49 protein-coding genes (2 of these 49 cut by a window edge) are annotated in these 57,027 nt (G+C 71.2%); 22 read left to right on the top strand and 27 right to left on the bottom strand.

All coding sequences use genetic code 11. The features are described from left to right. Together ABIA33_RS30060 and ABIA33_RS30055 are read right to left on the bottom strand one after the other, a co-directional pair. Positions 1-448, bottom strand: the 5' portion of a protein-coding gene (locus tag ABIA33_RS30060) for a branched-chain amino acid ABC transporter permease (protein ID WP_370085826.1). The gene continues 446 nt to the left of window position 1, outside the view; only the first 448 of its 894 coding nucleotides appear in the window; its start codon is at positions 446-448; its stop codon lies beyond the left edge, outside the window. A 4-nt stretch (positions 449-452) separates the two neighbouring features. Further along, the gene (locus ABIA33_RS30055; RefSeq protein ID WP_370085825.1) at positions 453-1,739 is read right to left on the bottom strand and encodes an amino acid ABC transporter substrate-binding protein; all 1,287 of its coding nucleotides are present in this window, start codon (positions 1,737-1,739) and stop codon (positions 453-455) included. Between the two features lie 181 nt (positions 1,740-1,920). On the opposite strand from ABIA33_RS30055, the gene ABIA33_RS30050 reads away from it, so the two are divergent. The 3 genes from ABIA33_RS30050 (at position 1,921) to ABIA33_RS30040 (ending at position 4,690) form a co-directional block, all read left to right on the top strand. Then, a complete protein-coding gene (locus ABIA33_RS30050) occupies positions 1,921-2,982 on the top strand; it encodes a LacI family DNA-binding transcriptional regulator (RefSeq protein WP_370085824.1) in 1,062 nt (353 codons plus the stop codon). A 24-nt stretch (positions 2,983-3,006) separates the two neighbouring features. Further along, positions 3,007-3,204 (top strand): hypothetical protein, encoded by a 198-nt coding sequence (locus ABIA33_RS30045; protein ID WP_370085823.1) that lies wholly within the window; start codon positions 3,007-3,009, stop codon positions 3,202-3,204. Between the two features lie 157 nt (positions 3,205-3,361). Continuing rightward, positions 3,362-4,690, top strand: a complete 1,329-nt coding sequence (locus ABIA33_RS30040; protein WP_370085822.1) for an LAETG motif-containing sortase-dependent surface protein — start codon at positions 3,362-3,364, stop codon at positions 4,688-4,690. Here ABIA33_RS30040 and ABIA33_RS30035 read toward each other — a convergent pair. Both ABIA33_RS30035 and ABIA33_RS30030 read right to left on the bottom strand, forming a co-directional pair. Beyond that, positions 4,687-4,932: a DUF2277 domain-containing protein gene (locus ABIA33_RS30035; protein ID WP_370085821.1), complete on the bottom strand. Its 246-nt coding sequence runs from the start codon at positions 4,930-4,932 to the stop codon at positions 4,687-4,689. The genes ABIA33_RS30040 and ABIA33_RS30035 overlap by 4 nt on opposite strands. Positions 4,933-4,948: 16 nt before the next feature. Further along, positions 4,949-5,830, bottom strand: a complete 882-nt coding sequence (locus ABIA33_RS30030; RefSeq protein ID WP_370085820.1) for a hypothetical protein — start codon at positions 5,828-5,830, stop codon at positions 4,949-4,951. A gap of 242 nt (positions 5,831-6,072) precedes the next feature. On the opposite strand from ABIA33_RS30030, the gene ABIA33_RS30025 reads away from it, so the two are divergent. Further along, positions 6,073-6,648 (top strand): hypothetical protein, encoded by a 576-nt coding sequence (locus ABIA33_RS30025; RefSeq protein WP_370085819.1) that lies wholly within the window; start codon positions 6,073-6,075, stop codon positions 6,646-6,648. 87 nt (positions 6,649-6,735) lie between these two features. Here the strand turns inward: ABIA33_RS30025 and ABIA33_RS30020 are convergent, their stop codons facing one another. Beyond that, positions 6,736-9,714 carry a BTAD domain-containing putative transcriptional regulator gene (locus tag ABIA33_RS30020; RefSeq protein WP_370085818.1) on the bottom strand — a complete coding sequence of 993 codons (2,979 nt, stop codon included), beginning with the start codon at positions 9,712-9,714 and terminating at the stop codon, positions 6,736-6,738. A gap of 388 nt (positions 9,715-10,102) precedes the next feature. Here ABIA33_RS30020 and ABIA33_RS30015 point away from each other — a divergent pair, with 388 nt between their 5' ends. Continuing rightward, positions 10,103-12,805, top strand: coding sequence for a lectin (locus ABIA33_RS30015; RefSeq protein WP_370085817.1), 2,703 nt, complete (start codon positions 10,103-10,105; stop codon positions 12,803-12,805). Positions 12,806-12,868: 63 nt separating this feature from the next. Here the strand turns inward: ABIA33_RS30015 and ABIA33_RS30010 are convergent, their stop codons facing one another. Further along, positions 12,869-13,660: an alpha/beta fold hydrolase gene (locus ABIA33_RS30010; RefSeq protein WP_370085816.1), complete on the bottom strand. Its 792-nt coding sequence runs from the start codon at positions 13,658-13,660 to the stop codon at positions 12,869-12,871. A 146-nt stretch (positions 13,661-13,806) separates the two neighbouring features. On the opposite strand from ABIA33_RS30010, the gene ABIA33_RS30005 reads away from it, so the two are divergent. Continuing rightward, on the top strand, positions 13,807-15,267 hold the full coding sequence (locus ABIA33_RS30005; protein WP_370085815.1) for an aldehyde dehydrogenase family protein: 1,461 nt from the start codon (positions 13,807-13,809) through the stop codon (positions 15,265-15,267). A gap of 5 nt (positions 15,268-15,272) precedes the next feature. Here ABIA33_RS30005 and ABIA33_RS30000 read toward each other — a convergent pair whose 3' ends face one another. From ABIA33_RS30000 to ABIA33_RS29965, 8 genes are all read right to left on the bottom strand, one after another. Then, the gene (locus ABIA33_RS30000) at positions 15,273-16,829 is read right to left on the bottom strand and encodes a glycosyltransferase family 39 protein (RefSeq protein WP_370085814.1); all 1,557 of its coding nucleotides are present in this window, start codon (positions 16,827-16,829) and stop codon (positions 15,273-15,275) included. 190 nt (positions 16,830-17,019) lie between these two features. Further along, a complete protein-coding gene (locus ABIA33_RS29995; protein ID WP_370085813.1) occupies positions 17,020-18,207 on the bottom strand; it encodes a 4-hydroxybenzoate 3-monooxygenase in 1,188 nt (395 codons plus the stop codon). After that, a complete protein-coding gene (pcaD, locus tag ABIA33_RS29990; protein ID WP_370085812.1) occupies positions 18,207-19,382 on the bottom strand; it encodes a 3-oxoadipate enol-lactonase in 1,176 nt (391 codons plus the stop codon). The genes ABIA33_RS29995 and pcaD overlap by 1 nt, the downstream gene beginning before the upstream one ends. After that, positions 19,379-20,794, bottom strand: coding sequence for a 3-carboxy-cis,cis-muconate cycloisomerase (gene pcaB, locus ABIA33_RS29985; RefSeq protein ID WP_370085811.1), 1,416 nt, complete (start codon positions 20,792-20,794; stop codon positions 19,379-19,381). Before pcaB ends, pcaD begins: the two co-directional genes overlap by 4 nt. Next, the gene (gene pcaG, locus ABIA33_RS29980) at positions 20,781-21,341 is read right to left on the bottom strand and encodes a protocatechuate 3,4-dioxygenase subunit alpha (RefSeq protein WP_370085810.1); all 561 of its coding nucleotides are present in this window, start codon (positions 21,339-21,341) and stop codon (positions 20,781-20,783) included. The genes pcaB and pcaG overlap by 14 nt, the downstream gene beginning before the upstream one ends. Then, the gene (gene pcaH, locus ABIA33_RS29975; RefSeq protein ID WP_370085809.1) at positions 21,338-22,102 is read right to left on the bottom strand and encodes a protocatechuate 3,4-dioxygenase subunit beta; all 765 of its coding nucleotides are present in this window, start codon (positions 22,100-22,102) and stop codon (positions 21,338-21,340) included. Before pcaH ends, pcaG begins: the two co-directional genes overlap by 4 nt. Beyond that, positions 22,099-22,797 carry a CoA transferase subunit B gene (locus ABIA33_RS29970; RefSeq protein ID WP_370085808.1) on the bottom strand — a complete coding sequence of 233 codons (699 nt, stop codon included), beginning with the start codon at positions 22,795-22,797 and terminating at the stop codon, positions 22,099-22,101. Before ABIA33_RS29970 ends, pcaH begins: the two co-directional genes overlap by 4 nt. Next, a complete protein-coding gene (locus ABIA33_RS29965) occupies positions 22,797-23,579 on the bottom strand; it encodes a CoA transferase subunit A (protein WP_370085807.1) in 783 nt (260 codons plus the stop codon). Before ABIA33_RS29965 ends, ABIA33_RS29970 begins: the two co-directional genes overlap by 1 nt. Positions 23,580-23,736: 157 nt before the next feature. Between ABIA33_RS29965 and ABIA33_RS29960 the strand changes: the two genes are divergently transcribed. Both ABIA33_RS29960 and ABIA33_RS29955 read left to right on the top strand, forming a co-directional pair. Then, positions 23,737-25,407, top strand: a complete 1,671-nt coding sequence (locus tag ABIA33_RS29960) for an IclR family transcriptional regulator C-terminal domain-containing protein (RefSeq protein WP_370085806.1) — start codon at positions 23,737-23,739, stop codon at positions 25,405-25,407. Positions 25,408-25,514: 107 nt separating this feature from the next. Next, the gene (locus ABIA33_RS29955) at positions 25,515-26,378 is read left to right on the top strand and encodes a RimK family alpha-L-glutamate ligase (protein ID WP_370085805.1); all 864 of its coding nucleotides are present in this window, start codon (positions 25,515-25,517) and stop codon (positions 26,376-26,378) included. A 72-nt stretch (positions 26,379-26,450) separates the two neighbouring features. Here ABIA33_RS29955 and ABIA33_RS29950 read toward each other — a convergent pair whose 3' ends face one another. Further along, the gene (locus ABIA33_RS29950) at positions 26,451-27,026 is read right to left on the bottom strand and encodes a YceI family protein (protein WP_370085804.1); all 576 of its coding nucleotides are present in this window, start codon (positions 27,024-27,026) and stop codon (positions 26,451-26,453) included. Between the two features lie 90 nt (positions 27,027-27,116). Between ABIA33_RS29950 and ABIA33_RS29945 the strand changes: the two genes are divergently transcribed. The 5 genes from ABIA33_RS29945 to ABIA33_RS29925 all read left to right on the top strand — a co-directional run bounded on the left by ABIA33_RS29945 (position 27,117) and on the right by ABIA33_RS29925 (position 31,745). Continuing rightward, on the top strand, positions 27,117-27,533 hold the full coding sequence (locus tag ABIA33_RS29945) for a winged helix-turn-helix transcriptional regulator (protein ID WP_370085803.1): 417 nt from the start codon (positions 27,117-27,119) through the stop codon (positions 27,531-27,533). Positions 27,534-27,875: 342 nt separating this feature from the next. Then, positions 27,876-28,877, top strand: coding sequence for an aldo/keto reductase (locus ABIA33_RS29940; RefSeq protein WP_370085802.1), 1,002 nt, complete (start codon positions 27,876-27,878; stop codon positions 28,875-28,877). Continuing rightward, on the top strand, positions 28,868-29,572 hold the full coding sequence (locus ABIA33_RS29935; protein WP_370085801.1) for a (Fe-S)-binding protein: 705 nt from the start codon (positions 28,868-28,870) through the stop codon (positions 29,570-29,572). Before ABIA33_RS29940 ends, ABIA33_RS29935 begins: the two co-directional genes overlap by 10 nt. After that, the gene (locus ABIA33_RS29930; RefSeq protein WP_370085800.1) at positions 29,569-31,062 is read left to right on the top strand and encodes a lactate utilization protein B; all 1,494 of its coding nucleotides are present in this window, start codon (positions 29,569-29,571) and stop codon (positions 31,060-31,062) included. Before ABIA33_RS29935 ends, ABIA33_RS29930 begins: the two co-directional genes overlap by 4 nt. Further along, the gene (locus ABIA33_RS29925; RefSeq protein ID WP_370085799.1) at positions 31,059-31,745 is read left to right on the top strand and encodes a lactate utilization protein C; all 687 of its coding nucleotides are present in this window, start codon (positions 31,059-31,061) and stop codon (positions 31,743-31,745) included. Before ABIA33_RS29930 ends, ABIA33_RS29925 begins: the two co-directional genes overlap by 4 nt. Positions 31,746-31,809: 64 nt before the next feature. On the opposite strand, the gene ABIA33_RS29920 is transcribed toward ABIA33_RS29925, so the two are convergent. Together ABIA33_RS29920 and ABIA33_RS29915 are read right to left on the bottom strand one after the other, a co-directional pair. Further along, positions 31,810-32,895, bottom strand: coding sequence for a hypothetical protein (locus ABIA33_RS29920; protein WP_370085798.1), 1,086 nt, complete (start codon positions 32,893-32,895; stop codon positions 31,810-31,812). A gap of 117 nt (positions 32,896-33,012) precedes the next feature. Then, positions 33,013-33,801, bottom strand: a complete 789-nt coding sequence (locus tag ABIA33_RS29915; protein ID WP_370085797.1) for a VOC family protein — start codon at positions 33,799-33,801, stop codon at positions 33,013-33,015. A 301-nt stretch (positions 33,802-34,102) separates the two neighbouring features. On the opposite strand from ABIA33_RS29915, the gene ABIA33_RS29910 reads away from it, so the two are divergent. From ABIA33_RS29910 to ABIA33_RS29900, 3 genes are all read left to right on the top strand, one after another. After that, complete coding sequence (locus ABIA33_RS29910) at positions 34,103-35,479, top strand: FAD-dependent oxidoreductase (protein WP_370085796.1); 1,377 nt, start codon at positions 34,103-34,105, stop codon at positions 35,477-35,479. 259 nt (positions 35,480-35,738) lie between these two features. After that, on the top strand, positions 35,739-36,317 hold the full coding sequence (locus ABIA33_RS29905) for a UbiX family flavin prenyltransferase (RefSeq protein ID WP_370085795.1): 579 nt from the start codon (positions 35,739-35,741) through the stop codon (positions 36,315-36,317). 33 nt (positions 36,318-36,350) lie between these two features. Beyond that, positions 36,351-37,838, top strand: coding sequence for a UbiD family decarboxylase (locus tag ABIA33_RS29900; protein ID WP_370085794.1), 1,488 nt, complete (start codon positions 36,351-36,353; stop codon positions 37,836-37,838). A 27-nt stretch (positions 37,839-37,865) separates the two neighbouring features. Here the strand turns inward: ABIA33_RS29900 and ABIA33_RS29895 are convergent, their stop codons facing one another. The 4 genes from ABIA33_RS29895 to ABIA33_RS29880 all read right to left on the bottom strand — a co-directional run bounded on the left by ABIA33_RS29895 (position 37,866) and on the right by ABIA33_RS29880 (position 41,068). Beyond that, positions 37,866-38,612, bottom strand: a complete 747-nt coding sequence (locus tag ABIA33_RS29895; protein WP_370085793.1) for an SDR family NAD(P)-dependent oxidoreductase — start codon at positions 38,610-38,612, stop codon at positions 37,866-37,868. Between the two features lie 19 nt (positions 38,613-38,631). Next, complete coding sequence (locus tag ABIA33_RS29890) at positions 38,632-39,576, bottom strand: decaprenyl-phosphate phosphoribosyltransferase (protein WP_370085792.1); 945 nt, start codon at positions 39,574-39,576, stop codon at positions 38,632-38,634. Then, complete coding sequence (locus ABIA33_RS29885) at positions 39,573-40,820, bottom strand: phosphodiester glycosidase family protein (RefSeq protein WP_370085791.1); 1,248 nt, start codon at positions 40,818-40,820, stop codon at positions 39,573-39,575. Before ABIA33_RS29885 ends, ABIA33_RS29890 begins: the two co-directional genes overlap by 4 nt. Positions 40,821-40,915: 95 nt before the next feature. Beyond that, positions 40,916-41,068 (bottom strand): hypothetical protein, encoded by a 153-nt coding sequence (locus ABIA33_RS29880; protein ID WP_370085790.1) that lies wholly within the window; start codon positions 41,066-41,068, stop codon positions 40,916-40,918. Between the two features lie 115 nt (positions 41,069-41,183). On the opposite strand from ABIA33_RS29880, the gene ABIA33_RS29875 reads away from it, so the two are divergent. Continuing rightward, positions 41,184-41,648, top strand: a complete 465-nt coding sequence (locus ABIA33_RS29875) for a MarR family winged helix-turn-helix transcriptional regulator (RefSeq protein ID WP_370085789.1) — start codon at positions 41,184-41,186, stop codon at positions 41,646-41,648. A 17-nt stretch (positions 41,649-41,665) separates the two neighbouring features. Further along, positions 41,666-42,523 carry a haloalkane dehalogenase gene (locus ABIA33_RS29870; protein ID WP_370085788.1) on the top strand — a complete coding sequence of 286 codons (858 nt, stop codon included), beginning with the start codon at positions 41,666-41,668 and terminating at the stop codon, positions 42,521-42,523. Between the two features lie 89 nt (positions 42,524-42,612). On the opposite strand, the gene ABIA33_RS29865 is transcribed toward ABIA33_RS29870, so the two are convergent. Beyond that, positions 42,613-43,557, bottom strand: coding sequence for an SDR family NAD(P)-dependent oxidoreductase (locus ABIA33_RS29865; RefSeq protein ID WP_370085787.1), 945 nt, complete (start codon positions 43,555-43,557; stop codon positions 42,613-42,615). 194 nt (positions 43,558-43,751) lie between these two features. Here ABIA33_RS29865 and ABIA33_RS29860 point away from each other — a divergent pair, with 194 nt between their 5' ends. Beyond that, complete coding sequence (locus tag ABIA33_RS29860; protein ID WP_370085786.1) at positions 43,752-44,336, top strand: TetR/AcrR family transcriptional regulator; 585 nt, start codon at positions 43,752-43,754, stop codon at positions 44,334-44,336. A gap of 24 nt (positions 44,337-44,360) precedes the next feature. Here ABIA33_RS29860 and ABIA33_RS29855 read toward each other — a convergent pair whose 3' ends face one another. The 4 genes from ABIA33_RS29855 to ABIA33_RS29840 all read right to left on the bottom strand — a co-directional run bounded on the left by ABIA33_RS29855 (position 44,361) and on the right by ABIA33_RS29840 (position 49,072). Further along, positions 44,361-45,515: a PP2C family protein-serine/threonine phosphatase gene (locus ABIA33_RS29855; protein ID WP_370085785.1), complete on the bottom strand. Its 1,155-nt coding sequence runs from the start codon at positions 45,513-45,515 to the stop codon at positions 44,361-44,363. A gap of 86 nt (positions 45,516-45,601) precedes the next feature. Beyond that, positions 45,602-46,045, bottom strand: a complete 444-nt coding sequence (locus ABIA33_RS29850) for an SRPBCC family protein (protein ID WP_370085784.1) — start codon at positions 46,043-46,045, stop codon at positions 45,602-45,604. Positions 46,046-46,129: 84 nt separating this feature from the next. Next, the gene (locus ABIA33_RS29845) at positions 46,130-47,050 is read right to left on the bottom strand and encodes a glutaminase (protein WP_370085783.1); all 921 of its coding nucleotides are present in this window, start codon (positions 47,048-47,050) and stop codon (positions 46,130-46,132) included. 51 nt (positions 47,051-47,101) lie between these two features. Beyond that, positions 47,102-49,072, bottom strand: a complete 1,971-nt coding sequence (locus ABIA33_RS29840; RefSeq protein ID WP_370085782.1) for a discoidin domain-containing protein — start codon at positions 49,070-49,072, stop codon at positions 47,102-47,104. Between the two features lie 277 nt (positions 49,073-49,349). On the opposite strand from ABIA33_RS29840, the gene ABIA33_RS29835 reads away from it, so the two are divergent. From ABIA33_RS29835 to ABIA33_RS29825, 3 genes are all read left to right on the top strand, one after another. Further along, the gene (locus ABIA33_RS29835) at positions 49,350-53,648 is read left to right on the top strand and encodes a discoidin domain-containing protein (RefSeq protein ID WP_370085781.1); all 4,299 of its coding nucleotides are present in this window, start codon (positions 49,350-49,352) and stop codon (positions 53,646-53,648) included. 94 nt (positions 53,649-53,742) lie between these two features. Beyond that, positions 53,743-54,366 carry a DedA family protein gene (locus tag ABIA33_RS29830; RefSeq protein ID WP_370085780.1) on the top strand — a complete coding sequence of 208 codons (624 nt, stop codon included), beginning with the start codon at positions 53,743-53,745 and terminating at the stop codon, positions 54,364-54,366. Positions 54,367-54,505: 139 nt separating this feature from the next. Next, entirely contained in the window at positions 54,506-55,483 is a 978-nt protein-coding gene (locus tag ABIA33_RS29825) for an esterase/lipase family protein (protein ID WP_370085779.1), read from the top strand. Between the two features lie 239 nt (positions 55,484-55,722). Here the strand turns inward: ABIA33_RS29825 and ABIA33_RS29820 are convergent, their stop codons facing one another. Further along, positions 55,723-57,027 carry the 3' portion of an aldehyde dehydrogenase family protein gene (locus ABIA33_RS29820; RefSeq protein WP_370085778.1) on the bottom strand. The gene runs 153 nt beyond the window's last position, so only the last 1,305 of its 1,458 coding nucleotides appear in the window; its start codon lies beyond the right edge, outside the window; it ends in the stop codon at positions 55,723-55,725.

Raw genomic sequence — 57,027 nt, 5'->3', positions numbered from 1 at the left:
CGGCGAACCGCACCTCGCCGATCTGGTAGCCGCCGAGCGTCCAGGACCGGTTCACGTAGCCGGGCTGGGTGGAGCGGTAGTCGCCGCCGTAGATGAGGGCGAGGACCCCCTCGATGCCGAGTGCCACCGCGAAGGTGACGAGGAGTGAGAGCTGGCCGGCGTCGGTGCGATGCAGCGGTCGCAGGAACAGCCACTGCACGGCCGCGCCCACCGCGAACATCGCGGGCGCGAGGATCAGCACGGTCAGGAAGGGGTCGATGCCGAGTCCGGTGAAGAGGCTGTAGCTGAGGTAGGCGGCGAGGACCACCAGCGCGCCCTGGGCGAGGTTGACCACCTTCAGCACGCCGAAGATCAGCGTCTGGCCGCTGGCCATCAACGCGTACACGCCCCCGGTGAGCAGACCGAGGATCGCCGCCTGGACCGCCGTGTGCAGGGTGTCCGAGGGCATCCGCTCACCCGGCCCAGGGGAGCTTGCCGAGAACCGGGGCGCTCTGCGCCCGGTCCGCGGGGTAGACCGGCAGCATCGCGCCGCCGATCCACTGGACCAGTACGTAGGAGGCATGGGCGGCGCCGTCGGAGTTCCAGCTGAGGGCGCCCTCGAGGGTCTGCCAGGTGCCTGAGTGCAGCGTGCTGATCAGCGTGGCGTTGTCGAGCTTGCCGGTCCTGGCCGCCACCTCCTGGACCAGTTGACCGCAGGAGAACGCCTCGGCCGAGGTGCTGTCGATGCTGCTGGCGGTCCCGCCGTAGGCGGCCGTGTAGGCGGCGATGAAGGCGGGGTTGCCGGAGGTGGTCGCGGTGGGGAACCAGTCCCCGGAGGAGAAGATGCCGTCGACGTTGCCCGCGCCCACGTTCTTCGGGAAGTTCAGCGGGTCGTTGGCCCCGTTGGACAGGTACAGCATCTTCGGCGCCCACTTGAGCTGGACCATCGCCTTGACCAGGGCGTAGGCGTCGGCGGACTGGGTTCCGGCGACGACCAGGTCCGGCTTCTTGGCCGCCATCGCGGTCACCACCGAGGAGAGGTCCGTGGCCTCGGCCGGGTAGATCTGCTGGTAGAGGGTGCGGATCCCGGCAGCCTCGAGCCTGCTGCGCACCTCGGCGGCGATCGGCGAGGCGAACGGGTCGTCCAGCGCGGGATAGGCGGCGGTGGTCGGACGCTGGGCCGCGGGCAGCGAGAGGATGTAGTCGGCGAAGACGTCGCCCTGCTGGACCACCGGCGCGGGCTGCACGAAGAAGAGGTTGCCCAGGTGCTGGCTGAAGACCGCAGGGCCTCCACCGGCCGGCTCCAGGAACGCGTAGCCGTAGCGCTTGGCGACCTGGGAGGCGGGCACGGTCAGCAGGCTGGAGAAGGGACCGAAGACCAGGTCCACATGGTCCTTTGTGATCAGGTTCTGATAGTTGGTCACCACCTGGGTCGGGCTGGAGGTGTCGTCGACCACGTCCAGCTGCACCTTGCGGCCGAGCACTCCGCCGGAGGCGTTGACGGTGTCGGCCCACAGCCGGTAGCCGCGCTGCGCGGACTTGCCGGAGTCGGAGAAGTCACCGGTGAGGGAGAGCGAGATGCCGATCTTCAGCGGAGCGTGGGTGGCCGCCGAAGCGGGTTTGGTCGAACCGGCCGAGCTGCTGCACCCGGCCAGGACCAGGCTGAGCGCGGTCAGCGCTCCGGCGACCGAGGCGGTGGCCCTGCCGTATCCGGGTCCGCCGCGCGTTGCGCCCGTACGACTCACGATGGCGTGGCTCACGATCCGCCGTCCTCTCCCGAGCGGTTGCAGTCTCACTGCGATCGATTGCAGTGGAGTGTCCCGCCGGGCACCAAGGCTGTCAATGACAGTCACTCAGAATGCCTTTTGTAAAAGCTGATTCAATGCTGACCGTCACCGCAACTGGTTGCAGCGACTGCCCCGGCGCACCTACGGTGACGCCATGAGCGGAACACCCCCCACCCTCGACGACGTGGCCCGCGCCGTGGGCGTGCACAAGGCCACGGCCTCCCGCGCGCTCAACCCCGCCACCCGGAGCCAGGTCAACCCGGAGACCGCACGCCGGATCACCACGGCCGCCCGGCGGCTCGGGTACGTGCCCAACACGCTGGCGCGGGGGCTGCGCACCAGTCGCACCACGGCGATCGGGGTCCTCATCCCGGATCTGACGAACCCGCTGTTCCCCCCGATCGTGCGCGGCATCCAGGACCGGCTGGACGCGCACGGCTACACCGCGCTGCTGGTCAACACCGACGGCGACGAGGACAGGGAGCGCGCCCAGTTCTCCGACCTGGAGAGCCGCCGTGCCGACGGCTTCATCGTCGCCACCGCCCGCCGCGTCCATCCGCTGCTGGCCGAGGCCCTGGCCCGGGGCACCGCGCTGGTCACGGTCAACCGGACGACGGACCTTCCCGGGATCCCGGCCGTCGTCAGCGACGACGCCGACGGCACGGCACAGGCCGTCGGGCATCTGACAGCGCTCGGACACTCCCTGATCGCGCACCTGGCCGGGCCCCAGGACGTGTCGACCGGCGCGGTCCGCACGCAGGCCTTCCGCCACTGCATGGACGCCGCCGGGCTGCGGCCGCCGCCGGAGTCCGTGGTCGTGTGCACCGCCTACACCGAGCAGGCCGGGCGCGAGGCGACGCGGCGGCTGCTCGGTGCCTGCCCCGGGATCACCGCGATCGTCGCCGGGAACGACCTGATCGCGCTCGGGGCGCTCGCCGAACTCGCCGCTCAGGGGCGTTCCTGCCCCCGCGACGTCTCCGTGGTCGGCTTCAACGACATGCCCTTCGCCGACAGGTTCCAGCCACCGCTGACCACTGTGCGGGTCCCCCACCACGAGATGGGCGTCCAGTCCGCGCAACTGCTGCTGGAGCGCCTGCTCGAACCGCAGGCGCTCCCCCGCACGGTGCTGCTGCCGGCCCGGCTGGTCGTCCGCGGCTCCACCGCACCCGCGCCCGCAGGGTTCCCCGACCGCGCTGCGGGCATCACCCGGGCATGAAGGCTCGAACATGAAGGCTCGAACATGAAGGATGCGGCGGCATGGTACGGCCGCACGACTGCCGTCATGCTGGTGGTCTGCGTGGCCGCCGGCGCCATGGCCGTCGTGTTCGCGGTCGGCGGGAACGCCGCCGTGACCACCTGTCTGGCGGTGGTCGCCGTCATCGCCCTGCGGCTTGCCGTGCTATTCGCGCGTTCCCGGGCGATGCCGTGCAAGCCCTGACGCCGTGGTGCCGCACAGCTCTTACCGGCGTCCTCACTGGGATCTCTCATGTGTTCGCCTTCCGGCCACACGCGCGCCATCGCAGGCTGGAACAACTGGGGTCGTGATCCCGCGGCGTCCGTTCCGCGGGGAAGACCTTCTCTCTTCAAGGACCCCCATGAGCTCTCGCCCGTCTTCTTCGCGCGGCCGCATCATCGCCGTCTCGGGCACGTCCCTGCTCGCCGCCGGCGTCGTGACCGGCGCTCTCGGGCTGAGTACCTCGGCCTTCGCGGCTACATCCGCACCGGCCAAGCCGGTTTCCGTTCCCGCTGGCTTCACCGTCCACCAGCTCGCCACCGGACCGACCGGCCAGACCAGCCCGGACGACATCACCCGCCTCGGCGACCACCTCTTCGTCGCCTACCAGAACGGCGTGGGCTCCGACGGCAAGCCCTCCCCGGCCGGTGCCACCAAGAGCACCATCGTCGAGTACACGCTCGGCGGCCAGCTGCTCGCCTCCTGGCCGGTGGTCGGCAAGGTCGACGGCATGGGCGCCGACCAGGACGGCAACCGCGTCCTCGCCTCGGTCAACGAGGACGGCAACTCCAGCCTCTACAGCGTCACCCCCGGCGCCGACGCGGCCAAGCAGCTCCAGCACTTCACCTACCAGGGCCTGACCCACGGCGGCGGCACGGACAGCGTGCTGGCGGTCGGTGGAAAGATCTACATCACCGCGTCCGCACCGGCCGCCGACGCCGACGGCAAGACCTACAGCAAGACCGCCCTGTACACCGCGGAGCTCGTCGCCGGTGCCGCGGGCAAGGACGGCACGGTCACGCTCACCGCCGTGATCGCCGACAACGCGACCGCGACCGACGCGGTCACCGCGAAGAGCACCAAGCTGAATCTGTCGGACCCCGACTCCAGCGAGCAGGTCCCCTCGGCCGTGGCCGGCTTCGGCGGCGACCTCCTGCTGGACAGCCAGGGCGACAAGCAGCTCGTCTTCCTGCACGGCAAGAGCACGCCGAAGGTCCTCAACCTCACCACCCAGGTCGACGACACCGCCTTCGCGACCAACAGCACCGGCACCCTCTACGTCGTGGACTCCAAGTCCAACAAGCTGCTGGCGATCACCGGTCCGTTCACCTCCGGCGAGGCGTTCACCTCGGTGCCGTCCGACTCCACCACGCTGCCCGGCACCCTGGGCCGGATCGACCTCAGCACCGGCACGGTCTCCGCCTTCGCCTCGCTCGGCTCGCCCAAGGGCCTGCTCTACGTCGACGACGCCCTGCCGGTGACCTCCACGCCGTCCGCGAGCGCCTCCCCGGCGCCCGGCTCGTCCGGCTCGACCGCCGCGTCGCCGACCGCGTCCAGCACGGCGCCGGTTCTGGCCACGACGGGTGGCGGCAGCAACACCGGCGTCCTGGCCGGCGTCGCCGCCGCAGTGGTCGCCTTGGGCGCGGGTGCCGTCACCTTCGCGCGTCGCCGCGCCGGCCGGCGCAGCTAACGACCTGCGGCGGGCTCATGCTGATGTCCGGTCCCGGCCCCTCTCACCACCAGCTCCGAGAGAAGCCTGCGCGTGGCCTCGGCCACCGCGTCCACGGCTTCATCGAAGACCTCGCGGTTGTGGGGGGCCGGGGCCCGGAATCCGGAGACCTTGCGCACGTACTGCAAGGCCGCTGCCCTGATGTCCTCTTCTCCGACCTCGGGCATGGCGGGCGGGCGGAGCGTCTTGATGCTGCGGCACATGCCCCCAGTGTGGTTCCTAGTCCGCCACGGCGGCCAGCCGGTCGACGGCCCAGGGCAGTAGCTCCCGGGCCAGGGCCAGGCTGAAGGGTCTGGCCAGACGCCGCAGTTCGGCGCAGCTCGCCTGGCCGAGCACCGCGTACGGCAGGTCGGCCAGCTCGTCGGTGGTGCGCTCGATCGCCTGCCGCCGCTCCCGCCCGTACGGGGTGAGGGCCAGGTCGGGGCCCTGCTCCAGCCAGCCGCGCTCGCACAGCCGCTGGACGGCCTGGGTCCACTGCTCCGGCGACCAGCCCCGTGAGGTCCGCAGCGCCTCGGCTGCTATGGCGCCGGTGGCGGCATGGGTGACCAGTGCCTCGATCCCGTCCAGGCCGGCCGCGAGCAGCGCCGCGACGTGCCCGTCGCCGCGGAACTCGCGCAGCAGGCTCTGTGCGTGCCACAGCACCAGGTGGGGCTCGTCGGGCCAGGGGAGTGCGGCGTGGGCCGCGAACAGCGGGCGGCCCTGCGGATGGCGGAGCGCGGTGCGGGCGGCCTGCTGCGCGAGTTCGGCGGCGCGCAGCATCTCGGCGGACCCGATCTCCGGGCCCAGGACCCGGTGCAGGGTGGCGTCGATGCCCGCGAGTCGCGCGGCGAGGAAGCGCTGGGGCGATGCGGCCTGCCACGCGGCGGGGAGCGCGCGGTGCACCAGGTCCGGATTGAAGTTGTAGAAGGTGCCGATCACCAGTTCCGCGGAAGCCGGGCCGAGCGCGGCACCCCGCGAGGCGAAGTAGCCTGCCCGGTTGTCCGCGCCGAGCTCTTCGTACCGCGCGTGCGCCTCGGGCGAGAAGTAGACCGCTCCGTGGTAGGGCTCCACGACCTGCCAGGTCGCCCGTGCGTAGCTGTGGTGCTCCTCGGTCTGCTGCATGGAACGGCTCCAGGATTCGTCTGACCGACCGGTCGGAAACGTAGCATCGGCGGTTCTCGCGCGGAAGCACAGGTCTGCGGCCAAGGTCGAGCCCGCAGGGGCGTTAGCGGGGCAGCGACGTGCCGTTAGCGGCGCCGGGGACCGTGGGGTGCGGTGCACAGGAGAAGCCCAGGAATGCGGGCGCCCTTCTGTCATGCACGGAGCAACAGAAGATCCCCCCACGATCTGCCCCTGGAGTCACGATGCAGGCAACAACCCGTCGACGTCTCACCGCCTCCTGCGCGGCACTCACCCTCAGCGGTGCCGCCCTGTTCTTCGGCACCGGAGGCGCCGCCCAGGCCGCCACGGTCCACTCGGCCACGGTCCACTCGGCCAGCGCGGCCACCTGCTCGCAGGACTACCTCCCGCTCCCCGACCCGAACTGCACTCCGGGCGCGACCAACCCGGACGTCACCCAGGACACCATCGACTCGACCATCTGCGTCTCCGGCTGGACCGCGACCGTGCGTCCGCCCACCTCGTACACCAACCCGCTGAAGATCGAGCAGATCGCTGAGTACGGCTATGCCGACACCAGCCCGTCGAGCTACGAGGAGGACCACTTCATCCCGCTGGAGCTCGGCGGCGCGCCCCGCGACCCCCAGAACCTCTGGCCGGAACCGCACTCCAGCGCGAGCGGCGGCAGCTCCAGCCAGAAGGACTCGGTGGAGAACAAGCTGAAGAGGGCGGTCTGCAACGGCAGCGTGACCCTGGCCGACGCCCAGAACGCCATCGCCACCGACTGGACGACCGCCCTGTCCTCCCTCGGCCTCGGCTGACCCGGCTCCGCCCGTCCCGCGTCGTGTGCCCGGCCCGAACAGCGGGACCGGGCACACGGCCGGGCTCGCGGCCGGGCACACGGCCGGTCACGGCCCATCGCCCGCCCGTTCGCTGCCCTCCGCGAGGAGCGCGTGGATGGCATCGGCCTCCGCCCGGCCGAGCGGAGCGAGGATGTCGAAGGACTGCTGCAAGGACACCGCCGCCTCCCTCGGCCGACCGAGATCCTGCTGGAACTGGCCGATCAGGTGCAGCGCTTGCGCCTCGTAGGCCGGGTTTCCGTACGCACGGGACAGCCTGACGGCCTCTCGGGCGGACGCGATCGCCTCAGCGGTGCGGCCCAGCGCCTGCAGCGCCTCGGCGCGGGTGGCCAGCGAGGCGAGATGGGTGTGTGACGAGGGCTTCGCCGCGGTCAACTTCCGGGCCTGCTCGGCGTAGTCCAGGCCCTCGACGTGCCGGCCGAGCAGGTTGTACGTGTGGCCGAGGTTGTTGAGGGTCTGCGCCTGCGAGGAGACGTCCTCCAGTTCGCGCGCTTCCAGCAGGCCCGCCTCCATGGTCTCCCGCGCCTGCTCCAGGGAGCCCGTGCCCAGATGTCCGATGCCCAGCCGGAAGAGCGCCAGGTAGTGGGTCTCCCGGCTGCCGGACTCCCCCGCCAGCTCCACCGAACGCTCCAGGTAGCGCATCGCCGAGGTGTGCTCCCCGCGCTCGTCGAGGGCCATGCCGACATCGGCGTGCAGTCGGGAGCGTCCGATCAGGTCCCCGTCGAACTCCGCGGCGCTCAGCCCGCTGAGGCTCGCCGCGACCCAGTCGTCGACATGCTCGGTGCCGAAGTACAGCGGCATGGTGTTGCAGGCGAGCCGCCACGCCCGGTCGGCCAGCGGCCCTTCGGCGAAGGCGCTCACCAGTGCCCGCATCGCCGCCGCCTCGGTCCGGAACCAGACGGCGGAGGCCTCCGCACCGGCCGCGACGGTGGGGATCCCGACCGGCAGGGAGCCGCCCGTCGGCCGGTAGAGCAGCTGCCTCTGCGAGATCACGGCCTCGGCTGCGGCGGCGGTCGCGGCGAGGTAGTAGTCGAGCAGCCGAGCGTTCGCCCGGTCCCGCTCGGCGGGGGAGAGACCGCGCTGCGCGAGTTGGACGGTGTAGAGGCGGACCAGGTCGTGGCGACCGAACCGGCCGGGGGTGGTCTCCTGCAGGAGATGGGCGGAGGCGAGGGCTGCCAGCGCCTGCCGAGCCTCGGCCGGCGTCTGCCCGGAGAGGGCAGCGGCCGTCCAGCGATCCGCATCCGGCCCCGGATGCAGTCCGAGAACCCGGAACAGTTCGGCTGCCGGGCCGGGCAGGGCCCGGTACGAGAGGTGCAGCGCCGCCTCGACACCGAGGTCGGCGTCCTCGGTGGTGAGCGAGGCGAGCCTGGCCTGCTCGTCGGAGAGCTCCTCCACCAGGTCCGAGATCGTCCAGCCGGGATGCGTCGCGAGCCTGGCTCCGGCCACCCGCAGGGCGAGCGGCAGTCCGTCGCAGAGGCCGACGAGTTCGCGGGTCGCGTCGGCCTCGGCGGCCACCCGCTCGGCGCCCGCGGACGCGGCCAGCACATCGCACGACTCGTCCGGCGCGAGCGGCTCGACCCGCAGCACCGAGGCTCCCTGGCGGACCAGCAGGCCGGCCAGCAGATTGCGACTGGTCACCACGGCGGCACAGCCGGGCCCGGTCGGGAGAAGCGGCAGCACATCGGCGACGGCGCGTGCGTTGTCGAGAACCACCAGCACGCGCCGGCCGGCGAGCAGGGACCGGTAGAGGGCGACCCGGTCGTCCAGGCCGAACGGGATGTCGGCGTCAACTGCGCCGAGGGCGTGCAGGAACCCGCCGAGCACGGAAGCGGTCGTGACCGGGGGCGCGGCGGAGAAGCCGCGGAGATCGGCGAAGAGCTGTCCGTCGGGGAAGGCGGCGGCACGCCGGTGCGCCCACTGCAGGGCGAGCGCCGTCTTGCCGACGCCGGCCGGCCCCGCGACCAGGGCGAGGCGCGGGGACTTGGACCCGTCAGAGGCGCATACCTGGTCGAGGACGCCCAGTTCGGCGTCCCTTCCGACGAACCAGGCGTCCTCGCAGGGGAGTTGGGCCGGACGCACGTGCCGGGCCGACCGAGCTGCGGGCAGTGCTTCGGGCAGTGCTGCGGGTGATACGTCGGGCGGTGCTTCGAGCAGCAGCCCGGGGAGCGGCTCGGGTGAGGGTGCGGGCGGCCGTTCGAGCGAGGCCGCGGGCTCGGGCGCGGGCTCGGGCGGGACCACCGCGGCTCCGCGGCCCGCCGGTGCCTGTGCCGGAGCCGGCACCTGTGCCGATTCTGCGCGGAGGACCGTCTCGTAGGCGGCCCGCAGTCCGGGACCGGGGTCCAGGCCGAGTTCGCTGCTGAGCAGCTCGCGGGTGCGGTGGAACAGCTCGACGGCGTCGCTCTGGCGGTCCGCCTGGTGCAGCGCCAGGATCAGCAGCTGGATCAGCGGTTCGCGGAACGGGTCGTCCCGCACGGCCTCTTCGAGCGCGGCCACGGCCTCCCGCCCACTGAACAGCGCCAGCTTCCGCGAGGCCCAGTCCTGCAGGGCGGAGAGACGGGACTGGGCGAGCCGGGCGGCGACACCGTCCCGGAGCGAGCTGCTCGGCAGGTCGGCGAGGGGCGGGCCCTGCCACAGGCTCAGGGCCTGGGCCAGCAGTTCCGCAGCCGCATGGTCGTCCTCGACGCCGACCGCCTGGTCGCAGAGGGTACGGAAGGCGTGCAGATCGACCTGTGCGGCGTCACCCAGGAGGACGTAGCCGGGGTCCCGGGTGACCAGCGCGAGACCTGGCTCCGCTCCCGGTCCGCTCAGAAGTCGGCGCAGCGCCGAGACGTGACCCTGGACCACGGTGCGCGCGCGGGGCGGCGGCGCACCGTCCCAGATCAGGTCGAGCAGACGCTCGACCGGGACGACCCGGTTCAACTCCAGCGCGAGTACCGCGAGCACGGCTCTTCGCTTGGGCGCGGCGATCGGCATCGCCGCTCCCGCTGCGTCGTACAACTCCACCGGGCCCAGCAGACGTATGCGCATGAACGCCCCTCGATCACATCCGGCGTTGAAGCGACACGCGGTCCGCGGTCCGGAAGGTGGTTGGCATGCCCAGGTTAACCAGATTCCGGTTAGCTCGGACAGTGCCCCCTGGCACAGCGCCCCCGCCGCAGTGCCCTAACGGCCCGGGGAGTCCGAACAACACACGTGTGAGCGCTAACAGAAGCTGGCACAATCGTTACTGACACTCAGTCAGATAATGCGTCGATCTTCAGCCAGTCGTCACCAGGACTTCGCTCGCCACCACCACCCCTCCCCCTAGGCTCGCCCCCAACCAGTCACCACGACCAAGGAGTTGGCATGCCCATCCCCACAACGCACCGGTGTCTCCTCCCAGCCGCGAACGGCGTGCTCGGCGAGGTGATTCCCCGTGGCTGACGCACGCGCCTTCCGGTTGACCCGCCTGCTGATCGCCGGGGCCACCGCAGCCGCACTGCTGACCGTCGGCCAGGTCCAGGCCGCCCCCGCCGCACGCGCGGCCACGCCGGTCGCCGATCCGGCCGCCCTGGTCAACCCCTTCGTGGGCACCGCCGGCAACAGCGACTTCAGCGCCGGGAACACCTTCCCCGGCGCCGACCTGCCGCACGGGATGCTCCAGTGGAGCCCTGACACCTCGTCACGCCCCAAGGGCGGCGGCTACGGCTACGGCGACTCCACGGTGTCCGGCTTCAGTCTCACCCACGTCTCCGGCGTGGGCTGCGACGCCGCTGGGGACATCCCCTTCATGCCCACCACCGGCGCCGTGGGCTCCTCACCCGGGTCGACCACCGCCTCCTTCTCGCACTCCGGCGAGTCCGCCTCCCCCGGCTCCTACACCGTCGCGCTCGGCAACGGCACCACGACCGCGCTCACCGCCACCACCCACGCGGGGATCGCCCGGTTCGGCTACCCGGCCACGACCTCGGCCGACCTCGTCCTCAAGCTGAGTGACAGTCAGACGCCGGTCGCGGCCTCTCATGTGAGCGTTAACGGAAGCAACGAGGTCACCGGTTCGGTGACCAGCACCGGATTCTGCGAGGCCACCAGCCCGTTCACCCTCTACTTCGCTGTCAGCTTCGACCACCCCGTCACGGCAGCGGGAAGCTACGGCACCCCCTCCTCCGGCCCGACAGGCGAGTACGTCACCTTCGACACCAGCACCGGCAGTACCACCGTCGAGGCACGGGTCGGCATCTCCTACACCTCGGTCGCCGAGGCGCAGGCCAACCGCGACGCCGAGGTCAGCGGCAGAACCTTCGACCAGGTCGAGGCAGCAGCCCGGGCCGCGTGGACGAGCCAGCTGGACCGGATCGCGATCAGCAGTGGAACGACCGCCCAGCAGGCGACCTTCTACACCGCGCTCTACCACGCCTCGCTCTTCCCCAGCGTGGTCAGCGACGCGGACGGCTCCTACCGCGGATACGACGGCGCGGTCCACGCCGTGGCGAGCGGGCACACCGCCCAGTACACGGACTTCTCGAACTGGGACACCTACCGCTCGCAGGCCCAACTCACGGCGCTGCTGGACCCGTTGGCCGCATCCGACATGGCGCAGTCCATCGTGAACGACTACACCCAGGGCGGCACTCTGACCAAGTGGGGCATGGCCACCGGGGAGACCCACATCATGGTGGGCGACCCGGGTGTGCCGGTGCTCGCGGACTACTACGCCTTTGGCGGGAAGGGATTCGACACCGCCACGGCGCTCTCGGCCATGGTCAGCGAGCAGACCACGGACACCGCCGTCACTCCGGGCGTGACGTACCTGGACAGCTTCGGCTACCTGCCCACCAACAGCAGCTACGGCTGCTGCCACGAGTACGCCACCACGTCCACCCAACTCGAGTACGACACCGACGACTTCGCCCTCTCCGCGTTCGCCGGCGCGCTCGGCGACAGCGCCACCGCGACCAGGTTCCGCAACCGGGCACAGGACTGGAGGAACATCTTCAACCCCTCCAGCGGCTACATCCAGCCCCTCCACTCCAACGGGCGCTGGATGGACGGCTTCAACGCCAAACTGATCACCGGCACCGCGAGCAACGACTTCGCTGAGGGCGACGCCTTCACCTACACGCCGATGATCCCCTTCAACATCGCCGGGCTGGCGTCGAAGGAGGGCGGGAACGCGGCCCTGGCGAGCTACCTCGACTCCGTTCTGTCCGGATACCAGGGCCTGGGCAGCGTGATCGGCACCCAGGCCAACCTCGGCAACGAGCCCAGCCTGGAACTCCCGTGGGAGTACGACTGGGTCGGTCAGCCGTACAAGACCCAGAGCACGGTCCGCGCCGTCCAGGACCAGCTGTGGGCCGACTCCCCCGCCGGTCTCCCCGGCAACGACGACCTCGGCGAGATGAGCGCCTGGTACGTGTGGTCGGCACTCGGCCTCTACCCCGAGACACCGGGCACCGCCGACCTGGCCATCGGCAGCCCGCTCTTTCCGCAGGCGGTGGTCAGCCTCGGCAGCACCGGCCGTACGCTCACCCTCGCCGCACCCGCCGCCGCCGACGCGACCCCGTACGTGCAGGGCCTCACCGTCAACGGCAGCAGCTGGTCGCATGCCTACCTGCCTGCGGCGGAGACCACGGCGGGCGCCGTGCTGACCTTCACTCTGGGGAGCTCGGCCGACACCGCCTGGGCATCGGCCGCCGCAGACGCTCCTCCCTCCTACGACGGAACCGCCAACGGCACGGTGCCGGAACCGACCGGAACGATCACCGAGACGGCGACCGGCCGATGCGTCGACGACTCGGGCTCCGGCACCGGCAACGGCACGCGCATCCAGACACACGCCTGCAACGGCACCGCCGCCCAGAGCTGGAAGCTGGTGCCCGACCACACCCTGCAGGTCTTCGGCGACTGCATGGACGTCACCGGCGGGGCCACCACCAGCGGCACCAAGGTGCAGCTGCACACCTGCAACGGCACCGCCGCCCAGCAGTGGCAGACCGGCCCCGTCGGCGAGCTGGTCAATCCGGTGTCGGGCCTGTGCCTCACCGACACCACTGCCGGCGCCGCCACTGACTCCCAACTGGTGATCGCCACCTGCGCGGACAGCGCGGGCCGGCGCTGGACCCTGCCCGGCACGAGCTGACCTCCGCCGCCACCGGCAGCCTGCTCACAACAAGGTCCACGACCTCCCGAACGACCGGAGAAGTCAGGTCCCTTCGTTCAGTCCGCCGAGGAAGTCGAGGACCAAGGGGCTTGCGATGGTCCGGAACTCCTCGAAGTAGGCGTGCCGGGCTCCGGCGATCAGCTGGAGCCTGGCACCAGGGATGCGCTCGGCGAGCAGGGGCGCGTTGGCCGTGGGGTTGAAGATGTCGTCGGTGCCGTGCAGGACCAGGGTTGGCGCGGCGATCCCGGGGAGTGCCTCCCAGGCGTCATGGGTGTTGCTGGCCCGCAGGTGTCGGCGCCGCGCGTACTCCGGCATCCCCGGATCGCCGACGGTGTGATATGGGCCTGGATGGGTCGCCAACCAGGCAGGCGTGTACATCAGTTCCAGCAGCGCTCGGCGTGCCGCGCCGGCCCCGGGCTGCACCAGTGACCTGCGCACGTCATTCCCGCGCTCCACGGCGTGCGGCCCGCCGGGCGACGTGCAGCCGAGGACGAGGGAGCGCACTCGATCGGGGTGCCGCGCGGCGACCCACTGGGCGACGCGTCCGCCCATGGACGTGCCGTACACGTCCGCCCGCTCGATGCCCAGCTCGTCCAGCACCGCGATGACGTCCTCGGCGAACCCCTCGGTGCTGTAGGGCTGGTCAGGTTTGTCGCTCTCGCCGGTTCCCCGGTAGTCCAACGTGACGGTGCGGTACGTCGCGTCGAAGTCGCCGCGTACCGAGTCCCACCAGCGGTGACTGTTGGACTGCCCGGCCAGCAGGACGAGCGGGAACCCGCCGCCCTGGAGCTGGTAGGCGATGCGGACTCCGTCGCTGGCAGTTGCATAAGGCACGGAACATTGTCTCTGTCCGGTGCGCCTCGGCCAAACGGTCCGCCGAACGCCCGACAACGAAGACGGAGTGGGGCTGGTCGGCTCCCTCCCCCGCAGATCGAGCCGGGATTAGCCTGAAGGCCGGAGACCCACCGAAGGAGCTCGGGATGACCGTCCACCGCAAGCTGCTGATCAACGGCGAGGACGTCGCGGCGCTCTCCGGCCGCACCACGGAGGACGTCAACCCGTACACCGGCGAGGTCTACGCCACCGTCGCCGCGGCCGGCGTCGAGGACGTCACCCGCGCCGTGGACGCGGCCGAGGGCGCGTTCGAGGCGTGGGCGGCGACGAGTCCCTTCGCCCGGCGCAGGGTTCTCCTGGCAGCAGCGGACCTGCTCGACTCCAGGGCGAAGGAGGCCGCGGAGGTCATGGCCGGCGAGGCCGGCGGCACCGTCCCCTGGGCCTTCTTCAACGTCGCCCTGGCCGCCAACATCCTGCGCGAGGCCGCCGCCGGGACCACGGCGCCGCGCGGCGAGGTGCTCAGCGCCCAGGAGGACGGTGTGCTGGGCCTCGCGGTACGCAGGCCGGTCGGCGTCGTCGCCGCCTTCGCTCCCTGGAACGCCCCGCTCATCCTCGGGATCCGCGCCGTCGCCGCCCCCATCGCGGTCGGCAACACCGTGGTCGTCAAGGCCAGCGAGGACGCGCCGATCGCCTGCGCGCTCTTCCTGGCCGACCTGCTCCGCGAGGCCGGACTGCCCGGCGGCGTGCTCAACGTCCTCACCAACGCGCGGGAGGACGCCGCCGAGATCGCCGAAGCGCTGATCGCCGACCCTCGCGTACGGGCCGTCAACTTCACCGGCTCCACTGGCATCGGCCGGATCATCGGCATCCACGCCGCCCGGCACATCAAGCCGGCCGTACTCGAACTCGGCGGCAAGAACGCGATCATCGTCCTCGACGACGCCGACGTGGACTACGCGGTCGACGCCGCCGTCTTCGGCGTGTTCATGAACGCCGGTCAGATCTGTATGTCCGGCGACCGGATCCTGGTCCACCAGAGCATCGCCGAAGAGTTCACCGCGAAGTTCACCGCCAAGGTGGCCGCCCTGCCGGCGGGCGACCCGAGCGACCCGAGCACCGTCATCGGCCCGCTGGTCAGCGTCGGCGCGGCCCGCCGCGTCGCCGACCTGGTGACCGACGCGGTCGCCAAGGGCGCCACCATCCTGACCGGCGGCGGCGAGCCGCAGGGCGCGGTCCACCCCGCGACCGTCCTCGGCGGCGTCACCAAGGACGCCGACATCCACCACGGCGAGGCCTTCGGCCCCGTCTGCGTCATCGCAACCTTCGCCGACGACGACGAGGCCGTCGCCCTGGCGAACGACACCGACCATGGCCTGACCTGCGGGATCCTCACCGAGAACGGCACCCATGGCCTGGCCGTGGCCGATCGCATCCACACCGGCATCGTGCACGTCAACGACCAGTCGGTGGCCGACGAGCCGCAGGCCCCCTTCGGCGGGACCAAGTCCAGCGGCTACGGCCGCTTCGGCGGCCGCTGGGGCCTCGAAGCCTTCACCACCACCCGCTGGGTCACCCTCGCCACCAAGCACGCCCACTACCCGTTCTGATCCAGTCAGGGGCAGTGTCCGGGCCTCGCGTAGGAGGTCACCACCAGCCCGCGGACCTCGGTGCGAGCACACTCCTGGAAGTCGGCGGCGAGGGTGGACTGCTTCACGGCGTCCTGCGGGCTGGCGTTCGGCACGCGGCTCCCGGGGCTCCGGACGGTGATGATCCTGGTGGTCAGCAGCATCGCGGCGCGGACGGCCTGCGAGGACTTCTCGTTCCCGCCGATGGTGCCGGAGTCCGCTACGTTCCCGGACAGTGCGAGGTCCGTCAGTCCGGCGAAGTCGCGAGGATAGGACAGTTCGGACTGCCTCCGCTCGAACGGTAGGAACAGCACTCCCGCGCCGGGGGTCGCGTAGCCGTGCACGGCACGGGCCGCCGCAGCGAAATCGTCCGGCCAGGCCTGCGGGGTGCGCCACTTCAGTTCGACCGGCAGCAGGAGCAGCAGCGCCGCAGGGACAGCCAGCAGCACCCGCCACCCCAGGCGCGGGCTGCTGCGGCCGAGCCGGTCGAGCGCGGCGCCGATCAGCAGAACCAGCCCGGCGTACTCGAAGAGGACGTAGCGGTCGACGTACACCGGGCGGACCACGGTGACCAGGAACAGCACGGTCTGCGGGAGCAGCAGCAGCGGCAGGGCGAAGGCCCGCAGGGTCATCTCCCCGCCGCTGCGCTCGGTGCGGTCGATGCGATCGATGCGGTCGATGCGGTCGATGCGGTCGATGCGGTCGCCACCCGGAGCCGACCGCGGCACCGGCGCGAGAATCGCGCAGAGCACGCCGACCACGCTGATGCCCACGGCGAAGAGAACCGTGGGCGCGCGGGGCGGCAGTATCCAGGATATCTGTCCGGACTGGCTGGAACTCAGCTGGGCCAGCGGCACGAGGCCGAGCGCCACGACCGCGACCGCGCAGAGCCAACCCAACGGGAGGCCGCGCCGCCGCCGTACCAGCAGCAGGCTGACGCCCTGCGCGGCCACCGCGAGCACCACGTACTCGTGCAACAGGCAGGTCGTCAGGGTGACCGCGGCGTAGGCGGCCCAGCGCGCGACGCCCGGCCGGTCCAGGGCGCGCAGCAGGAGCAGCGCCGAGGCGACGACCCCGGCGCAGACGATCCCGTACGAACGGCCGTCCTGTGCGTACAGCTGGATCGCGGGGAACACCGGGAAGGCGAGGCCCGCGGCCAGCCCGGCGCGTGGTGTGGCAAGGCGACGGCCGAGCAGGGCCACGCCTGCCGCCGCCGCTGCCACCCCGAGGACCGAGGGCAGCCTGAGGGTGATCAGTCCGCCGCCGAACAGCATGAACAGAGCGTGCAGCCCCAGGTAGTAGAGCGTGTGGACGGCGTCCACATGGTGGACCAGCTGCCAGATCTGGGCGGTGCTGCGGTGGGCCACCTGGTAGCTGACGGCCTCGTCCAGCCACAGGCTGTCGCCGCGCCGGATGCCCCACAGGCCCAGCGCGAGCGCCAGGGCGGCCGGGGGCACCGCGACGGCTGCCCCCGACGCGACGCGGGAGCGCGTCCCGACGGCCGTGGGTACCAGCACGTCGCTGCTCAAGCCTGTGGAGGTCATGTGTGATCCCCCTGTGCGGGGTCCGGCTGCAGCGGTGCGCGGCCGGCGGCTACGAGGGAATCGGTCATGGTGGACATCATGCACAACCAGCCAGTCGCGCCCTCACCCGCGGGTCCCGCCTGGAGGGCAGGTCGTGTGCGGAGCAGTGCAGGGCAGCGGCAGCGGGCTCGCAGATGATCTCGACCGCTGCTCAGGCGTCCGAGCCGATGGGCAGTCCTGCGTAGTTCTCGGCGAGCTCGGCGGCGGCGTGCCCGGACGACGCGATGCGTTCCAGCTGGGAGAGCTGCAGCCGGGTCTCGAACGGGCTCTGGCCGGGGTCGGTGTGCAGGGTCGAGGTCATGAAGTACGAGAAGTGCTCGGCACGCCAGACCCGGCGCAAGCAGGTGGCGGAGTAGGCGTCCAGCAGCTCCGCGGACCCGCTGTCCTTGAGCTGCGCGAACGCGCGGGCCAGGACGACGACGTCGGCGGCGGCCAGGTTCAGGCCCTTGGCCCCGGTGGGCGGGACGATATGGGCCGCGTCGCCGGCCAGGAACACCCGGCCGTAGCGCATCGGCTCGGTGACGTGGCTGCGCAGCGGCAGGACGGACTTGGCCGTGATCGGGCCGCGCCGCAGAGTCCAGGGCGTGCCGAGGGCGAAGCGGGCGTCGAGTTCGTCCCAGATCCGCTCGTCGGGCCAGTCGGCGGGGTCGGTCCCGATGGGAACCTGCAGATAGAGCCGGCTGACGGAGGGTGAGCGCAGGCTGCCCAGGGCGAAGCCGCGCGGCGAGTGGGCGTAGATCAGCTCGTCGTAGGACGGCGCGACGTCAGCGAGGACGCCCAGCCACGAGTAGGGGTAGGAGCGCTCGTAGCTGCGCCGCACGCCTTCCGGGAGCGCGTCCTTGGCAACGCCGTGAAACCCGTCGCAGCCCACCACGTATTCGCAGGTCAGGGTCTGCTCGCGGCCCTGGTGGGTGTAGTGGACCCGGGGGCGATCGGTGTCCGCGCCCTCGACCGCGTGCGCCTGGGCCTCGAACAGCAGCGGGCCGCCCTCGCCGAGTTGCAGGGCTATCAGGTCCTTGACCACCTCGGTCTGCGCGTACACCATCACGCTGCGCCCGCCGGTCAGGGCCGGGAAGTCGATGCGGTGCGCGCGACCGTCGAAGCGCAGCTCGATGCCGTGGTGGACCAGCCCCTCGCGATCCAGCCGCTCGCCCGCGCCGGCCGCGCGCAGCGCATCCACGGTGGCCTGCTCCAGGATGCCGGCGCGCTGGCGCTGCTCGACGTAGGTGCGGTCCCGGCTCTCCAGCACGACGCTGTCGATCCCGGCCCGGTGCAGCAGGCGGGCGAGCAGCAGGCCGGAGGGCCCGCCGCCGATGATGCCGACCGTGGTGTGGCGCATCAGTTGTCATCCTCACGAAGGGTGCGGTCGGCGATCGCGAAGGCGGCGTTGGCCGCCGGGACGCCGCAGTAGACAGCACTCTGGAGCAGCACTTCCTGGATCTCGTCGCTGGTCAGGCCATTGCGTAGGGCGGCCCGCAGATGCATGGCCAACTCCTGGTGGTGGCCTCCGGCCACCAGCGCGGTGAGGGTGATGCAGCTGCGCGTGCGGCGGTCCAGGCCCGGACGGGTCCAGATCTCACCCCAGGCGTAGCGGGTGATGAAGTCCTGGAAGGGGGCAGTGAAGTCGGTGGTCCGGGCCTGGGCCCGGTCCACGTGGGCGTCGCCCAGGACAGCGCGGCGCACGGTCATCCCGGCCGCGTGGCGCGAGCCCTCGTCGCCACGCGACGCGGTCAGCTGCTCCAGCAGCGCGGCCAGGACCGGCCCGGGCTTCTCGACGCCCGCCAGGTGGGCGGCCCCGGCGACCTCGGTGAGGCTCGCGCCGGGGATGCCGTCGGCCAGCTCGCGGGCGTGCGCGGGCGGGGTGGCGGGGTCGTCGCGTCCGGCGACGACGAGGGTGGGGGCGGCGACGCGGTGCAGCTCGGACCGCAGGTCGTAGGCGGCGAGGGCGTCGCAGCAGGCCGCGTAGCCGGCTGGATCGGCGGCGCGCAGGTCCTCGACGAGCCCGGCCCCAGCAGCCGCACCCGCACCAGCACCGAAGCCGGGCGTGAACCAGCGGGCCGGGGCTGTGGCGGTGAGCGGCTCGGTGCCCTCCTTCCGCACCAGAGCCGCGCGTTCGCGCCACGGTTCCGGCTCGCCGAAGTGCGCCGAGGAGCAGACCAGCGCCAGGGAGCTCACCCGTCGGGGATGGTGGATCGCGAGCCACAGGCCCACGGCGCCCCCGAGCGAAATGCCCGCATAGGCGAAACGCTCGATGCGCAGGGAGTCTGCGAGGCCGAGCACCAGGCGGCCCAGATCGGCGACGGTCGTGCCGCCCTCGGACCGCGCCGCGGGCAGCAGGTCGGCGGGCGAGCCGCCGTGACCGGGCAGGTCCCAACGCACCACCCGGTGCCGCCTGGCCAGCGCCGCGACCTGGGGCTCCCAGACGGCGAGAGAGGTCCCGAGCGAGGGTCCGAGCAGCAGCGGCGGGCCGTCCTGAGCGCCGTCGGCCCGGTGGTGCAGTACGGGGCTGGTCACGGCGCCTCCCTGAGAGCACGGTCCACCAGGGCTCCGGACGAGCCCAGATACCTTGCGGGATCGGTCAGTTCGCGCATCCGGTGCTCGGTCAGCAGGCCCGCCAACTCGGGCTGGGCCGCGAGGGCCTGGTCCAGGCCGCGACCCTGCTCCAGAGCGCGGACCGAGGCGCGGGACAGCGCCTTCTTGGCCTGGCCGCGACCGATCAGGGCGCCGAAGGCCGCGGCGAGGTGCTCGGTGACGATCAGACCATCGGTCTGGTCGAGGTTCGTCCGCATGCGGTGCGGGTGGACGCGCAGTCCCTCGGTGAGCTCGGCCGCGTCCCGGGCGGCCCCGCCGACCAGCCGCAGTGCCTCGCGCAACGGCTGCCACTCGGCGTGCCACGCACCGGCCGGGCGCTCGTCCTCGGCGACCAGCGAGCCGAACAGAACGCAGGCCAGGGCCGGGACCTGACGGGCCGTCGCCGCGATCAGCGTCGCGCGCACGGGGTTGGCCTTGTGCGGCATGGCCGAGGAGCCTCCGCCGCTGCCCTCCCCCAGTTCTCCGATCTCGGTGCGGGACAGGGTGAGGACGTCCGCCGCGATCTTGCCGAGCGCGCCGGAGCTGAAGGCCAGCGCCGCGCCGAGGTCGGCCACCGGGGTGCGCAGCGCGTGCCAGGGCAGGGCGGGCTCGGCGAGGCCGGTCTGCCGGGCGTAGGCGGCGAGCAGTCGCAGGCCCAGCTCCGGATCCGGGGCGGCGCCGTCCGCCTCGGCGTAGGCGTGGAACGCCGCGAGGGTTCCGGCCGCGCCGCCGAGTTGGGCCGGCAGTGCGGCGCGGGTCGCGGCGAGTCGGGCGCGGGCGTCCAGGACCAGGCTGCGCCAACCGGCCGCCTTGAGACCGAAGGTGGTCGGTACCGCGTGCTGGGTGAGGGTGCGTCCGGGCATCACCGTGTCGCGGTGCTCGGTCGCGAGCCGGGCCAGGGCCGTCGCGGTGCGGTCCAGGTCGGCAAGGGTCAGGTCCAGGGCTGTGGCGGCGACCAGCATCAGGGCGGTGTCCATGATGTCCTGGCTGGTGGCGCCCCGATGGACGTAGGCGGCCGCATCCGGGTCCGCCGCGGCCACGGCCGCGGTCAGATCGGCGACCAGCGGGATGACCGGGTTGCCGCCGGAGCGGGCCCGCCGGGCCAGGCTGCGCAGGTCGAAGCCACCGAGATCGTGACGGGTGGCCGCGGCGGTGACGGCGTCGGCGGCGGAGCCGGGCGCCAGGCCGAGTTCGACCTGGGCGCGGACCAGCGCGGCCTCCGCCGTCAGCATCGCCTGCAGCACGGCGGCATCCCCGGTCACCGCGGCCACGGCCGAGCCCGCCGCAGCCGGCGACAGCAGGCCGACGTCGTCGGGGAGCTGGGGGGGTTCCTGGGGGGTTTCAGTCGAAGGCAAGGAACGTCGTCTCCTTCTCCCCCTGCAGGTGGATGTCGAAGCGGTACATGTTCTCGTCCTCGCGCACGGACTCCAGCGACGCTCGCCGTTGCGCGACCAGCGCTGCGAGCAGCGGGTCGGTGGCGTGGAGCGGATGGTCGGTCAGATAGGCGCGGGTGTAGAGGTGGTGCAGCAGCCCTCGGGCGAAGACGCACACCGCCAGGTACGGGGCCCCACCCGGCGGGAGGGTGCGCAGGGTGTAGTGGCCGTCGTGGTCGGTGGCCACCCGCCCGAAGCCGGTGAAGTCGATCCCGTTGCGCCCCAGGAAGCCGCCGGTGACCTGGTCCCGGCGCATCGAGCCGGGCCGGCCGGCGCGTGAGCCGTCGGGAGCGGGCTGCCAGACCTCCAGCAGCGCGTCGGGGACCGGTTGGCCCGCGCCGTCGTGGACGGTTCCGTGCACGGTGATGGCACCGGGAGCGGCGGCCGTGGCCAGGTTGCCGCCATCGGGGAAGGGCAGGGCGTAGCCGTAGAACGGTCCGACGGTCTGCGACGGCGTGGGGAGCGTCATCGGCCCTCCTCGATCCAGGTGGCGGAGGGGCCGTCGAGGACGATGTCCCAGCGGTAGCCGAGCGACCACTCCGGCGTGGACAGGTCGTGGTCGTAAATCGCGACGAGACGCCGGCGGGCGTCCTCGTCGGTGACGGACTGCAGGATGGGGTCGTAGCGGAAGAGCGGGTCTCCAGGGAAGTACATCTGGGTGACCAGGCGCTGGGTGAACGCGGCGCCGAAGAGCGAGAAGTGGATGTGGGCGGGGCGCCAGGCGTTCTCGTGGTTGCGCCAGGGGTAGGCGCCGGGCTTGACGGTGGTGAAGGAGTACTCACCCCGGTCGTTCGTCAGGCAGCGGCCGACTCCGCTGAAGTTGGGGTCCAACGGGGCCGGGTGCTGGTCGCGCCGGTGGGCGTACCGGCCGGAGGCGTTGGCCTGCCAGATCTCCACCAGCTGGCTGGTCACCGGCCGTCCGGAGCGGTCCAGGACGCGACCGGTGACGGTGATCCGCTCGCCCAGCGGTTCGCCGGTGTGCTGGCGGGTCAGGTCGGCGTCCAGGTCGGTGATATCGGTGACGCCGAAGACGGGACCGGACAGCTCGATCGCGTCCGGGTCCCGCACCGCGATCGGGGGCTGCCGGGGGTGGCGCAGCACGCTGCTGCGGTAGGGCGCGTACCCCCGGGAGGGGTGATGGAGGGCCGGGCCTCCGTCGGCGAGCTCCTTCGCGTACGCCTGGCTCTCGGTCGCGATCTCCCGGTCGATGTCCCGCTGAGTGGGTGTCATGGCCGGCCTGCCGTCACACGGCCTGCCTTCACACGGCCTGACTTCACACGGCCTGACTTCACTCGGCCTGCCTCAACGGGCGCCGCCGTCCGCGCGACGATCTCGTCCGCGCTGACGCCGGGGGCGGTCTCCACCAGGACCAGACCGCCGGGGGTGATGTCGAGGACGCCGAGGTCGGTGATGATCCGGTGCACGCAGGCGCGGCCGGTCAGCGGCAGCGAGCACTCCTGCACGATCTTCGGCGAGCCGTCCTTGGCCGTGTGTTCCATCAGCACGATGACCCTGCGGGCGCCGTGGACCAGGTCCATGGCTCCGCCCATGCCCTTGACCATCCGGCCCGGGATCATCCAGTTGGCCAGGTCGCCGCCGGCCGACACCTGCATCGCGCCGAGGATCGCGGCGTCGATGTGGCCGCCGCGGATCATGCCGAACGACAGCGCGGAGTCGAAGAACGAAGCTCCGGGCAGGACCGTCACCGTCTCCTTGCCCGCGTTGATCAGATCGGGGTCCACCTCGTCGTCGGTCGGGTACGGGCCGACGCCCAGGATGCCGTTCTCGGACTGCAGCACCACGTCCACACCCTCGGGCAGGAAGCTGGGCACCAGCGTCGGCAGCCCGATCCCCAGGTTGACGTAGCTGCCGTCCTGCAGCTCGGTCGCGGCGCGAGCCGCCATCTCGTCCCTGCTCCAGGCCATCAGCCGCTCACCGTCTCTCGTGCCGGAGGCGCGGAGATCGTGCGCCGTTCGATGCCCTTGTCCGCGATCTGTTCCGGCGTCAGTCGCACCACCCGCTGCACAAAGACACCCGGCAGATGGATCTCGTCCGGCCCCAGCACGCCCGGCTCCACCAGTTCCTCGACCTCGGCGACGGTGACGCGTCCGGCCATGGCGGCGAGCGGATTGAAGTTGCGCGCGGACTGGCGAAAGACCAGGTTTCCGTGCCGATCGCCCCTCGCCGCGCGTACCAGCGCGAAGTCCGTGGTGATGCCGCGCTCCAGGACGTACTGCAGGCCGTCGAACTCGCGGATCTCCTTCGGCGGTGACGCCACCGCCACACTCCCGTCGGCCGCGTAGCGCCACGGCAGGCCGCCCTCGGCGACCTGGGTACCGACACCCGCCGGGGTGAAGAACCCGGGGATGCCGCAGCCCCCTGCCCGCAGCCGCTCCGCGAGCGTGCCCTGCGGGATCAACTCCACCTCCAGCTCCCCGCCCAGGTACTGGCGCGCGAACTCCTTGTTCTCGCCCACGTAGCTGCCGGTCACCCGCGCGATCCGGCCCGCGGCCAGCAGCAGGCCCAGCCCCGCCCCGTCCACCCCGCAGTTGTTCGACACCACCGCGAGATCGCCGGCGCCCTGCCCGAAAAGAGCCTGGATCAGCACGTTCGGCACGCCGCTGAGGCCGAACCCTCCGACGGCCAACGACGACCCGTCAGCAATGTCGGCAACCGCCTCAGCAGCGGTCGCCTTGACCTTGTCCATAGAAATCCTTACGGCCTGGACCATGCAGGATGTTCGCCTGGTGAACTACAGTTCATGATTGACTCGCTTCTGAGTCTGCGCCCGCTGCTCGCGCCTGTCAACGGTCGGCCGAGGGAACTGACTACGGTTGCCCGAGGTCGACGCCAATGGAGAACCGATGCCGCCCATGACCAGCACCGACATCGCCGCGCCCGCTGAAGCCGTGGGCCCGCTGATGCGCGGGATCGCCGTCCTGCGCCGGCTGACCGACGCCGGCGGCCGGCAGAGCCTGGGCGACCTGGCCCGGACCACCGCGCTCGCGCGCTCCACCGTGGACCGGGTGGTCCGCACCCTGGAGCGGATGGGCTACCTGCGCCTGGAGGGCCGCGACGCGATCCTCGCCCCCGGCCTGATGGAGCTCGGCAACGCCTACCTGGCCGCCGTACGCCTCCCCGACCTGCTCGGCCCGCACGCCGACCGGCTCGCCGACCGCCTCGACGAGTCGGTGTCCATCGCCGTCCCGGATCTCGACGGCGTGCGCTTCGTGCACCAGGCCACGCGCAGACGCGCCCTGTCCCTCACCTTCCGCATCGGCGACCTGCTCCCGGCCGAGCGCACCGCTCCAGGCCCGCTGTTCGCCGTCGACTGGACCGCGGACGACTGGACCCGCTGGCACGAGCGGCGCGCCGCCGACCCGGAGGACCTCCGCTTCCCCGCCGTCCCGCCCGGGCGCACGGGCACTCGCGAGACCTTCCGGGACCGCACCGCCGACGTCCGGGAACGCGGTTGGTCTCTGGACGACCAGCTGATCGAACCCGGACTGGTCGCCCTCGCGCTACCTGTAGTCGATCTGACCGGACGTCAGGTCTGCGCGGTGAGCGCGGTCAGCCACACCAGTCGGCACAGCGCCGCCGCACTGCGCGACGCCGTGCTGCCGCACCTGCGGAAAACCGTGGCGGCGATGGAACAGGAGCTCCGCCAGGCGCCACTCGCGCCACCCGCGTCCGCGCCACCCACGTCCTCGCACGGGCTCGCTAGTTGGACGGCGGCGTCCAAGCAGGAGCTGGGTCCCGAGTTCGTCGAATCCCTCGCCCGGGGCCTGACCGTGCTCGCCGCGTTCGGCGCCGACCGGCCCGAACTTCCGCTCACCGCCGTCGCCCTGGCCACCGGACTGCCCCGGGCCACCGCGCGCCGCGCCCTGATCACGCTGGAACACCTGGGCTACGTCACCATGCACGGGAAGGACTTCCGGCCGACCCCGCGGGTCCTGGCCCTCGGCTTCGCCCCGCTCTCCCGGCTGACCCTGCCCCAGATCGCGCAACCGCACCTCGCCGCCCTGGTCGGCCAGGTGCACGAGTCGGCCTCGCTGGCCGTCCTGGACGGCGACGACATCCAGTACACCGCCCGCGTCGCCACCGCCCGGATCATGAGCGTCAACATCACCCTCGGCACCCGGCTGCCCGCCTACGCGACGTCCATGGGCCGGGTACTCCTCGCCGGGCTGCCCGCGGACGAGCAGGCCGCGCGGCTGGCGGCCACCGCGCCGCACCCCCTGACCGGGAGCACGGTCACCTCCCCCACCGAGCTGGCCGCCCTGGTACGGCAGGCAGGACGCGACAGCTACGCCCTGGTCGACCAGGAACTGGAGGAGGGCCTGCGCTCGATCGCGGTCCCCGTCCACGACCGCGGCGGACGGGTGGTGGCAGCGGCGAACATCGCGATGCACGCCGGGCGCCGCACGGCCGCGCAGTGCCGCACCGAACTCCTTCCGGCGCTGCGGGAGACGGCCGCCCGGATCGAGGCCGACCTCGACACCGCGGGGCGCTACACCCGCGTCGCCCTCTACTGACCGCGTCCCCATGGGCCGCAGGCGAAATGGCCCGCGAAGATCGGCCGGACCGGCCCTGGGCCTCGGATAGGGTGCAGATCCAGGCCGAGCCCACCGAGGAGACGTGCATGTTCCAGACCGGCCGCGTGATCCTGGCGACGTCGACCGTCGGGCTCGACAAGGACGTCGACCTCCCGCTGATGGTCGACGCCCTGCGCGCCCGGGGCGTGGACGCGGCCGCAGTGCGCTGGGACGCCGCCGACTACGACTGGTCGGCCTGCGAGCGCGTGATCATCAGGTCCACCTGGGACTACGCCGACCGGCTGGACGAGTACCTCTCCTGGGTCGACCGGGTCAGCGCCGTGACCCGCCTGCACAACCCGGCCGAGGTCGTCCGCTGGAGCAGCGACAAGCGGTACCTCCAGGACCTCGCCGACCAGGGCGTCCCGACCGCCCCGACCACCTTCATCGCCCCTGGCGATGACGTGGCGCTACCCGCGAACGGGCAGTTCGTGGTGAAGCCCACGGTGTCCGCCGGTGCGCGCGGCGCCGCCCGGTACACCGGCGACCAGGTCGCCCTGGCCGCGCGCCACGTGCGTTCGCTGAACGCCGCCGGTGCGACCGCGATGGTGCAGCCCTACCTGTCCCGGATCGCCGAGGGTGAACGGGCGCTGGTCTTCCTCGGCGGTTCCTTCAGCCATGCGACGCGCAAGGGACCCGTGCTGACCGACATAGGCGTGGTCGACAACGCCAGGGTCGCGCACCCGGACCTGGTGGGACATCAGCCGTCCGCAGCAGAGATCGAACTCGCCACAGCGGCCCTCCGGGTGGCGCCCAGCCGGGACGAGGTCCGTGTCGCACGCGTCGACGTCGCCCTCGCGGACGACGGATCGCCGGTCGTAATGGAGCTGGAGCTGATCGAGCCCAACCTCTTCCTCACGCACAATCCCGCCGGACTGCGGAGCTTCGCCGACATGGTCCAGGGACTCTGACGTCCTCCCACCTGACGCAGCCGAGCCGCTGCCTGACCGGACGGACCGCAGCGGCCCGGGCACCTGCTCGGTTCAGCTGCGGGTGAACCGGAGGGCGAGCGTGACGGTGGTGAGGCCCTTGAGCATCCCGGCGCGGTTCCAGTTCATCCCGAACTCGCCACGGTCCACTGTCACCTCACCGGTGAGGGTGACGTCGGTCGGGCTGGCGGCGCTGACGTCGGCAGTGAACTCCAGCGGCCGGGCGATACCGAGCACCGTGAGCTGACCGGAGACCTTGGCGGTGCCCGCGCTGTCGGGGACGACGCTGCCGGCGGTGAAGGTGAACGCCGGGTGCTTGTCGACGTCGAAGAAGTCCGCAGAGCGCAGGTGGGTGTCGAGCTTTGCCTGCTTGGTGCTGATCGACGCGGCGTCGATGGTCAGCGTGCCGCGCGCCGAGACGTCCGGCAGGATCTCGCCCTCGCCCTCGACGCCGGTGAAGCTGCCGTTGATGGTGGCCAGGCCCCACATCGACTTGTGCCGGATGCCGACGGAGGACTGCGCCGCGTCCAGGGTCCACGCCCCGACGCTGAGGTCCGCGAGCCTGGTAGCGGACTGGGTGGAGTTGGTGGTGTGGCTCGCCATGGAGATCACGCCTTTCGTGCTGAGCATCCAGCAGGGATAAGTTTTCGTAGGCTCCTATTAGTAACACACTCACTTACTTTTTCGCAGCTACGGAGGCGATACCGGTACGATGTGCCCATGACGACGGAACCGGGACTGCGGGGGCCCGATGAGGACGGAGCGTTCTGTACGGAGGCGGGCAGCGCGGTGGAGCGCGTCTTCAAGCTGCTGGGCAAGCGCTGGACCGGCCTGATCGTGGCCTCGCTGATGGGCGGCCCGGTCCACTTCGCCGAGTTCCGCCGCGCGGTCCCGGGCATCAGCGAGCGAGTGCTCTCGGACCGCCTCACCGAGCTGGTCGCCGCGGGCCTGGTGCTCCGCGAGGTCGACAGCGGACCGCCCCTGCGGGTCAGCTACCGCCTGACCGAGGTCGGAGCCGGACTGCGGCCGGCACTCGTCGAACTGGGCCGCTGGGCCGAGGAGTCCCTGCCGAGAGCCGACACGGCCGGCTGCCCCACCCAGTCGGCAGGCCGCAACGGCGTTTCATCGGACGACTGAGCCGACCAGAAGCCTTCGGCCCGCGGACCGGGAAATACCCGCCGAACCTCCGAGGCGCTGGACGGCAGCGCCGCCGCGGATCCCCCGCAGATCACCCTTGCCAAGGTCGGCGGAGATCCGTAGAGTCCACCCAGCGCCAGCAGACATCCGATGTTTCTGCCATTGCCTGATTCTGCTCGCCGGATCTCCGTACGCATCCCCCTCGCAAGGAGCCGTCCCCGTGACACCGCTACACGCCGCCGTCGGCGTCGGCATGCAAGGGTTGCGTCTGCGCCCCTCCGGATCGCACGACGGGACGCCGCCAAGGGACCGCAGCAAGGGATCGCAGCAAGGGAGAACACGATGAGGACCAGCACGCTCGGGCACTCCCCGGTGCGCGTCACCGAGTTGGCCTTCGGTGCGGCTCCGCTGGGCAATCTCTTCAGCGCGGTCAGCGATGACGAGGCGTCGGCTGCGCTGGAAGCGGCCTGGGACGTAGGCATCCGCTACGTCGACACCGCACCGCACTACGGGCTGGGCCTGTCGGAACGCCGCGTCGGCGCCGCGCTGCGCGATCGGCCGCGCGACTCCTACACCGTGTCCAGCAAGGTCGGGCGGCTGCTCGAACCCGCCCCTGGCGGCACCGGCGACGACCTGGCCAACGGCTTCGCCGTGCCCGCCACGCAGCGCCGGGTCTGGGACTTCAGCGCCGACGGGATGCGGCGCAGCATCGACGACAGCCTGAAGCGGCTGGGCCTCGACCGGATCGACGTCGTCTATCTGCACGACCCGGACGAGCACGCCGCCCAGGCACTGGACGAGGCCTACCCGGCACTGGAGCGGCTGCGCGGCGAGGGCGTCGTCGGCGCGATCGGCGCGGGGATGAACCAGTCGGCGCTGCTGACCCGCTTCGTGCGGGACACCGACGTGGACGTGGTGCTGCTGGCCGGCCGCTACACCCTGCTCGACCAGGACGGCCTGGCGGAACTGCTGCCCGAGGCGCAGCGGCGCGGCACCGGCGTGGTGGTGGGCGGCGCGTTCAACTCCGGTCTGCTCGCCGATCCCAGGCCGGGGGCGACCTTCGACTACGCACAGGCACCGGACGACCTGCTGCAGCGCGCGCTGCGGATGAAGGCGGTGTGCGAGCGCCACGGGGTGCCGCTGCGCGCCGCGGCGCTGCGCTTTCCGTTCGGGCATCCAGCCGTCAGCGGCGTAGTCGTGGGGATGCGCTCCGCCGACGAGGTCCGCGACGCCGCTGCCATGATCGGTAGCATGATTCCTGACGGGTTGTGGGACGACCTGCGCGGCGAGGGCCTGCTGCCCGAGTCCGTCCCGGTTCCGAAGGCGGAGTCGCCATGCGCGTAGCGCTGTTCATCACCTGTTTCAACGACACCCTGTATCCGGAGACCGGCAAGGCGGTGGTGCGGCTGCTGGAGCGGCTGGGCCACACCGTCGAGTTCCCGCTGGACCAGACCTGCTGCGGGCAGATGCACTTCAACACCGGCTACCGGCCCGAGGCGGTCCCGCTGGCGCGCCGCTTCGCCGACGTCTTCGCCGGATACGACGCGGTGGTCAGCCCCTCGGCGTCGTGCACCGGCATGGTCCGCGACAACCACGCCCTGCTGACCGGCGTCCAGCCCCCGCGCGTGCACGAGCTCTCGGAGTTCCTGGTCGACGTGCTGGGCGTGACGGATGTCGGCGCGTACTTCCCGCATCGCGTCACCTACCACCCCACCTGCCACTCGCTGCGGATGCTGAGGGTGGGCGACAAACCGCTGCAGCTGCTGCGCGCGGTGCGGGGCATCGATCTGGTCGAGCTGCCGGCGGCGGACTCGTGCTGCGGCTTCGGCGGCACCTTCGCGATCAAGAACGCCGACACCTCCACCGCGATGCTCACCGACAAGATGCGCTGCGTTCTGGACACCGGCGCCGAGGTGCTCAGCGCCGGTGACAATTCCTGCCTGATGCACATCGGCGGCGGGCTCTCCCGGCTGCGCACCGGCGTGCGCACCGTGCACCTGGCCGAGATCCTCGCGTCCACCGAGGGAGACCCCCGATGACGGCACCTCAGAATCCGGGCGTTGCGAACGTGGTGTGGCTCGGCGCTCCCGCCTTCCCCCAGGCCGCGCGGGCGGCCCTGGCCGACACCCAGCTGCGCCGCAACCTGCACCACGCCACGGCCACCATCCGCGACAAGCGGCTGGCCGTCACCGCCGAGCTCGACGACTGGGAGCAGCTGCGCGAGGCTGGTGCGGCGCTCAAGCGCCGAACCCTGCGGCACCTGGACCGCTACCTGCTCGCGCTTGAGGAGTCGGTGACCAAGGCCGGCGGCACGGTCCACTGGGCCGCCGACGCCGAGCAGGCCAACCGCATCGTCACCGAACTCGTGCAGGCCACCGGCGAGCGTGAGGTGGTCAAGGTCAAGTCGATGGCGACCCAGGAGATCGGCCTCAACGAGGCCCTCGCCGAGGCCGGGATCGCCGCGTACGAGACCGACCTGGCCGAGCTCATCGTCCAACTCGGCGATGACCGGCCGTCGCACATCCTGGTCCCGGCCATCCACCGCAACCGTTCCGAGATCCGCGAGATCTTCGCACGCGAGATGGGCCACTGGGGCAAGGCCGCGCCTGACCCCCTGTCCGACGACCCGCGGGCACTGGCCGAGGCCGCGCGGCTGCATCTGCGGGAGAAGTTCCTGCGCGCCAAGGTCGCCGTCTCGGGTGCAAACTTCGCCATCGCGGAGACCGGCACGGTCGGGGTGGTGGAGTCCGAGGGCAACGGCCGGATGTGCCTGACGCTGCCGCAGACCCTGATCACCGTGATGGGCATCGAGAAGGTCCTACCGCAATGGTCGGACCTGGAGGTGTTCCTCCAGCTGCTGCCGCGCTCCTCCACCGGCGAGCGAATGAACCCCTACACCTCCACCTGGCAGGGCGTCACCCCCGGCGACGGCCCCCGGGACTTCCACCTGGTCCTGCTCGACAACGGCCGCACCGCCACCCTGGCCGACACCGTCGGCCGCCAGGCCCTGGCCTGCATCCGCTGCTCGGCCTGCCTCAACGTCTGCCCCGTGTACGAGCGCACCGGCGGCCACGCCTACGGCTCGGTCTACCCCGGACCCATCGGCGCCGTGCTCACCCCGCAGCTCGTCGGCGTCGGCGGTGACACCAAGAGCGCCGCCGCCTCGCTGCCGTTCGCCTCCACCCTGTGCGGGGCCTGTTACGACGCCTGCCCCGTGAAGATCAACATTCCCGAGGTGCTGGCCCATCTGCGCGCCGAGGTGGTCGAGAACAAGCGCCGCGCCCACACGCTGCCCGGCCCCGAAGCCCTGGCGATGAAGGCCGCCGGGGCCATCCTCGCCAGCCCCGGACGCCTCGCCGCCGCACAGAAGGCGGCACGCCTCGGCAGCCGACTCGTCTCCCGCAACGGCAGGATCGGGCCGCTGCCGGGCCCCCTGCACGGCTGGTCCGACACCCGCGACACCCCGCAACCACCGGCCGAGTCCTTCCGGGCATGGTGGCAGCGCACGCACAAGGAGGAGCCGAAGTGACCGCCCGCGACCTCATTCTGGGCCGGATCCGCGACGCCCTCGCCGACGTGCCGGCCGACGAGGCCCCCGAGGACGTGCAGGTCCCCCGCGACTACCGGCGCAGCCACGCCGAGGCGGACGTCGTCGCCCTCTTCGCCGAGCGCGTCGCCGACTACCGCGCGACCGTGAGCCGGGTGAGCGCGGCCCAGGCCCCCGGGGCCATCGCCGCCGCGCTCGCCGAACGGGCCGTGACCAGCCTGGTCGTCCCCGACGGCTTCCCCGACGAGCTGCTCCCCGAGGGCGCCTGGATCCGTCTCCGGGACGACCCGGCCCTGACCGTCGAGCAGTTGGACGCCGCCGACGGCGTCCTGACCACCGCCGCGCTGGGCATCGCCGTCACCGGCACCCTCGTCCTGGACGCGGGCCCGGGGCAGGGGCGGCGCGCCCTCACCCTGCTGCCCGACTACCACCTCTGCGTCATCCGCGAGGACCAGATCGACGGTGACCTCCCCGACGCCCTGGCCCGGTTGGACCCGGCCCGCCCGCTGACCTTCATCTCCGGCCCGTCCGCCACCAGCGACATCGAACTCGACCGCGTCGAGGGCGTGCACGGCCCGCGCACACTTCAGGTCGTCATCATCGCCGCCGACTCCCGCGTACCGGACGCGGCCGACGCACCGCTGCGGGTCGTGCGCGAGCTCTGACGATCCGACGACGGATTCGCCCCCACCGTGGCGGCCGCCGTCCGCCGACTGCGCGGTTGGTTCGCTACAACCTCGCGAGGTTGTCCACCAGGTGGGCCAGGACGGAGGCGAGACGGCTCCGGGTCACCTCGGCGGGCCGGTCGGACGCCAGCGGTATGGGACCCCACCACCAGTTGTCCGATTCGGGTGCCGGCCAGAACCGCACGTTGTCGAAAGGCTCGCCCGACTGCTTCCAGATCATGCCGACGGCGTCGAGGTAGACCTGGTAGACGCGCTGCCTGACGGGGTGAGCGAGGTCCGGGCTCCAGATGCCGAAGGTGAGGGGGGTGGGCATCTGCGCATCCCACCGCTCGGGCTCGAACCCGGCGAAGAGCGTGACGCCCGGGCCGACGGAGAATCCGGAGCGGTAGTAGACCCCGTTCCGGTCGACCCACTTCGGCGGCCGCAGTGTGGTCACCCCGTCCGTGCGGGCGAGCACGTCGAACAGGAGCTCCGCCGTGGTGACGGCCTTGCGAAAGGTGGTGCGGGTAACCCCCTGCTCCAGCTCCGCACGGGACCACTCCACCAGATCATTCTCCAACCGGCCCACCACTCCCTGCAGTTGATCGACCTCGAAAATCAGCTGCGCCGAGCCCTCGCCCGCGGCCCGACGGATCCGCTGCAGCAGGACCGGCCAGGTGGTGACCACGAGATGCCTCCGCGCGCTGGTGGTCATCACGTGCAGTCCGGTGCCGTCGGGGGCGAAGTCGTCCTGGCCCAGGCCCTCGGCCTGCACGCGTGCGGCCAGGTCCCGGCAGAGGTCGGTGACGCGCCGGGCGGGGCTCAGGAACAGCACTACCCCGCCGCTGGTGATGCCGCGCAGGTAGCCACAGGGCTGAGCATCGGTCAGGTCCGCCCAGGAGGTGCCGGCCACGACCACCCACCGCTGGCCGGAGAGCTCGCCCAGCAGATCGGGGCGTCCCTGCCCTCCGGCGGCCTCCGGCCGGTAGACCAGCCGGTCCTCATCCTGGGCACCGATCTCCGACAGGGACCCGAGGACCTTGCGCACCTCCGGATAGTGGCGCGCCAGGTAGTACAGACCCTCGGTCGCGACCTGCTCCCGGCGGGTGATGAACTGATCGACCAGGTGTACGAGCAGGCCCTCCGGCACGTTCCCCCCAGGTGCGCGGTTGCGATGCCTGGCAACTCTACAGCGCCGCTCTTCGGCGCCGCCGCGTCCGGCCCTCGGCCGAGGGCCGGACGCGGCGGCGCCGGGTGGTCCCGCCGGTCAGGCCGACGGCGCGGACGGCTGGAGGACGCAGAACACGGCGCCCCAGGGGTCCTGCAGCCCGGCCATCCGGCCCGCCGGCGTGTCGCTGGGCGCCACGACGACGTTTCCTCCGGCCTTGACGTGGGCTGCCGTGACGCTGTCGGTGTCGTCGACGGCGAACCAGGACATCCAGTGCGGCGGCACCTCGTCGGGGAACTTCCCGGCCATGTCCTGCAGGCCGCCGACCGTGCGGCCGGCCACGTTCAGCCCGAAGTACCCGGGCATGCCCTCCATGGGCTCGACGGCGATGCCCAGGGCCGCCGTGTAGAAGGCGGAGGCCGCGGGGACGTCGCGGGTGTTGCACTCGTTCCAGATCAGCGCGCCGTGCTCGTTGACCAGGCCGGCCCCGAAGAAGTCCTTGTGCCCCCAGACACCGACGACCGCTCCGGCGGGGTCGCTCGCGACGAACATGCGGCCGAGCGTGCCGACGTCCATCGGCGGCATCATCACCGTGCCGTGGGCGTCGGTCATCTTCTGTGCGGTGGCGTCGGCGTCGTCGCTGGACAGGTAAGTGGTCCAGACGTGCGGCGGCTCGGGCATGCCCTCGGGGGCCATCGCCGGGCCGATCCCGCACACCGGACGACCCTTCTGGTGCATGATCGCGTAACCGCCGAACTCGTCAGGTCCGACCTCGCCCTGCCAGCCGAAGAGGTCCTGGTAGAAGTCCATGGCGGCACGCTGGTCCTTGGCCATCAGGTCGATCCAACAGGGAGTGCCGGGTGCGTACGGCGCGTTGATCTCAGGCATAAGTCGCCTCCAGGTGGAAGTTCCCCCTGGCGACCACTCTTCACCTTGGATGCGGCCTCCGCCACCACAGCGCGGCACTCGCTTTCGACGTGGGGGCGGCGGGTGCGCGCGTCGGCCTGCTGGCGCGAGCGGACCACCCCGCTCGATGCGGTACCGGACCGCGCGCCTACCACCCAGGGCACAGGCCCGCGCCGCGGGAACGCGCTACCGCTGGCGTAGGGTGGCACGGACGTTCACGGACTGATCTTCGCCGGTGCGGCCAGGAGCATCCACGACACAAGCCCCCCTGGTGGTGACAGCCATGACGGAACATCTGGTGATCATCGGTGCCGACGCGGCAGGGATGACCGCCGCGTCCCAGGCCCGGCGGCGCCGGGGTCCGCAGGACCTGCGGATCACCGCGTTCGAGCGGGGCGGCTTCAGCTCCTACTCGGCCTGCGGCATCCCCTACTGGGTCGGCGGCCAGGTCGCAGAACGGGACGACCTGATCGCCCGCACGCCCCAGCAGCACCGGGAACACGGGATCGACCTGCGGCTGCACACCGAGGTGACCGAACTCGACCTGGACCGCAGGCGGGTACGCTCACGGGACCTGGAACGCGGCACCGAGGAGTGGACGGGCTTCGACCAGCTCGTCATCGCCACCGGAGCCAAGCCGGTGCGCCCGGCGCTGCCGGGGTTCGACGCACCCGGCGTCCACGGGGTGCAGACCCTGGACGACGGAGCGGCGCTGCTCGACACCCTGGACCACGGCTGCCACCGCGCCGTGGTGGTCGGCGGCGGCTACATCGGGGTGGAGATGGCAGAGGCCATGGTGCAGCGCGGGCTGAAGGTCACCGTTGTGCACCGCTCGGCGGAGCCGATGGCCACCCTCGATCCGGACATGGGCCGGCTCGTGCGGAAGGCGATGGAGGGCATGGGCATCGAGGTGGTACCGGGCGCCGAGGCCAAGGCGGTGCTGGTCGGGGAGTCCGGCCGGCCCCGGGCGGTGCTCACCACCGCGGGGGAACACCCCGCCGACGTGGTCGTGCTCGGGCTCGGCGTACGCCCGCAGACCGCCCTGGCGCGGGCGGCCGGCCTGCCGTTGGGTGAGTCCGGCGGCCTGCGGACCGGTGCGGACATGCGGGTCCAGGGGGCCGACGGCATCTGGGCCGGGGGCGACTGCGTCGAGGTGCTCAACCTCGTCTCGGGCCGGTACCAGCACATCGCTCTCGGTACCCATGCCAACAAGCACGGCCTGGTGATCGGCACCAACATCGGCGGCGGCCGGGCCGAGTTCCCCGGGGTGGTCGGCACAGCGGTGAGCAAGGTCTGCTCCCTGGAGATCGCCCGCACCGGCCTGCGCGAGCGCGACGCCACGGCCGCCGGGCTGGGCTGGACCTCCGCGGTCATCGAGTCGACCAGCCGGGCCGGCTACTACCCCGGGACCGCGCCGATGTCGGTGAAGATGATCGCCGAGCAGGGCAGCGGGCGGCTGCTGGGAGTGCAGCTCGTCGGCCGCGAGGGCGCGGCCAAGCGCGTGGACATCGGGGCGGTGGCGCTGACCGCCGGGATGACGGTGGATCAGATCGTCTCCCTGGACCTCGGCTACGCCCCGCCGTTCTCCCCGGTCTGGGACCCGGTGCAGGTCGCGGCCCGCAAGCTGGTCTCCGCAGGGATCCACCGCCAGTCGGAATGACGCTCCCTGACGGTGACTCAGCATTCAGGGGCGTGTAGTTCGGCGTTCCGCTGGATCAGCTGTGCGGCTGCCCGACCGGGGTCCATTCCTAGAAGTATGTCGTCCGTTTGACGACGATCGTCCGATTGCGTGGACAGGTACCCCAGGATGGTCTCGTTTCCAGGGAATCGGAAGTCCTTCGAGTATGCGCAGATTTGACTCGAGAGCCGCGCCCCGCAACAACGGCACGTGATCATTTCTGAGCAGGAAAGAGACCTCCATGACCTCTCCGCAACGGCTGGTCGTGGGGATCAGCGGCGCGACCGGGATCGCCTACGGGGTAAGGGTGTTGGAGCTGGCCCGCAAAGCCGGGGCGGAGACGCACCTGGTGGTCACCCCGGCGGCGCAGCAGACCAGGGCCTACGAGACCGATCTGGACGCACGCGATCTGACCGCCCTCGCCGACGTCTCCTATCGTCCGGGCGACATCGGTGCCGCGATAGCCAGCGGCTCATTCCGCACGGCTGGAATGATCGTTGCTCCGTGCTCGATCCGGACGCTGGCCGCGGTGGCGTACTCCAACAACGACAATCTGCTCACCCGGGCAGCCGACGTGACGTTGAAGGAGCGGCGCAGGTTGGTGCTGATGGTCCGTGAGACCCCGCTGACCCTGGCGCATCTGCGGGCGATGACCACGGTCACCGAGATGGGCGGGATCGTCATGCCGCCGGTGCCCGCCTTCTACCTGCGGCCCGACACGGTCGACGACATCGTCGACCACACCGCGAGCCGGGCCCTTGACCTGCTCGGCGTGGACGTACCCGATCTGCCCCGCTGGGGCGAGTCCCACCGCAACTGACACCGGAACTCTGACAATCGAAAGGCCCTGGCCGTGAAGCATCTACGCAGCCTGCGCGAGTTCGTCGCGGAACTCGAGAAGGTCGGCGAGGTCCAGCAGGTCGACGCCGAGGTCGACTGGGACCTGGAGATCGGCGCGATCATCCGCCGCTCCTACGACCTGAAGGCACCCGCGCCGCTGTTCACCAACATCACCGGCTATCAGGGCAGCGGCTTCCGCGTGCTCGGCGCACCGGGCTCGCTCAGCGGCCCGGACCATCCGCTCGCGCGGATCTCCCTGGCTCTCGGCCTGCCGGCCGAGGCGACCGGCCAGGAGATCGTCGAGGCGCTGGTCACCGCGCGCGCCAAACCCGGCATCCCGCCGGTGACCGTGCCCGCCGAGGACGCGCCGTGCAAGCAGAACGTCGTGACAGGCGCGGACATCGACCTGTTCGCCTTCCCGACTCCGCGGGTCCACGGCAACGACGGCGGCCGGTACATCCAGACCTACGGCATGAACATCGCCACGACGCCCGACGGGTCGTGGACCAACTGGTCGATCAACCGGATGATGATCGCCGGAAAGGACACCCTGGCCTGCCTGATCCCGGCGCCCCAGCACCTGGGGATCATCCGCGCCCAGTGGAGCAAGCTGGGCAAGCCGATGCCGATCGCGCTGGCCCTCGGCGTCGAGCCCGGGCTGCCCTTCGTCGGCGCCATGCCGATGCCCGAGGGCGCGGACGAGAGCCACTACCTCGGCGCCCTGTTCGAGGAGGGGATCGAGGTCGTCCCGGCCGAGACGGTCGACCTCATGGTGCCGGCCACCGCGGAGATCGTCATCGAGGGCTTCGTCTCCCTCGACGAGACGGTGATGGAAGGGCCGATGGACGAGTTCCCCGGCTACAACAGCTACACGGGCTCGCCCAAGGCGCTGTTCCAGGTCACCGCCATCACCCACCGGGACGAGGCCATCCTGCCCACCGTCGCCGCCGGACCGCCGGTCGAGGAGGACCACACCGGCATCGGCACCATGCACGCCGCCGAACTCCTCTACCAGCTCCGGGAGGCGGGGCTGCCGATCGCGTCGGCCTGGTTCACCTACGAGGCGGCCGTGCACTGGCTGATCCTCTCGGCCAGGGGCGACTGGCACGATACCCACGGCATCTCCTCGGGCGACCTCGTCCAGCGGATCGCCGACGTCGTCTTCACCGGCAAGGCCGCGGTGAACGCCCCGAAGGTCCTGTTGGTGGAGGACGACATCGACATCACCAACCTGGACGAGGTCGTCTGGGCGTTCGCCACCCGCTCCCACCCGGAGCGCGGCGAGTACCACTTCCCGAAGCAGCTCAGCGACCAGCTGGCGGTCTACCTCTCCGAGGAGGAGCAGCACACCTTCCGGGCCGGCAAGGTCATCTACAACTGCCTGCTGTCCGACCTGTTCCCGTCGGGCAAGCGACCGGTCAAGGCCAGCCTGGAGAACGGCTGGCCTGCCGAGGTGCGGGAGCGGGTCCTCGCCAACTGGCAGAGCTACGGCTACCGCTGACAGCGTCGCGTCGCGGACGGCCCGCGGTCAGCGCGACAGCCTGCGCCACAGCGGACGCGGCACGAGGCGCATCAGCACGGCGAGCAGCGCCAGCCGGCCGGGCACCCAGACGGTCCCGGCACCCGCCACCAGCCCGTCGGCGACAGCGGCCGCCACCGCCTCGGGCGTGGTGGCCAGCGGTGCCGGGGCCATCCCCGCCGTCATCCGGCCGACCACGAATCCGGGGCGGACCAGCATCAGCCGCACGCCGCTGCCCCGCAGCGAGTCCGCGAGTCCCTGGGCGAAGGCGTCGAGACCGGCCTTGGCGGCCCCGTAGACGAAGTTGGCCCTGCGCGGGCGGACCGCGGCGACCGAGGAGAGCACGACCAGGGCGCCGTGCCCCTGGGCGCGCATGTGCCCGGCCACGGCCAGGAGCGTGCTGACGTGGCCGGTGAAGTTCGTGTCGACCAGCGTCGCGGCGAGCAGCGGATCGCGGTCGAGTTCGCTCTGCGGCACCAGGATGCCGGCGGCCGAGACGGCGATGTCGACGTCGCCTCCGGCGAAGACCTCGTCCGCGAAGGCCTGGTGGCTCTCGACGGCCGTGGCGTCGTAGTACAGGATCCGCACGGGACAGGGCAGCGAGGAGCCGAGCTCCGCCAGACGCTTCCCGTCGCGTCCCGCGAGCAGGACCTCGGTGTCGGACGAGAGCGGCAGCGCGGCGAGGATCGCCAGCCCGATCTCGCTGGTGCCGCCGAGCAGCAGGACGCGTCCTGGGCGGCCGAGGGCGTCGATCATCGGCCACCCTCCCTCGCGGTCACAGCCACATCCCCAGCACGAACAGCAGCAGCCACAGCGCCTCCAGGACGAGCATCACCCGGTCGCGCGTCAGCAGGTCCTCGACCCGGGAGGTCCCTGCCCGCGTAGTGAGCCGATCGAAGCGTAGCAACGCCCCGGCCAGCGGCACGAGCGTGACAAGCCGCCAGGTCCTGGTCCACGGGTCCGGCTCGCCGAGGGCCCAGAACAGATACGCCGTCAGCATCGCCGCGGCGACCAGCCGCCCCCCCAGCAGCAGCCCCGAGGTGCTGTACCAGCGCAGACACGGCCGGTGCTGGACGGCCGCGGGCCGGCCCAGGGCGGCGAGTTCCTTCTCCCGCTTGGCGATCACCACCAGCAGCGCGCCCAGGCTGCACACCAGGATGAACCACCCGGACGGGGGAATCCGGGCCGCCGCCGCGCCGCCCAGCGCGCGCAGGACGAAGCCGGAGGCGACCAGGGCCAGCTCGATCACCGGCAGGTGCTTCAGCCCCAGCGAGTAGAGGAGTGAGGTCGCCAGGTAGGCGGTGATGGTGACGGTGAACCAGACGCCGAGGCGTAGCGGTCCTGCGGCCTCCGCCGCCAGCACGCAGAGCGCCCCGAGAGCGAGGGCCTGGCTCCGGCCCAGCTCGCCGCAGGCCACCGGGCGCAGTCTCTTGCCGGGGTGGCCGCGGTCCCGCTCCATGTCGAGCACGTCGTTGACGAGGTAGACGCCGGCGGAGGCGCAGGTGAACGCGAGGACGGCGATCGTGAGGTCGAGCGCGCCGCGTCCCTGCCGTCCCAGCGTCGATCCGGCCAGGGGGGCGGCGAGCACCAGGAGGTTCTTGGGCCACTGGTGCGGCCTGGCGGTCCGCAGCGCGGCCAGGGCCAGTCGTCGCGGCGTCCGGGGCGCGGCGCGTTCCGGTTCCGACTGGGCCGGCGCCGTGGCCGGTGGGTGGGTGCTCACTTCGCGAAGACGGCGGTGAAGTCGCGGCTGGTCGGCGTGTAGTAGCGGTCGGCGGGGCGCTGCTGGCTCGCGAGCAGCTTGAGCGGGGTCGGGTTCGCCGGGTCGGGGGCGGCACGGTAGTACATGAACGACATCCAGGCGGGGTTGATGTCCAGTTGCATCGCCTGAACGCAGCCGGCCCGCTGCAGCAGGTCGGCCAGGGTCCGCACCGAGAGGGCGGGGCCGTAGACGAAGACCACCCGGCCGTCGCCCGTGACGCCGATCCCGGAGCGCCAGACGAAGTACTTGCCGCCGATGGTCAGGCCCCAGCCGCTCTCGATGTTGGTGTCGACCCCGGCGGGCACCACGGAGTGGTCGACGATGAGGCGCAGGTTCTGCCGCACTCCCACCACCTGGGGGGTCATGCCCAGGTCAGGGCCCCAGGCGCCGACCGCGACATGGCCGTCCTGGTAGAACACCAGGGAGGCCGCCGACGGCTTCAGCGTGCCCTTGGTCACGCCGTGGAGGTAGAAGCCGCCGCCCGCCTCGTTCACCTTGAAGCCGCCGTTGAAGGTCGCCATCAGCCCCTGGCGCGAGCCCGCCGGGATCGAGGTCGGCACGCCCCAGGCGGCCGGCCCCGGGTCGACCTCGCCGGGGTGCAGCTCGAAGCGCAGCAGCCGCGGGTCCATCGAGACGACAGCGGCGACGTAGGAGGTGTGCGCGGCGTCCGGACGGAGGTACGCGCCGAGCACGGCGGGCGCACCTCTGACCTTGCCGAGGACCTGCCAGGTCCCCTCGCCCGGCAGCGCCGCCCCGGCCGGGGAGACCAGCCGGGGCGGCAGGGTCGCGGCCGTGGGTGCGGTGGCTGCGCCGGGGGGCCGCAGGGCGATGGTCGGCTTTCCGCCGACCTTGGGCGGGTTCGCCTTGTACTGGGCGGTCTCCAGGAAGGTCACCACCGGGCCCAGGTGGTGGTCGCGCCCCCACTCGGCCACCCTCGCCGCCACGCTGTCGTCCCCCGGTGCGGTCAGCGCCTCACCCATGGACCAGGCGAACCAGCCCAGGAACACCGCGAGCAGCGCCAGCACCACCCGCACGGACCGCAGCCGCGACCAGCGCCGCAGCCGGCCCCTCCAGCGACGGATCCGCCCCCGGCGACCGATTCTGGACAACCTCCGCCGGGGCACGGTCGCGTCGACATCCGCGTCCGTGTCCGACTCGGGTACCGAGGACGACACCACGTCGGCTTCCTTCCCCGTACCGGTCACGGCACGCGAGGGATCCTGCCCCTCCATACTCAGGCCCGCGCGAACTCCCGACCACAGGAACCCGGTGAGAATCGACGGTTCCAGCGCACCTGCCCTCAGCCGGACAGCGACAGTCCGTTCAGCAGCACCTCGGCCACGTTCCCGGCGTAGAGCCGCACGCGCGTCTCGCCCGGTGAAGCGGCCTCCGACAACCTCACCGGCTTCGCCGGCTTCACCGCGGACGAGCTGCGGGGCGTGGAGCGCGACAACGCGCTCAGGCTGTTCCCCCGGCTGGCCTGACGGCCGGCCCGCCCGGCGGCCGGGGTCACCACCGTCTTCCAGAAATGCTAGCCATGGCAATAGTAGCCATGTACTGTATTTCTCATGAGTAGTGAGGCACGGAAGGGACCGACGCCGGGCCACCTGGTCTGGCGGCTGTCGATGAAGTGGCGGGTCGCGGTCGACCGGGCGCTGGCGCCGCTGGGCCTGACGCACGCCCAGTACGTGCTGCTGGCTTCGCTGTTCGGCATGCAGCACGCCGGGCTGCAGCCCAGCCAGCGGGAGTTGGCCGACCACACCGGCCTTGAGGCGCTGTACGTGTCCAAGCTGGCCCGCGCGCTGGAGACCGGCGGCCTCGTCGAGCGCACCCGCGACCCCGAGGACACCCGCGCGGTGCGGCTCGGCCTCACCGGACGCGGGCGCGAGGCCGTGGCCCCTGCCATCGCCACCGTCGAAGCGCTGCTGGACCAGCTCCTGGACCCGCTCGGCGGGCTGGACGATCCGCGCACCGCCGCGCTCGTGCGGGACCTGACGTCCCTTCTGGATGCTCCGCTCAACCCCCCGGACTAGCTGAAGGAATTCCGGACATGCCTGAGATCCGCGTGCTCGACTCGACCATCCACTATGAGGACTCGGGGAGCGGAACGGCCCTCGTGTTCCTCCACGGCAACCCGGGCTCCTCGCGCCTGTGGCGGAGCGTGCTGCCCCGCAGTGGACGCGGGCGGCTGCTCGCGCCCGACCTGATCGGGATGGGCCGTTCCGGCAAGCCCGACATCAACTACAGCTTCGCCGACCACGCCCGCTACCTCGACGCCTCGTTCGACGCCCTCGAGCTGGACCGCGTCATCCTGATCGGCCACGACTGGGGCGGCGCGCTCGCCTTCGACTGGGCGGCCCGACACCCCGAGCGGGTGCTCGGCATCGCGTTCCTGGAGAGCATCGTCAAACCGATGGCCTGGGAGGAACTGTCGCCGCAGGCGCGCAAGCGCTCCGAAACGATCCGTACCCCCGGCGCCGGCGAGGAGTTGGTGCTCGATCAGAACCTCTTCGTCCGGCAGGCGTTCACCGGCGGCGTGCTCACCCCGGTGAGCGAGGAGGACCTGGAGGCGTACCTCGCCCCTTACCCGACCCGCGACAGCCGCCGTCCGATCCTCGCCTGGGCACGCCAGCTGCCGCTCGGCGGAGAGCCGGCCGAGCTGGTCGCCCGCATCGAGGCGTACGACGCGTGGCTCGCGACCAGCGCGAAGGTGCCCAAGCTGCTCATGACCTTCGAGGGCTCGCCCACCCTGCTCATCGGAAAGGAGCTGGCCGACTGGTGCGCGACCAACATCGCCTCGCTCGAATCCGTCTTCTGCGGCGCGGCCGGGCACCACGCCCCGGAGGACCGCCCGGAGGAGATCGCCGCCGCGGTCTCCGCCTGGGCGGACCGGCACGGGCTCCGCTAAAAACTCGCTGCCGGCCTCGCCGTGACACCCTCCGGCCGGCGGCCCGAGCGCGGGGGCGGTTGCTGAGGCCGCCCGCCTCCGGCCCCGCGCTACCCGGCGAGCATCGCGACGGTCACCTGCCAGAGCTGCGCTGCGGCCTGCGGGTCGAGCGCGTAGGACGCGACGCCGTTGCGCGTGCCGGGCTGGTTCGGCGCCGCCTCGTTGCAGTCCTCGAAGTACCGGCCGCCGACGCCTTCGAGCAGAGGCGAGGTCGCGAGCAGCACGGACGTGGCAGCCCCCTGCGCGGGGGTCTTCCAGACCGGGCCGCCACCACCGGCCGCGGCGCGCAGTCGGTCCAGATCTTCCTCGCTGACGTGCCGTTGCAGGTTGGTCCGGATCGCACCCGGCATCAGCGCGTTGACGGTGATGCCGTCGTCCGCCCAGCGCTTCGCCGCCTCGACCGCGAACAGGACGTTGGCCGTCTTGGACTGCCCGTACGCGGCCCACGGCTCGTAGGCACGCTCGCGGAAGTGGATGTCCTCGAAGACGACCGGGGAGCGCAGGTGCGCGCTCGAACTGACCGACACCACGCGGGCGCGGTCGGCCGCTGCCAGCGACCGGTGCAGGCCCGTGGCGAGGGCGAAGTGGCCGAGGTGGTTGGTGGCGAACTGCAGCTCCCAGCCCTCGGGCGTGCGCAGCTCGGGCGATGCCATCACGCCCGCGTTGTTGACGAGGATGTGCAGCGGACCGTCCCAGGCCGCGACGAACGACGCGACGGACGCCTGGTCGGCGAGGTCGAGGGGAGCCACGAGCAGCTGCTTGTTGCCGGTCGCAGCGACGATGTCCTGCGCCGTGCGCTCACCTGCGTCGAGGTCGCGGACGGCCAGGGTGACCTCCGCGCCCGCCCCGGCGAGAGCGCGCGCGGTCTCGATGCCGATGCCGGACGCGCCGCCGGTCACGATGGCGCGGCGGCCGGTGAGATCGATGCCGTCCACGACCTCGGCGGCGGTGGACGCCGCGGTGAACGGAGTGGTGATGCGTGTGGTCCCAGTCATGGTCTTTGCCTTTCGCTCGGCGATGCGGAGCAGGAGGCCCAACCGCTAGGATCGAAAACGGAGGATCCTCCACTACGGACGACTTTAAGCGGAGCCTCCTCCGCTTGCAAGCCCGACATGCCTGCCGAGCCTGACCGACCATGACCATGACCCTGACCCATGAGAACCCCCAGCGACGAGAACGAGGAGGAGCTGTGTCCGCCACCGGCCCCCGCCCCCTGCGCGCCGACGCGCAGCGCAACCGCGACCGTCTGCTCGCCGCCGCGGTACACGCGTTCTCGCAGGTAGGGCCGGACGTGACCCTGGACGCGATCGCCAAGGACGCCGGCGTCGGCATCGGCACCCTCTACCGCCACTTCCCCACCCGCGAGGCGCTGGTGGAGGCCGCCTACCGGAACGAGCTCTCCCGGCTCTGCGACGCCGCGACGGCTCTGCTGCAGACCATGCCGCCGGACGAGGCGATGCGCGCCTGGATGGACCGCTTCGTCGACTACATGACGACCAAGCGCGGCATGGCCGACGCCCTGCGCGCGGTCATCGCCTCCGGCGGAAACCCGTACGGGCAGAGTCGCGACCAGCTGACCGGCGCGATCACGACACTGCTCGGCGCCGGTGCCACCGCCGGAACCGTGCGCTCGGACGTGGGGCCTGGCGACGTGCTCGCTCTCCTGGGCGGCGTGTCCCTGGCCGTCGCCGAGCCGGCGCAGCGCGAGCAGGGCCGTCGGCTGCTCGACCTGCTGATGGACGGGCTGCGCTACCGCGCGCCCGCAGCGCGCTGACGCGAGGCCGCGGACCCGCACGACTCAGTCCGGGCGGGTGCTGCCGCGGATGCCGCCCGCGTCCCTGGTGATGGCGATCATCGCGGCGTCGTCGCCCAGCGGGCCGCCGACGTAGGCGTCGAGGTCGGCTTCGAGCGCGCGGAGCAGCTGGTGGGGGTCACTCTCGCGCAGTTCCTCCAACCGCTGAGGCAGCGGATAGAACACGCCACTCGCGTCACGGGCCTCGGAGACGCCGTCGGTGTACAGCAGCAGCAGGTCCCCGTCCTCGAAGGGGAACGCCGAGGCGGTGTAGGCCGTGTCGGCCAGCCAGCCGAGGCCCAGCGGCGGCGCGGACTGATGGACCTCCAGGGCGACGGCGCGGCCGCGGCGCAGCAGCAGCGGCGGCGGATGTCCGCAGTTGATGACTCTGACCAGCGCCTCGTCGTCGAGGATGTCGACGATGACCGCGGTGACGAAGGCTTCGCCGACCTCCATCTCGTCCGCGTCCTGGCTGTCCCTGACCGCGAGCTCGGCCAGTCCCCAGGAGACGCTGCCTTCCAGGTAGGCGGCGAGCACCGGCAGCGGGGACTGCTGGTGGGCGGCGGCACGGAAGGCTCCCAGCAGCAGCGCGGTGTCGCCGAGGGACTCCAGGCCCTTGCCCCGGACGTCACCGATGATCAGCCGGGTGCTGTCGCTGGTGCGGGCCGCCGCGTAGAGGTCTCCGCCGATGTGCGCGTACGCCGATGCCGCACGGTACTTGGAGGCCAGCCGCAGCGGTCCGATCCGCTCCGGCAGCGGGCGGAGCAGTACCCGCTGGGCCGCGTCGGAGACCTTCCGCACCCGGACGAGCTCACGCCGGCCGTGTTCGTGCAGATAGTTGAAGACCACCACGAACACCGAGATCGCGACCAGCGAGGCGATCTGGACCTGCAGGTTCTCCGTGGTGATCACACCCCGCTGCACGCCGATCACGACGAGGGTGAGCACCGAGGCCGCCCCGATGAGTGCGGTGAGCCGGGGACCGGCGAAGGAGGCGGTGATGGCCGGCGCGACGACGAGGAGTGGCCCCAGGTGAATGTCCGCGGGTGAGAGGATGTCGCCGATCGCGATCACCGCCATCAGCACCAGCGGAATCAGCACCAGCGCGTGGCTCGACCGCCAGGAGCGCCGAGTCGGCGCTGGTGCGCGGCGACGGGGCATCGCTCCTCCATCCCCTCGGCGGAAGGGCCGGAGCTCAATCGCACGTCACCGGGACGGGCCCCGCAACCCGGGGCCGCACGCGCGCCTCACGTCGACAGCTTGCGTTCCAGCTCCCGCAGGTCCTTGCCGATCGACGAGCGCACTTTGCGCGCCATGACCGGCGCAGCGAGGCGGTAGTAGCCCGCCGTGTCGCCGCGCACCCGGATGCAGGCGAGGGTGCCCTGCGGATGCGGGGAGAACGCATAGGTGACGTGCATCGGCATGGGTCCTGCGACGGACACCATGTCGAGGAGACGCCCGGATTCGAAAGCGTCGACGCGCAGGACGTAGTCGATGCGCTTGCCGAGGAAGTACGCGGTCCGGGTCACCTCGGCGCCGACTCCGAACCCGCCGCCGTCTGCCTCCCTGGTCAGCAGCGCCTCCCGGATGCCCTGGGTCCATTCGGCGTCGTTGCGCCAGTCCATGGCGTATCCCGCCACCCGGCCCGGCGGGAACGGGATCACCCGCTCCGCCGTCTCGTCGATGCTCATCGCGCCGCCTCGTCGTTCTGACCGGTGAAGAAGGGGCTCGGCCTGCCCGTCTCAGCGTAGGCCTTGAGCTGGACGCGGTCCCGCTCAGAACACGGAGAGGCCCGTCGCGGTGGTGAAGGCGTCGAGCGCGGCGACCGCGGCCACGGAGTTGCCCGCGCGGTCGAGGCCGGGGCTCCAGGCGCACAGGGCTGCCCGCCCCGGGACGATCGCCAGCACTCCCCCGCCGACCCCGCTCTTGCCCGGCAGCCCGACCCGGTAGGCGAACTCCCCCGCCGCGTCATAGGTCCCGCAGGTGAGCAGGACCGCGTTGACCCGCTTGGCCCCGCTGCGGGAGAGCAGCCGGCCGCCGGCCGCGCGGAGCCCGTGCCGGGCCAGGAAGCGCCCGGTCAGGGCCAGGTCCCGGCAGCTCGCCTCGATCGCGCAGTGCCCGTAGTACTGCGCCAGCACCTCCTCGACGGGGTTCTCCAGATTGCCGTGACTGGCGATGAAGTGCGCCAGCGCGGCGTTGCGGTGGCCGTGCTCGGCTTCGGATGCGGCCACCGCCAGGTCGGTGTCGAGCAGTGGGTTCGCGGACTCGGCGCGCAGAAACGCGCGGACGGCTCCGGCCGCGTTCCCGGTGAGGCTCTGCAGCCGGTCGGTGACCACGATCGCACCGGCGTTGATGAAGGGGTTGCGCGGGATCCCGCGCTCGGTCTCCAACTGGACCAGCGAGTTGAAGGGGTTGCCCGACGGCTCCCGGCCGACCCGCTGCCAGACGTCGTCACCGCCCTCGGCCAACACCAGGGCGAGGGAGAAGAGCTTGGAGATGCTCTGGACCGAGAACGGCTGCTCCCACGCCCCGACCCCGAACACCTCCCCGTCGGCCGTCGCCAGAGCCATGCCGAAGGCATCGGGGTCCGCGGCGGCCAGCGCGGGGATGTAGTCGGCGACCCGGCCGGTACCGGCGGTCCGGCGGGCGGCCGCCATGGCGTCGTGCAGAAGCTGTTGGTAGTCCACGACGCCCATTGTGTCCAGTTCCCGGGACGCGTCGCAGCTCAGCCCCGGGCAGGACGCGGATCAGGAGGCGTAGACCTGGAACTCGGAGACTTGCCCCGCGGGCCAGCCGGTGTTGGCGGTGAAGTTCAACCGGAGGTAGCGGACGTTCGCCGTGGCCGGGAAGGTGATGGTGGCCGTGTTGCCGGTGGCCGGGTCGAAGGTGTGGCCGGCGGATCCGACGAGGGTGCTGAAGGAGGAGCCGTCGGTGCTCCCGAGCACGGACAGGGTCTGCGTCCTGGCGCCCCAGGCCGTGGACGGAGGCAGCGTCAGCACGACCCGCCCGGCGCTCTGCGCGCTGCCGAGATCGACCTGGAGCCACTGCGGGAACGCGTTGTTGGCACTCTCCCAGTAGCTATTCGCGTCACCGTCGACCGCGTTGCCCGAGGCGTAGACCTGGGTGTGGCTGCTCTCCGAAGTGGCCTTGTGGAGCGCGAGGTTGGTGTTGGAGGTCTGGGCGTCGGTGGTCACGGCGACGGTGTTGGAGGGGGTCGAGGAGTTGCCTGCGGCGTCCTGCGCGGTGACGTCGAAGGTGTAACTGGTCGACGGGGTCAGGCCGGTGAGGGTGAAGGCGGTGGCCGCGGTACTGCCGACGAGGCTGCTCGCGGACCCGGCGACCTGGTAGACCCGGTAGCCGGTCACGCCCACGTTGTCGGTCGACGGGTTCCAGGCCAGGGACACGGTCGTGGCGCTGTGGCCGGTGACCTGGAGGTTCCCCGGCGCCGAGGGCGGCTGGTTGTCGGTGCCGACCACGGGAGCAGTAGGGCGGGTGGCGGTGAGGGCGATCTGCCCCTTGAGCATCCGGCCGCCGTCGTTGGTGAGGCGCAGGTAGTAGTCGGAGGAGCAGGCGGTGCCGTCCTCGTCCAGGGCCAGCAGCCCGGACCCGACCGGGGTCATGGCCTGGGTCTCCGCGGTCTTGGCGATCTGGTTGCCCTCGCCGAACTCGTCGAACATGGAGATGTAGATGCCCTGCGCTCCCACGCGGACCATGTTGTAGAACTGGCGCCACATGAAGTCGCCGTGGGCGCGCTGTCGACCGGACACGTCGCCGGGCAGCACGCAGGGCTGGTAGTCGATCCCGTTGGCGTTGCAGTCCGCCTGGTCGGGGATGTTGATGTTCTGGTAGACGGAGTCGGAGTCGGCCGCGGTGCCGATGGCGCCGACCATCCATGGCGAGAGCATGTTGAAGGCGTGGTAGACGCCGAGGTAGCCCGCACGCGAGCCTCCCACGCCGGTGCGCCACTCGCGCGGCACCCCGCCGATCACGTAACAGCCTTGGCCCTTGAACCAGTTGACGACGTCCAGGCAGGTCGCCGCGTCCCAGGGGTGGTTGCTGTCGTTGAAGCCGAAGCCCCAGACACAGACCACCGGCTTGCCGTTCTGCCGGGCGTAGGCGGGCGAAGCCGTGTGGGCCGACATCTTGTTCGTCCAGTCCGCCTTGATCTCGGACTGCATGTTCGTCCAGCCAGTAACGTCGTACATGATGTAGAACTTGCGGGCGTGCGACTCGGCGGAGCTTCTGACCTTGGCGGCCATGGCGTCGCGGGTGGGGCCCTCGCTGCTGTTCGGGTTGAAGCGCTGCAGGGCGGCGGTGTCGCAGCCGTTCTGCTGCATCCACAGGAAGTGCGTGTCCACCGTCTGCTGGTCGTACGAGGAGAACAGCCCCGCGGGCTGCCCGTTGCCGAGGTTGGCGTAGGCGGTGGGGTAGGTGCGGGCGTACTCGCGCAGGTCCGGCCACGCCTTGATGGCGTTGTTGCTCGGCGACGGCGTCTGTGACCAGTTCTGACTCCAGTGCCACCATCCGTTGATCGGTGCCCCGTCGCCGGCGCAGGCGAACCAGCCCTGGTAGCCGACGGTGATCTTTCCGACCACGTCCCCGGGCGGGCTCGCCGCCGCGGTCGCGGTCGCGGCGAGCACCGGCTGCGTGCTCGACAGCGCTCCGACCGCCGAGCCCGCAAGCACGGTGGCGATGAACGTCCGACGGGAAACTCCCACGGTGACCCTCTCCTCGGGCTGCGCTGACAAATGCGGCAGCAGCGTATCCCCGGCAGCACAAGGGAGCAATAGATTGTTTCTTCTCTGCAAAATATAGTTACCTCTACGCAAATTTCTTGCACATGCTCAAGATCGGCACGATGAGCCTTACCAGAAGCGTGTTACATCCATTGACGCAGGCATGGCACGTCTGTAACTTCCTGCCAGACATGTGCAAATTTTCGTCTTCAGTTAGAAATTTTCTACTGGAGCGCCCCGCCTGAGGCCGAGGATGCGAATGAGAAGAAGAGGAAGATCCCTCCTGAGGTTCCGAACCGCCGCCCTGGCGTTGACAGCGCTGCTGCTGTCCCTGCTGCCGGTGCTGAACGTGCTCCCGGCCTCCGCCGCGAGTGCGAACCTGGCTGCGGGCAAGGCCGCGTCGGCCAGCAGTTCCAACGGCCAGTACACCGCCGGGAACCTCAACGACGGCAACCAGGCCAGCTACTGGGAGAGCAGCGGGTCCTTCCCGCAGTGGGCGCAGATCGACCTCGGCGCCACCACCTCCGTCAACCAGATCGTGCTCAAGCTCCCCACCGGCTGGGGCGCGCGGACCCAGACCCTGTCCGTCCAGGGCAGCACCGACGGGTCGGGCTTCTCGACGATCGTCTCCTCCGCCGGGTACACCTTCGACCCGTCCACCGGCAACACCGTGAGCATCTCCTTCGGCGCCACCAGCACCCGCTATCTCCGCGTCAACATCACCGCGAACACCGGCTGGGCGGCGGGTCAGCTCTCCGAGTTCGAGATCTACGGCACTGCCGGCTCGTCGAGCAACCTCGCACTGGGCAAGGCCATGAGCGCGAGCGGGGTCAGCCAGACGTACGCGGCGAGCAACGCCAACGACGGTGACCAGTCGACCTACTGGGAGAGCACCAACAGCGCGTTCCCGCAGTGGCTTCAGGTGGACCTCGGCGCCTCGGTCAGCGTGAACAAGGTGGTCCTCAAGTTGCCGGTGTCCGGCTGGGGAGCGCGCACGCAGACCCTTTCGGTGCAGGACAGCACCGACGGCACCAACTTCTCCACCCTCGTCGCGTCGGCCGGCTACACCTTCGACCCGGCCAGCAACAACACCGTGACCATCAGTTTCACCGCGGCCACCACCCGCTTCGTGCGACTGCTGATCACCGCCAACACCGTCTGGCCCGCCGGTCAGATCTCCGAGTTCGAGGTCTACGGGCCGTCCTCGGGTGACACCCAGCCGCCGACGGCACCCACCAACCTCGCCTACACCCAGCCGCAGACCGGGCAGATCGCCCTCACCTGGGGCGCGTCGACCGACAACGTCGGTGTCACCGGCTACGACATCTACGCCAACAACGCGCTGCTGACCAGCGTGCCGGGTACCGCGCTCAGCTACACCGACACCCAGCCGCTCAGCGCGACCGTCACCTACTTCGTGCGGGCGCACGACGCGGCCGGCAACCAGTCCGGCAACAGCAACAGCGTCACCCGTACGGGTCAGACCGGCGACACCCAGCCGCCGACCGCGCCGACCAACCTCGCCTACACCCAGCCGCAGTCCGGCCAGATCGCCCTCACCTGGGGCGCGTCGACCGACAACGTCGGCGTCACCGGCTACGACATCTACCGCAACGGCGCGCTGGCCACCACCCTCGGCGGGAGCACGCTCAGCTGGACCGACGCGCAGCCGGACACGGCGACCGTCTCCTACTACGTCAAGGCGCACGACGCGGCCGGCAACCAGTCGACCGCGAGCAACACCGTGACCCGCACCGGGAGCGGCGGCGGGGGCTCCAACCTGGCCGTCGGCAAGCCGATCACCGGGACGGCCAACACCTTCACCTACGTCCCCGCGAACGCCAACGACAACGACCTGACGACCTACTTCGAAGGCTCCTCGTACCCGAGCCAGCTGACGGTCAAGCTCGGTGCGAACGCGGACGTCAGCTCGGTGGTCGTGAAGCTGAACCCGGCCGCGGCCTGGTCCACCAGGACCCAGACCATCCAGGTGCTGGGCCGCGAGCAGAGCGCGACCGGCTTCACCAGCATCGCCGCCGCGCAGCAGTACACCTTCGACCCGAGCACCGGAAACACCGTCACCATCCCGGTCAGCGCCCGGGTCTCGGACGTCGAGCTCAGCATCACCAGCAACAGCGGGGCCCCCGGCGGACAGGTGGCCGAGTTCCAGGTCATCGGCACCCCGGCGCCCAACCCCGACCTGGTCGTCACCGGCTCCTCCTGGACGCCGACCTCCCCGGTGGAGACCGACCCGGTCACCCTGTCCGCCACCGTCAAGAACTCCGGTACGGCGGCCGCCGCCGCCACCGACGTCAACTTCTACCTGGGCACCACCAAGGTGGGCACCGCCGCCGTCGGCGCGCTCGCGGTGGGGGCGTCCACCACGGTGACCGCCGCCATCGGCACCCAGACCGCGGGGAGCTACCAGCTCACCACCAAGGTCAACGAGTCCGGCGGCGTCATCGAACTGAACTACGCCAACAACAGCTACACCAACCCGACCAGCCTGGTCGTCACCCCGGTCCAGAGTTCCGACCTGATCGCCTCGGCGGTGAGCTGGACGCCGAGCAACCCGGCGGCCGGCAACACGGTCAACTTCTCCGTGACGCTGAAGAACCAGGGCACGGTGGCCTCCGCGGCCGGATCCCACGGCATCACGGTCACCCTGCTGGACAGCAACAACAGCGTGGTCCAGACGCTGACCGGCGCCTACAACGGCACCATCGCCGCCGGGGCAACCGCAACCCCGGTGAACCTGGGCAGTTGGACAGCCGCCAACGGCAAGTACACCCTGCACACGGTGGTCGCCGTCGACGCCAACGAGCTGCCGATCAAGCAGGGCAACAACACCAGCGACAACCCCTTGTTCGTCGGTCGCGGCGCGAACATGCCGTACGACGTCTACGAGGCCGAGGACGGCCAGATCGGCGGCGGCGCTGCGGTCGTCGGTCCCAACCGCACCATCGGAGACCTCGCCGGCGAGGCGTCGGGACGCAAGGCCGTCACGCTCGACTCGACCGGGGCCTACGTCCAGTGGACGTCGCGGGCCAGCACCAACACGCTGGTGACCCGCTTCTCCATCCCGGACGCTCCCGGGGGCGGCGGCACCACTGCCACCCTCGACGTCTACGTCAACGGCAGCTTCCTCCAGACCATCACGCTGAACTCCAAGTTCGCGTGGCTGTACGGAGCGGAGACGGGCCCGGGCAACGACCCGAGCGCCGGATCGCCGCGCCACATCTACGACGAGGCGCACGTCATGCTCAACCAGACCGTGCCCGCCGGCAGCGTCATCAAGCTGCAGAAGGACGCGGCGAACACCTCGCAGTACGCGATCGACTACATCAACACCGAACAGGTCGCGCCGATCGCCAACCCTGACCCGACCAAGTACGTCACCCCGGCCGGGTTCGCGCAGCAGGACGTGCAGAACGCGCTGGACACGGTGCGCCAGGACACGACCGGCAACCTCGTCGGGGTGTACCTGCCGGCCGGCCAGTACCAGACGTCCAGCAAGTTCCAGGTGTACGGCAAGGCGGTCAAGGTCGTCGGCGCCGGTCCCTGGTACGCGCAGTTCAACGCGCCCGCCACGCAGGACAACACCGACGTCGGCTGGTCCGTCTCGACCAGCGCCAACGGCTCGACGTTCTCGGGCTTCGGCTGGTTCGGCGACTACACCTCCCGCATCGACGGGCCGGGCAAGGTCTTCGACCTCACCGACGTCTCCAACCTCACCATCGACAACGTCTGGATCGAGCACCAGGTCGTCGCGATCTGGGGCACCCACGTCACCGGTCTGACCGCGACGAACATGCGCATCCGCGACACCTACGCCGACGGCATCAACCTCACCAACGGCAGCGAGAACAACCTGGTCAGCAATGACGAGGCCAGGACCACCGGCGACGACAGCTTCGCGCTGTTCGCGGCCACCGACCACAACTCCGCCGACCTGAAGAACAACACCTTCCAGAACCTCACCGCGGTCACCCCCTGGCGGGCAGCCGGCATCGCCGTCTACGGCGGCTACGCCAACACCTTCCAGAACCTCTATGTCGCGGACACGCTCACCTACGCGGGCATCACCATCAGCTCGCTGAACTTCGGCTACCCCTTCGCCGGTTTTGGGGCCAGTCCGCAGACGGTGATCCAGAACGCCTCCCTGGTCAGGGACGGCGGCCACTTCTGGGGCGGCCAGGTGTTCCCGGCGATCTGGGTCTTCTCCGCGACCCAGCCGTTCCAGGGCATCCGGGTCAACAGCGTGGACATCACCGATCCCACCTACTCCGGGATCATGTTCCAGACGGACTACTCCGGAGGAACCGCGCTGAACCCGATCACGGACACGATCTTCACGAACGTGTCGATCTCCGGGGCCCAGCAGAGCGGTGACGCCTACAACGCGAAGTCCGGCTACGGCATCTGGGCCAACCCGCTCCCCGAATCGGGCCAGGGACCCGCCGTCGGCTCGGTCACCTTCAACCACCTCACCGAGAGCAACAACTTCGTCGACATCATGAACCCGACGTCGACCTTCACCATCACCGTCAACCCGTAGCGTCACCGGCCCGTGCTGCCGGGGGGCCGACCACCTCCCGGCAGCACGGGCCACGACCTGCGGTCTAAGCTTCACAAGTGACTAGGAACCTGCCGTGAGCGCGGCCCTGCTGGCTGTCAACCCCACCAGCGGGTCCTCGCTCCTCGCAGCTTTCGGCGCGCTCGCCGTCCTGGTCGCGACCTTCACCGAGGCGGGCATCCCCGTCGTCGGCTTCTTCGTGCCCGGCGACACACTGCTCTTCCCGGCCGGGGTGTTCTGCGCCGCCGGCACCGGAGGCGGGCCGCGTCTGACCCTCTGGCAGGTCCTGCTCTGCGCGGCGGTGGGCTCGATCGTCGGGACGCAGTTCAGCTACTACCTCGGCCGCAGCGGGCGGCAGGCGGCGCTCGACCGCCGCGGGAACGCCTGGGTCAAGGCGATGGTGACCAGGGGCGAGGAACTGCTGTCCCGCTACGGCACCCGCAAGGCGATCATCATCGGCCGATTCGTGCCCATGGTGCGCACCGTGCTCGGCCTGGTGGCGGGCATGCTGCAGGTCCCCGTCCGCACCTTCACGCTCTGGCAGGTCGTCGGCGGTCTGGCCTGGACCCAGAGCCTGGTTCTGACCGGCTACTGGCTGGGCGCGACGGTACCGGGCATCGACAACTACCTGTTGCCGCTGGTCGGCCTGGTGGTCCTGGTCTCGCTGATCCCGGTGCTGCTCCAGCGCCGCCGCCCCTGACGGCTGCCGCGACCCCGCCACGAATCCACCGTGTCACGGGCATTGCCTTCTCTACCCGCCGTTCCTACCCTCCGAGAACCCTACCCATCGGTAGAACCGATCGGTAGCCAAGGTCCCCCACACCTTACGGAGGTCGTCCATGTCCACCCGCCATGGCCGGGCCCGAGGCAGCCGCGGAAAGCGGCGCCCGAGACCCCTGGGACTCAGATCCCTCACCGCACTACTCGCCACCGCCGTGCTTCCACTCGTCGCCCTCGGCCTCGGCGCGGCGCCCGCGCAGGCCACCGGCTACCCCGTCCCCTACAGCTTCGCTGCGGGCATCAGCGCCGAACTGCTGAACCCGGGCAGTGCGCCGCCCGGCGCGAACAACTGGTCCTGCCGGCCCAGCGCGGCCCATCCACGGCCCGTGGTCCTGGTCCACGGCACCTTCGGCGACCTGACCGACAGCTGGCAGGCGCTCTCCCCACTGCTCGCCGACCAGGGCTACTGCGTCTTCGCCCTCAACTACGGCGGCTCGCCCGGGAACCTCTTCCAGGGCTACGGCGACATTCCCACCAGCGCCGCGCAGCTGGCCGCCTTCGTCGACCAGGTGCTCGCCGCCACCGGCGCCGCCCAGGCCGACATCGTCGGACACTCCCAGGGCGGAATGATGCCCCGCTACTACCTCAAGAACCTCGGCGGAGCGGCCAAGGTGCACACCTTGGTCGGCCTCGCCCCGTCCAACCACGGCACCAACCTGGACGGGCTCACCGGCCTGCTGGCCGCCTTCCCCGGCGGCTCGTCCTTCGTCGGCTCGCTGTGCGCGGCCTGCGGCCAGCAGACCGCCGGATCCCCCTTCATCACCGCGCTGAACTCCGGCGGTGACACGGTTCCCGGGATCCACTACACGGTCATCGAGACCCGCTACGACGAGGTGGTCACCCCCTACAGCTCCGCCTTCCTCAGCGGAGCCGACGTCACCGACATCACCCTTCAGGACCAGTGCGGCCTGGACCTCGCGGACCACCTCGCGGTGATCTACGACCCGGTGGCGCTGCACGACGTACTGAACGCGCTGGACCCCGCCCACGCCAGTCCCCCGCTGTGCGTGCCGGTCCTTCCGGTACTGGGCGGCTAAGACCGACCGGCGAATGGAGGGCGGCGTCGCAGGCCGATGGCTCTCGCCTGACCGGGTTGTCGTCAGTCGCCAATGCTCCGCAGTGGCTCCTTCCTCCGCCCCGCCCAGACTCGGCCCTCGACCCGCTCCTTCACCCACCCTCCATGTGCCGGTCGGTCTAAGCCGTCCCGGACTCCGACCGGGCGGGCCCGTGTGCACGGACCCGCCCGGCGACGCGACTCTGCCAGAACCGGAAGGCCCTAGAACGGAAAGGCACTGCGCCCGTGCTGGATGGAGATCCACTTCAGCGTGGTGAACGCCTCGATCGTCGACTCGCCGTTCAATCGGCCCAATCCGGAGTGCTTCTCGCCGCCGAAGGCGACGATCGGCTCGTCGTGGATCGTGCCGTCGTTGATGTGGATCATCCCGGTCTCGATCTGCTTGGCGATCCGCACCCCCCGCTCGATGTCGCCGGTGTGCACCGCGCCGCTGAGGCCGAAGGGGGTGTCGTTGGCGATCTTCACCGCCTCGTCCTCGCCGTCGAAGGGGATCACCAGGACGACCGGGCCGAACAGCTCCCGGGTCAGGATGGGCGCGCCGGGCGGAACGTCGGTCAGCACGGTCGGGTCCATCAGCGTGCCCTCGGTCTTCCCCCGGAGCAGGACCGTGGCGCCCGCGTCGACGGCCTGGTCCACCTGGGCGGTGATGGCGTCCGCCTGGTTGGCGTTGATCAGCGGACCGATGTGGGTCTCCGGATTCCGCGGGTCCCCCACCTTCAGCGAGGCGATCTTGCGGACGAACCGCTCGGTGAACTCGCGTTCTACGCTGCGGTCGACCAGCACCCGGTTGGCGGCCATGCAGACCTGGCCCTGGTGGGCGAAGCGGCTGAACACGGCCGCGTCCACGGCGTAGTCGAGGTCGGCGTCGTCCAGCACGATCAGCGCGCTGTTGCCGCCGAGCTCCAGCACGGTGCGTTTGAAGTGGCCTGCGGCGACCTGGGCGACATGCCTGCCGACCTGGTCGGAACCGGTGAACGAGATGACCTTGGGAACCGGGTGCTCGATGAGCGCGTCGCCGATCTCCGCGATGTCGGTCACCACCACGTTCAGCAGCCCGGCAGGGAGTCCCGCCTCCTCGAAGATCTTGGCTATCAGCGTGCCGCCCACGATCGGCGTGTTCTGGTGCGGCTTGAGCACGACGCCGTTGCCGAGTGCCAGGGCCGGAGCGACCGCCTTGAGGGACAGGAACAGCGGGAAGTTGAAGGGGCTGATCACCCCGACCACGCCCACCGGCAGCCGGTACAGCCGGTTCTCCTTGCCGTCGACCGGTGAGGGCAGGATGCGGCCTTCTGCCCGCAGCGGAAGCTGCATCGCCTCCCTGAGCATGTCCTTGGACAGGGCGAGCTCGAAACCGGCCTTCAGCCAGGTACCGCCGAGCTCCTCGACGATGAACTCGCTGATCTCCTGCTCGCGGTCCTCGATCACCCGCAGGGCCCGCTCGAAGACCAGCCGGCGGGCGTAGGGGTTGACCTGGCTCCACTCGCGCTGCGCCCGCTCCGCGGCCCG

Origin of the sequence: Streptacidiphilus sp. MAP12-16, from assembly GCF_041262165.1 — a bacterium.
Taxonomy (GTDB): Bacteria; Actinomycetota; Actinomycetes; order Streptomycetales; family Streptomycetaceae; genus Streptacidiphilus.
This window is presented reverse-complemented; position numbering and strand designations above follow the sequence as displayed.

Excerpts from the sequence above, each read along its gene's own strand:
- ABIA33_RS29965 (WP_370085807.1), bottom strand. The coding sequence starts at position 23,579 with ATGGACAAGGTCAAGGCGACCGCTGCTGAGGCGGTTGCCGACATTGCT.
- ABIA33_RS30045 (WP_370085823.1), top strand. The coding sequence starts at position 3,007 with ATGAAGGATGCGGCGGCATGGTACGGCCGCACGACTGCCGTCATGCTG.
- ABIA33_RS29855 (WP_370085785.1), bottom strand. The coding sequence starts at position 45,515 with ATGCCCCGTCGCCGCGCACCAGCGCCGACTCGGCGCTCCTGGCGGTCG.
- ABIA33_RS29875 (WP_370085789.1), top strand. The coding sequence starts at position 41,184 with ATGAGTAGTGAGGCACGGAAGGGACCGACGCCGGGCCACCTGGTCTGG.
- ABIA33_RS30025 (WP_370085819.1), top strand. The coding sequence starts at position 6,073 with ATGCAGGCAACAACCCGTCGACGTCTCACCGCCTCCTGCGCGGCACTC.
- ABIA33_RS29940 (WP_370085802.1), top strand. The coding sequence starts at position 27,876 with ATGAGGACCAGCACGCTCGGGCACTCCCCGGTGCGCGTCACCGAGTTG.
- ABIA33_RS30050 (WP_370085824.1), top strand. The coding sequence starts at position 1,921 with ATGAGCGGAACACCCCCCACCCTCGACGACGTGGCCCGCGCCGTGGGC.
- ABIA33_RS30005 (WP_370085815.1), top strand. The coding sequence starts at position 13,807 with ATGACCGTCCACCGCAAGCTGCTGATCAACGGCGAGGACGTCGCGGCG.
- ABIA33_RS30030 (WP_370085820.1), bottom strand. The coding sequence starts at position 5,830 with ATGCAGCAGACCGAGGAGCACCACAGCTACGCACGGGCGACCTGGCAG.
- ABIA33_RS29825 (WP_370085779.1), top strand. The coding sequence starts at position 54,506 with ATGTCCACCCGCCATGGCCGGGCCCGAGGCAGCCGCGGAAAGCGGCGC.
- ABIA33_RS29950 (WP_370085804.1), bottom strand. The coding sequence starts at position 27,026 with ATGCTCAGCACGAAAGGCGTGATCTCCATGGCGAGCCACACCACCAAC.
- ABIA33_RS29955 (WP_370085805.1), top strand. The coding sequence starts at position 25,515 with ATGTTCCAGACCGGCCGCGTGATCCTGGCGACGTCGACCGTCGGGCTC.
- ABIA33_RS29905 (WP_370085795.1), top strand. The coding sequence starts at position 35,739 with ATGACCTCTCCGCAACGGCTGGTCGTGGGGATCAGCGGCGCGACCGGG.
- ABIA33_RS29850 (WP_370085784.1), bottom strand. The coding sequence starts at position 46,045 with ATGAGCATCGACGAGACGGCGGAGCGGGTGATCCCGTTCCCGCCGGGC.
- ABIA33_RS29960 (WP_370085806.1), top strand. The coding sequence starts at position 23,737 with ATGCCGCCCATGACCAGCACCGACATCGCCGCGCCCGCTGAAGCCGTG.
- ABIA33_RS29995 (WP_370085813.1), bottom strand. The coding sequence starts at position 18,207 with ATGCGCCACACCACGGTCGGCATCATCGGCGGCGGGCCCTCCGGCCTG.
- ABIA33_RS29915 (WP_370085797.1), bottom strand. The coding sequence starts at position 33,801 with ATGCCTGAGATCAACGCGCCGTACGCACCCGGCACTCCCTGTTGGATC.
- ABIA33_RS30000 (WP_370085814.1), bottom strand. The coding sequence starts at position 16,829 with ATGACCTCCACAGGCTTGAGCAGCGACGTGCTGGTACCCACGGCCGTC.
- ABIA33_RS29865 (WP_370085787.1), bottom strand. The coding sequence starts at position 43,557 with ATGACTGGGACCACACGCATCACCACTCCGTTCACCGCGGCGTCCACC.
- pcaG (WP_370085810.1), bottom strand. The coding sequence starts at position 21,341 with ATGACGCTCCCCACGCCGTCGCAGACCGTCGGACCGTTCTACGGCTAC.
- pcaH (WP_370085809.1), bottom strand. The coding sequence starts at position 22,102 with ATGACACCCACTCAGCGGGACATCGACCGGGAGATCGCGACCGAGAGC.
- ABIA33_RS29835 (WP_370085781.1), top strand. The coding sequence starts at position 49,350 with ATGAGAAGAAGAGGAAGATCCCTCCTGAGGTTCCGAACCGCCGCCCTG.
- ABIA33_RS29930 (WP_370085800.1), top strand. The coding sequence starts at position 29,569 with ATGACGGCACCTCAGAATCCGGGCGTTGCGAACGTGGTGTGGCTCGGC.
- ABIA33_RS29970 (WP_370085808.1), bottom strand. The coding sequence starts at position 22,797 with ATGGCCTGGAGCAGGGACGAGATGGCGGCTCGCGCCGCGACCGAGCTG.
- ABIA33_RS30040 (WP_370085822.1), top strand. The coding sequence starts at position 3,362 with ATGAGCTCTCGCCCGTCTTCTTCGCGCGGCCGCATCATCGCCGTCTCG.
- ABIA33_RS30020 (WP_370085818.1), bottom strand. The coding sequence starts at position 9,714 with ATGCGCATACGTCTGCTGGGCCCGGTGGAGTTGTACGACGCAGCGGGA.
- ABIA33_RS29895 (WP_370085793.1), bottom strand. The coding sequence starts at position 38,612 with ATGATCGACGCCCTCGGCCGCCCAGGACGCGTCCTGCTGCTCGGCGGC.
- ABIA33_RS30035 (WP_370085821.1), bottom strand. The coding sequence starts at position 4,932 with ATGTGCCGCAGCATCAAGACGCTCCGCCCGCCCGCCATGCCCGAGGTC.
- ABIA33_RS29845 (WP_370085783.1), bottom strand. The coding sequence starts at position 47,050 with ATGGGCGTCGTGGACTACCAACAGCTTCTGCACGACGCCATGGCGGCC.
- ABIA33_RS29910 (WP_370085796.1), top strand. The coding sequence starts at position 34,103 with ATGACGGAACATCTGGTGATCATCGGTGCCGACGCGGCAGGGATGACC.
- ABIA33_RS29945 (WP_370085803.1), top strand. The coding sequence starts at position 27,117 with ATGACGACGGAACCGGGACTGCGGGGGCCCGATGAGGACGGAGCGTTC.
- ABIA33_RS29935 (WP_370085801.1), top strand. The coding sequence starts at position 28,868 with ATGCGCGTAGCGCTGTTCATCACCTGTTTCAACGACACCCTGTATCCG.
- ABIA33_RS29870 (WP_370085788.1), top strand. The coding sequence starts at position 41,666 with ATGCCTGAGATCCGCGTGCTCGACTCGACCATCCACTATGAGGACTCG.